Origin of the sequence: Kribbella sp. NBC_01505 (assembly GCF_045040285.1) — a bacterium.
GTDB lineage: Bacteria > Actinomycetota > Actinomycetes > Propionibacteriales > Kribbellaceae > Kribbella.
In genome coordinates this window covers 9744937-9802607 of sequence record NZ_CP109425.1, presented here as the reverse complement: position 1 = coordinate 9802607, position 57671 = coordinate 9744937, and the positions used below count along the sequence as shown (strand labels likewise).

The 57671-nt window shown below is 68.0% G+C and carries 53 protein-coding genes (1 of these 53 running past the window's edge); 36 read left to right on the top strand and 17 right to left on the bottom strand.

Going from position 1 to position 57671, the window contains the following annotated elements:
- The 6 genes in view from OG474_RS45530 to OG474_RS45505 are tightly spaced (at most 18 nt apart) and all read right to left on the bottom strand, a layout consistent with a single transcriptional unit that may run on beyond the window.
- Positions 1-687: the 5' portion of a hypothetical protein gene (locus OG474_RS45530; protein WP_405059945.1), read on the bottom strand. Its footprint begins 351 nt before the window's first position; only the first 687 of its 1038 coding nucleotides appear in the window; its start codon is at positions 685-687; the stop codon falls past the left edge of the window.
- On the bottom strand, positions 687-1796 hold the full coding sequence (locus tag OG474_RS45525) for an NAD-dependent epimerase/dehydratase family protein (RefSeq protein ID WP_405059944.1): 1110 nt from the start codon (positions 1794-1796) through the stop codon (positions 687-689). The genes OG474_RS45530 and OG474_RS45525 overlap by 1 nt, the downstream gene beginning before the upstream one ends.
- Positions 1797-1808: 12 nt before the next feature.
- Positions 1809-3164 carry a glycosyltransferase gene (locus OG474_RS45520; protein WP_405059943.1) on the bottom strand — a complete coding sequence of 452 codons (1356 nt, stop codon included), beginning with the start codon at positions 3162-3164 and terminating at the stop codon, positions 1809-1811.
- On the bottom strand, positions 3161-3847 hold the full coding sequence (locus OG474_RS45515; protein ID WP_405059942.1) for a hypothetical protein: 687 nt from the start codon (positions 3845-3847) through the stop codon (positions 3161-3163). Before OG474_RS45515 ends, OG474_RS45520 begins: the two co-directional genes overlap by 4 nt.
- Positions 3844-5070 (bottom strand): hypothetical protein, encoded by a 1227-nt coding sequence (locus tag OG474_RS45510; protein ID WP_405059941.1) that lies wholly within the window; start codon positions 5068-5070, stop codon positions 3844-3846. Before OG474_RS45510 ends, OG474_RS45515 begins: the two co-directional genes overlap by 4 nt.
- An 18-nt stretch (positions 5071-5088) precedes the next feature.
- Positions 5089-6258: a nucleotidyltransferase family protein gene (locus OG474_RS45505; RefSeq protein WP_405059940.1), complete on the bottom strand. Its 1170-nt coding sequence runs from the start codon at positions 6256-6258 to the stop codon at positions 5089-5091.
- Between the two features lie 292 nt (positions 6259-6550).
- Here OG474_RS45505 and OG474_RS45500 point away from each other — a divergent pair, with 292 nt between their 5' ends.
- Together OG474_RS45500 and OG474_RS45495 are read left to right on the top strand one after the other, a co-directional pair.
- Entirely contained in the window at positions 6551-8416 is a 1866-nt protein-coding gene (locus tag OG474_RS45500) for an ABC transporter ATP-binding protein (protein WP_405059939.1), read from the top strand.
- Entirely contained in the window at positions 8413-10182 is a 1770-nt protein-coding gene (locus tag OG474_RS45495) for an ABC transporter ATP-binding protein (protein WP_405059938.1), read from the top strand. Before OG474_RS45500 ends, OG474_RS45495 begins: the two co-directional genes overlap by 4 nt.
- Positions 10183-10190: 8 nt before the next feature.
- Here the strand turns inward: OG474_RS45495 and OG474_RS45490 are convergent, their stop codons facing one another.
- Positions 10191-11342, bottom strand: a complete 1152-nt coding sequence (locus OG474_RS45490) for an NAD(P)/FAD-dependent oxidoreductase (RefSeq protein ID WP_405059937.1) — start codon at positions 11340-11342, stop codon at positions 10191-10193.
- 266 nt (positions 11343-11608) lie between these two features.
- Between OG474_RS45490 and OG474_RS45485 the strand changes: the two genes are divergently transcribed.
- From OG474_RS45485 to OG474_RS45450, 8 genes are read left to right on the top strand one after another with little or no spacing between them, the layout of a single operon-like run.
- Positions 11609-11917 carry a SidA/IucD/PvdA family monooxygenase gene (locus OG474_RS45485; RefSeq protein ID WP_405059936.1) on the top strand — a complete coding sequence of 103 codons (309 nt, stop codon included), beginning with the start codon at positions 11609-11611 and terminating at the stop codon, positions 11915-11917.
- Complete coding sequence (locus OG474_RS45480) at positions 11844-12971, top strand: SidA/IucD/PvdA family monooxygenase (protein WP_405064683.1); 1128 nt, start codon at positions 11844-11846, stop codon at positions 12969-12971. The genes OG474_RS45485 and OG474_RS45480 overlap by 74 nt, the downstream gene beginning before the upstream one ends.
- 12 nt (positions 12972-12983) lie before the next feature.
- Positions 12984-13433: a DUF3291 domain-containing protein gene (locus OG474_RS45475; protein ID WP_405059935.1), complete on the top strand. Its 450-nt coding sequence runs from the start codon at positions 12984-12986 to the stop codon at positions 13431-13433.
- Complete coding sequence (locus tag OG474_RS45470; protein ID WP_405059934.1) at positions 13426-14094, top strand: FMN-binding negative transcriptional regulator; 669 nt, start codon at positions 13426-13428, stop codon at positions 14092-14094. The genes OG474_RS45475 and OG474_RS45470 overlap by 8 nt, the downstream gene beginning before the upstream one ends.
- Positions 14091-15137, top strand: a complete 1047-nt coding sequence (locus tag OG474_RS45465) for a PLP-dependent cysteine synthase family protein (protein WP_405059933.1) — start codon at positions 14091-14093, stop codon at positions 15135-15137. Before OG474_RS45470 ends, OG474_RS45465 begins: the two co-directional genes overlap by 4 nt.
- Positions 15134-16024, top strand: a complete 891-nt coding sequence (locus OG474_RS45460; protein WP_405059932.1) for a cupin-like domain-containing protein — start codon at positions 15134-15136, stop codon at positions 16022-16024. Before OG474_RS45465 ends, OG474_RS45460 begins: the two co-directional genes overlap by 4 nt.
- Before the next feature lie 8 nt (positions 16025-16032).
- Positions 16033-17286 carry a diaminobutyrate--2-oxoglutarate transaminase gene (gene ectB / locus OG474_RS45455; protein ID WP_405059931.1) on the top strand — a complete coding sequence of 418 codons (1254 nt, stop codon included), beginning with the start codon at positions 16033-16035 and terminating at the stop codon, positions 17284-17286.
- 20 nt (positions 17287-17306) lie between these two features.
- Complete coding sequence (locus OG474_RS45450) at positions 17307-19466, top strand: ATP-grasp domain-containing protein (protein WP_405059930.1); 2160 nt, start codon at positions 17307-17309, stop codon at positions 19464-19466.
- Here the strand turns inward: OG474_RS45450 and OG474_RS45445 are convergent.
- The 5 genes from OG474_RS45445 to OG474_RS45425 are packed head-to-tail and all read right to left on the bottom strand — an operon-like array spanning position 19463 to position 24496.
- The gene (locus OG474_RS45445) at positions 19463-20284 is read right to left on the bottom strand and encodes an arylamine N-acetyltransferase (protein WP_405059929.1); all 822 of its coding nucleotides are present in this window, start codon (positions 20282-20284) and stop codon (positions 19463-19465) included. The two genes, OG474_RS45450 and OG474_RS45445, sit on opposite strands and share 4 nt — an antisense overlap.
- A gap of 19 nt (positions 20285-20303) precedes the next feature.
- Positions 20304-21191 (bottom strand): carbohydrate ABC transporter permease, encoded by an 888-nt coding sequence (locus OG474_RS45440; protein WP_405059928.1) that lies wholly within the window; start codon positions 21189-21191, stop codon positions 20304-20306.
- Complete coding sequence (locus OG474_RS45435; protein WP_405059927.1) at positions 21188-22057, bottom strand: carbohydrate ABC transporter permease; 870 nt, start codon at positions 22055-22057, stop codon at positions 21188-21190. Before OG474_RS45435 ends, OG474_RS45440 begins: the two co-directional genes overlap by 4 nt.
- The gene (locus OG474_RS45430; RefSeq protein ID WP_405059926.1) at positions 22054-23394 is read right to left on the bottom strand and encodes an ABC transporter substrate-binding protein; all 1341 of its coding nucleotides are present in this window, start codon (positions 23392-23394) and stop codon (positions 22054-22056) included. The genes OG474_RS45435 and OG474_RS45430 overlap by 4 nt, the downstream gene beginning before the upstream one ends.
- A gap of 13 nt (positions 23395-23407) precedes the next feature.
- Entirely contained in the window at positions 23408-24496 is a 1089-nt protein-coding gene (locus tag OG474_RS45425; RefSeq protein WP_405059925.1) for an enolase C-terminal domain-like protein, read from the bottom strand.
- A 185-nt stretch (positions 24497-24681) separates the two neighbouring features.
- Here OG474_RS45425 and hrpB point away from each other — a divergent pair, with 185 nt between their 5' ends.
- The 9 genes from hrpB (at position 24682) to OG474_RS45380 (ending at position 36704) form a co-directional block, all read left to right on the top strand.
- On the top strand, positions 24682-27165 hold the full coding sequence (gene hrpB / locus OG474_RS45420) for an ATP-dependent helicase HrpB (RefSeq protein ID WP_405059924.1): 2484 nt from the start codon (positions 24682-24684) through the stop codon (positions 27163-27165).
- Positions 27166-27217: 52 nt separating this feature from the next.
- Positions 27218-27790 (top strand): DUF6891 domain-containing protein, encoded by a 573-nt coding sequence (locus OG474_RS45415; RefSeq protein ID WP_405059923.1) that lies wholly within the window; start codon positions 27218-27220, stop codon positions 27788-27790.
- The gene (gene pdxT, locus OG474_RS45410) at positions 27787-28383 is read left to right on the top strand and encodes a pyridoxal 5'-phosphate synthase glutaminase subunit PdxT (protein ID WP_405059922.1); all 597 of its coding nucleotides are present in this window, start codon (positions 27787-27789) and stop codon (positions 28381-28383) included. Before OG474_RS45415 ends, pdxT begins: the two co-directional genes overlap by 4 nt.
- A 50-nt stretch (positions 28384-28433) precedes the next feature.
- Positions 28434-29195: a YebC/PmpR family DNA-binding transcriptional regulator gene (locus tag OG474_RS45405; RefSeq protein WP_405059921.1), complete on the top strand. Its 762-nt coding sequence runs from the start codon at positions 28434-28436 to the stop codon at positions 29193-29195.
- Between the two features lie 70 nt (positions 29196-29265).
- Complete coding sequence (locus OG474_RS45400; protein WP_405059920.1) at positions 29266-29835, top strand: macro domain-containing protein; 570 nt, start codon at positions 29266-29268, stop codon at positions 29833-29835.
- 119 nt (positions 29836-29954) lie between these two features.
- The gene (locus OG474_RS45395; RefSeq protein WP_405059919.1) at positions 29955-31001 is read left to right on the top strand and encodes a glycoside hydrolase family 19 protein; all 1047 of its coding nucleotides are present in this window, start codon (positions 29955-29957) and stop codon (positions 30999-31001) included.
- Positions 31002-31110: 109 nt separating this feature from the next.
- On the top strand, positions 31111-32919 hold the full coding sequence (locus OG474_RS45390; RefSeq protein ID WP_405059918.1) for an arabinofuranosidase catalytic domain-containing protein: 1809 nt from the start codon (positions 31111-31113) through the stop codon (positions 32917-32919).
- The gene (locus OG474_RS45385; RefSeq protein ID WP_405059917.1) at positions 32919-33914 is read left to right on the top strand and encodes a LacI family DNA-binding transcriptional regulator; all 996 of its coding nucleotides are present in this window, start codon (positions 32919-32921) and stop codon (positions 33912-33914) included. The genes OG474_RS45390 and OG474_RS45385 overlap by 1 nt, the downstream gene beginning before the upstream one ends.
- Before the next feature lie 114 nt (positions 33915-34028).
- Positions 34029-36704 carry a glycosyl hydrolase family 95 catalytic domain-containing protein gene (locus tag OG474_RS45380; RefSeq protein WP_405059916.1) on the top strand — a complete coding sequence of 892 codons (2676 nt, stop codon included), beginning with the start codon at positions 34029-34031 and terminating at the stop codon, positions 36702-36704.
- On the opposite strand, the gene OG474_RS45375 is transcribed toward OG474_RS45380, so the two are convergent.
- Entirely contained in the window at positions 36701-37474 is a 774-nt protein-coding gene (locus OG474_RS45375; RefSeq protein WP_405064682.1) for an RNA ligase family protein, read from the bottom strand. The genes OG474_RS45380 and OG474_RS45375 overlap by 4 nt on opposite strands.
- A gap of 133 nt (positions 37475-37607) precedes the next feature.
- Between OG474_RS45375 and OG474_RS45370 the strand changes: the two genes are divergently transcribed.
- The 13 genes from OG474_RS45370 (at position 37608) to OG474_RS45310 (ending at position 50954) form a co-directional block, all read left to right on the top strand.
- A complete protein-coding gene (locus OG474_RS45370) occupies positions 37608-38069 on the top strand; it encodes a hotdog fold domain-containing protein (protein WP_405059915.1) in 462 nt (153 codons plus the stop codon).
- A gap of 27 nt (positions 38070-38096) precedes the next feature.
- Positions 38097-38900 (top strand): CPBP family intramembrane glutamic endopeptidase, encoded by an 804-nt coding sequence (locus OG474_RS45365; RefSeq protein ID WP_405059914.1) that lies wholly within the window; start codon positions 38097-38099, stop codon positions 38898-38900.
- 25 nt (positions 38901-38925) lie between these two features.
- Positions 38926-40089, top strand: a complete 1164-nt coding sequence (gene eis, locus OG474_RS45360; protein WP_405059913.1) for an enhanced intracellular survival protein Eis — start codon at positions 38926-38928, stop codon at positions 40087-40089.
- A gap of 74 nt (positions 40090-40163) precedes the next feature.
- Complete coding sequence (ruvC, locus tag OG474_RS45355; protein WP_405059912.1) at positions 40164-40760, top strand: crossover junction endodeoxyribonuclease RuvC; 597 nt, start codon at positions 40164-40166, stop codon at positions 40758-40760.
- Between the two features lie 13 nt (positions 40761-40773).
- Positions 40774-41376 (top strand): Holliday junction branch migration protein RuvA, encoded by a 603-nt coding sequence (gene ruvA, locus OG474_RS45350; protein WP_405059911.1) that lies wholly within the window; start codon positions 40774-40776, stop codon positions 41374-41376.
- 3 nt (positions 41377-41379) lie between these two features.
- Positions 41380-42432: a Holliday junction branch migration DNA helicase RuvB gene (gene ruvB, locus OG474_RS45345; RefSeq protein WP_405059910.1), complete on the top strand. Its 1053-nt coding sequence runs from the start codon at positions 41380-41382 to the stop codon at positions 42430-42432.
- Positions 42433-42689: 257 nt separating this feature from the next.
- Positions 42690-43154, top strand: coding sequence for a preprotein translocase subunit YajC (gene yajC / locus OG474_RS45340; protein WP_405059909.1), 465 nt, complete (start codon positions 42690-42692; stop codon positions 43152-43154).
- Between the two features lie 80 nt (positions 43155-43234).
- Positions 43235-44998 carry a protein translocase subunit SecD gene (gene secD / locus OG474_RS45335; protein WP_405059907.1) on the top strand — a complete coding sequence of 588 codons (1764 nt, stop codon included), beginning with the start codon at positions 43235-43237 and terminating at the stop codon, positions 44996-44998.
- On the top strand, positions 44998-46167 hold the full coding sequence (gene secF, locus OG474_RS45330) for a protein translocase subunit SecF (RefSeq protein ID WP_405059906.1): 1170 nt from the start codon (positions 44998-45000) through the stop codon (positions 46165-46167). The genes secD and secF overlap by 1 nt, the downstream gene beginning before the upstream one ends.
- Complete coding sequence (locus OG474_RS45325; protein WP_405059905.1) at positions 46167-46709, top strand: adenine phosphoribosyltransferase; 543 nt, start codon at positions 46167-46169, stop codon at positions 46707-46709. Before secF ends, OG474_RS45325 begins: the two co-directional genes overlap by 1 nt.
- A 132-nt stretch (positions 46710-46841) precedes the next feature.
- Complete coding sequence (locus OG474_RS45320) at positions 46842-49214, top strand: RelA/SpoT family protein (RefSeq protein WP_405059904.1); 2373 nt, start codon at positions 46842-46844, stop codon at positions 49212-49214.
- A gap of 19 nt (positions 49215-49233) precedes the next feature.
- Positions 49234-50028 (top strand): retropepsin-like aspartic protease, encoded by a 795-nt coding sequence (locus tag OG474_RS45315; RefSeq protein WP_405059903.1) that lies wholly within the window; start codon positions 49234-49236, stop codon positions 50026-50028.
- A 20-nt stretch (positions 50029-50048) separates the two neighbouring features.
- On the top strand, positions 50049-50954 hold the full coding sequence (locus tag OG474_RS45310; protein WP_405059902.1) for a hypothetical protein: 906 nt from the start codon (positions 50049-50051) through the stop codon (positions 50952-50954).
- On the opposite strand, the gene OG474_RS45305 is transcribed toward OG474_RS45310, so the two are convergent.
- Positions 50951-51850 (bottom strand): hypothetical protein, encoded by a 900-nt coding sequence (locus OG474_RS45305; RefSeq protein ID WP_405059901.1) that lies wholly within the window; start codon positions 51848-51850, stop codon positions 50951-50953. The two genes, OG474_RS45310 and OG474_RS45305, sit on opposite strands and share 4 nt — an antisense overlap.
- A 181-nt stretch (positions 51851-52031) precedes the next feature.
- On the opposite strand from OG474_RS45305, the gene OG474_RS45300 reads away from it, so the two are divergent.
- A complete protein-coding gene (locus OG474_RS45300) occupies positions 52032-52613 on the top strand; it encodes a papain-like cysteine protease family protein (RefSeq protein WP_405059900.1) in 582 nt (193 codons plus the stop codon).
- A gap of 3 nt (positions 52614-52616) precedes the next feature.
- A complete protein-coding gene (locus tag OG474_RS45295) occupies positions 52617-53420 on the top strand; it encodes a hypothetical protein (protein ID WP_405059899.1) in 804 nt (267 codons plus the stop codon).
- Here OG474_RS45295 and OG474_RS45290 read toward each other — a convergent pair.
- The gene (locus OG474_RS45290) at positions 53417-54205 is read right to left on the bottom strand and encodes a dienelactone hydrolase family protein (protein WP_405059898.1); all 789 of its coding nucleotides are present in this window, start codon (positions 54203-54205) and stop codon (positions 53417-53419) included. The two genes, OG474_RS45295 and OG474_RS45290, sit on opposite strands and share 4 nt — an antisense overlap.
- Positions 54198-55988 carry a hypothetical protein gene (locus OG474_RS45285; RefSeq protein ID WP_405059897.1) on the bottom strand — a complete coding sequence of 597 codons (1791 nt, stop codon included), beginning with the start codon at positions 55986-55988 and terminating at the stop codon, positions 54198-54200. The genes OG474_RS45290 and OG474_RS45285 overlap by 8 nt, the downstream gene beginning before the upstream one ends.
- A 77-nt stretch (positions 55989-56065) precedes the next feature.
- Between OG474_RS45285 and OG474_RS45280 the strand changes: the two genes are divergently transcribed.
- On the top strand, positions 56066-56662 hold the full coding sequence (locus OG474_RS45280; RefSeq protein ID WP_405059896.1) for a GrpB family protein: 597 nt from the start codon (positions 56066-56068) through the stop codon (positions 56660-56662).
- Positions 56631-57146, top strand: coding sequence for a GNAT family N-acetyltransferase (locus OG474_RS45275; protein WP_405059895.1), 516 nt, complete (start codon positions 56631-56633; stop codon positions 57144-57146). Before OG474_RS45280 ends, OG474_RS45275 begins: the two co-directional genes overlap by 32 nt.
- Here the strand turns inward: OG474_RS45275 and OG474_RS45270 are convergent.
- Complete coding sequence (locus tag OG474_RS45270; protein ID WP_405059894.1) at positions 57093-57485, bottom strand: hypothetical protein; 393 nt, start codon at positions 57483-57485, stop codon at positions 57093-57095. The genes OG474_RS45275 and OG474_RS45270 overlap by 54 nt on opposite strands.
- Positions 57486-57671 lie beyond the last annotated feature (186 nt).

Here is a 57671-nt window from a genome sequence, read left to right as displayed (position 1 = left end):
GATGGCGGGAACGTCGGCGAGAACTCCACTCGCCCGGAGTTGCGCGGCGGCGGTGAAGACCTCGGCCGCGTCGGGTCCCAGCCGGCGATCGACCAGCCGGCGCTGGTCCGCGATCCGCGGTGTGTAGGCACCGACAGCGATCAGTCGAGCTGCTACGCACGCGAGAACGATGTTGCACGTGCTCAGTTGGAGCAGCAGTGATTGCCACCGCCCGCTCTCGCCGTGCAGGGTAGACCAAGATGCCCGGTGCAGCCAGCCGGCATAGCGATTCGCCACCAGGAAGTGCGCCGCGGGCAGAGCAGGCGGTACGGCGAGCTGTCCGAGCTCGACCGCCGGGCCCGTCAGCGGAACAGCCTCAGCCAGATCACGTCCGAGCAGCGTGCCGGCCAGCTTCGGCAGGTCGGTCCGGCTGATCTGCTTGATGTCGAGGCGGAAGCTCTCGCTGCCGGTTCGGTACCGCGTCTCGAGGTCGAGCAGGCCGGCGGGCACCGCGGTCAGGGGCGTGTCGGTCAGAGCGATCAGATCGAGGTCGGACACCGGTACGCCGGCATGCCAGACCTCCTCGCGCCTCCCGAAACTCCCCGCCAGCAACCAGGTCTGACCGGGGACATCCGCGACCGCTCGTGCACACTCGGCCAGCAGCGAGGCCCGCGGCCGACGGACGTCGACGGCGGTCGTCCTGGTCATCAGAGCAGCAGCCTGTGCTGGTGGAGCTCCGAGCGCATCCGGTCGATCGACTCCTGCGTCGCGTTGCTCGCGGCCCATTCGGCGAAGTCCGCCAGCCCGTCGGCGAGCTTCACCGTCGGCGCGAAGCCGAGCAGGTCGGTAGCCCGGGTCATGTCCGGATAGCAGTTGCGGATGTCGCCCTTGCGATAGTTCTCGGAGATCTCCGGCTCGATTCCGGGGGCGATCGCATCGGCCAGCATCCTGGCCACCGTGCTGACCTCGACCGGTTGGCCCGAGCCGAGGTTGACCGGGCCTGCGTCCGTGCCGTTCTCGATGGCGAGCAGGACCGCCCGGCAGACATCCGAGACATGAATCAGATCCCGGCGCTGCCGGCCGTCCTCGAAGATCAGCGGCGCGCGGCCTGCCGCGAGCCGGGCGGCGAACAGGGCGACCATGCCGGTGTAGGGATTGGTCAGCAACTGGCCCCGGCCGTAGACGCCGAAGTACCGCAGGCAGGTGGTCGGGATGCCGTAGGCGCGACCGACGACCAGGCAGAGCTCCTCCTGGCTTCGCTTCGAGATGCCGTAGACCGACGCCGGCCGCAGATCGGCCGTCTCCGGAATGGGAATCGGCACCGGCTCACCACCACAGGTGGGGCAGACCTGTTCCCACAGACCCGCGCGGAGCCGGTCGTACGCCCTGACCGGCGGCCGGACCTCGCCGCAGCGGTCGCAGGCGTGCAGACCTTCGCCGTACACCGACATCGAGGACGCGGCGACGATTTGCCGGATCTGCCCGGCGCGCTCCGCGACCGCCTCGAGCAGCACCGCCGTACCGCTGACATTGGCGTCGACGTAGCGCCGCATCTCGAACATCGAGTGACCGACCCCGACCTGTGCGGCCTGGTGTACGACGATGTCGACGTCGTGCAGCGCCTTCTCCACCGCGGGCTTGTCCTGCAGGTCGGCCCAGACGTACTCGGCGCCGCCGGACTGATCAGCCTCGGTCTGGTCGAACGGCCGGGATCGGTTGTCGATGACAACGACCTGATGGCCTAGTGCGAGCAGTGCGGTCACCAGGTGCGAACCGATGAAGCCGGCTCCGCCGGTGACGAGGATTCGGTGCGTCATTCGTGCTCACTCCTACGATCCGGGAACATCGGGCACGAGCTGGGAATCGAGATCTTCGCGAACTGCCTTGGCCTTCTGCCGATCGAGCAGCCCCACCCTGGCCGCGACTGCCAGGGCCGGACCGATCGGTGCGAGCACGAGCTGGAACACTGCCGCCGCGAGGGCTTCGCGGACCGGCCGACGGTGATCGGCCGTGCACAACCGCCAGAGCTGGACCTGTCCGGCGTACAGGGCTGCTGTCCAGCCGACGATCGCGAGCAGGAACAGCAGTGGGGGAGCGGTGACGGCCAGACAGATCAGCGCGGCCAGGACGAGCGTCGGACCGCCGAGCCAGCACGCGGACAGCCAGGTCCGGTAGGCGAGTGCGGAAAGCCTGCGCCGCTCGGCGCCGGGAGCAATCTGGCGCGCGAAAGCACCCAACCGCCTGTACTGCGTCGCTCCGGTGAACCAGGTCCGAGCTTGGTTGAAGTAGACCGGCCAGCTCAACGGCGATTCGTTCTGCTCGATCGAGGCCACCGGAGCTACCGTCACGCCCGCACAGTGGTACCCGATGGTCAGGGCGATGTCCTCGCACCAAGTCTGCTCCGGGAAGCCGCCGTGCTCCAGAAGGGTGCCGCTGGCAACGAAAAGGCCGTGGCCGCTCAGTGGCGCGTACCGCCACGAGGAGGGCCGTCGCTCCTTCGCACGGAGCCGGGACAGCTCGACACCGATGGAGAAGGCGGACTGGTAGACGCCGGCGGCTCGCCGTACCAGGTCGGAGAAGGACCATCCGAGAGCAGCGAAGGTGCGCAGGTGGGTGGTCGGTTGCTGCAGCGCTTGCGGCGGTTCCTGACCAGCGGCTGTCCCGCGCTGTACCGCGACCGCGAGCTGCTGGAGGGCGTCGGGCGCCGGATAGGCGTCGGCCGGAATGACTCCGACGTACGGATCGTCGGTGAGCCAGCCCTGTTCGGCGGCCCAGTGGAGGCCCGCGTTGAGCTGGATCGCCATCGAAGGATTTGCCGCATCACAACGGAGGTGGGCGACGGCTGACCCGGGCAGTGCCTGGACCAGCCGGCTGACCTGATCGTCGGCGACGGCGGCCGTCGTCGGGCGGCCATCGGGTGGTTCGGGCTCTGCGGTCGACGAGACGAACAGGATCCGGAGTTTCTCCGGGGGACAGCGGACTGCAATCAGCCTGTCGGTCAGCTCCGGCAGCCGGAGCTGTTCTTCGTAGGCAGGGATCAGGAGCAGGACGGGGGGTGGCTCGAGGGCGCCGCTGCGTTGGTCGTCCAGCCAGCGCAAGTTCGACCGGACTGACCGCCACCTGGCGATATTGACGAGACAACTCGCCCCGACGGTCGCCGCGGCCAGCACGGGGATGATCGTCATGAGCTTCGCCTGGCGGAGTACTGGATGTTCTGTAGGCGCTCGGGCAGAGCCTCGAGCGCCGCCGCGACCGGCCCGGCCGCTGCTGCGGGGGTGGTGCGCACCGCGAGCAGGATCTGGTCGGCCAGTACGGCGGCCGGGCGGTCGGTCTCCGCGACGACGAGGCAGGACGGCCCGACCAGGTCGGCCCAGGCTTCGTAGAAGTCGAGTTGGCGTTGCAGCATCCGATCCTCCATCCAGTAGTCGTCGAGCGGGATCGGACGCTGCGCATTGCGCGCGCTCAAGAGGCCCGCGGGGCGGCTCAGATAGACGAAGGTGCCGGGCATCCGCAACGTGCCGCTTCGGACCGCGCCGGCCAGCTCCCCGCACAGTTCGCCGAAGGCGGCGGCGCCGAACCGGCCCGAGTAGCCGTAGGCGATCGCGAGCGTGGACAGAGCTGATCGGTCCATCACGCAGTCGGTGTCCTGACGCCACCGCGTCCCCAGTAGCGCCGAGCGGGCCAGTTCGGCCAGCACGCAGTAGCGTTCGTTGGCCCGGGCCGACACGGCATCGACCGGAAAGGGCGGGAAGATCGTGAACAGGTCGCCGGCGTCGGGCAGGACCTGCAGTCCCCGCCGGGCCAGCTCGGCCACCACCGTGCTCTTGCCGGCGTTGGACGGTCCGTCGATGCTGAAGGTCAGCCTCATCGTGACTCCGCGGAGATCGGCCGCAGTTCGTCGGTGGAGAAGAAGAGCGCCAGCTCCCGCGCCGCCGTTCGTGGATCGCCGGCGGCGTGGATCCCGTTGTGCAAGGCGTCGGTCGACACCGACTCCCGCAGTACGTCGACCAGCTTCTCGACCGTCCGGCAGGTCCCGGCGGGACCGGCCACGGCGATCGCCATCGCCGTCCGCCCGAGATGGACGTCCCTGATGCCGGGGAGCAGGTTGGCGATCCCCGGCCGGTCGTAGATGGCGTCGACGGTCGAGGCGTCCAGCCGTACCGTCCGGACGGCCCGGACCTCGGTGACCTGCTCGAGTTCGGTCAGGATCGCACCCACGCGGCGATCGCCGAGGATCGACGGGCGGAGCATCACCAGGCTCAACTCGTCCTCATGGTCCGGCTCGTCGGCCTCCGTGGCGCTGTCGGCGGCGACCAGATCGTCCGCCGCGGCCGCGCAGTCGCACCGGGTCGCGGTCGCCGCGAGAGCCTCGACAGTGGCCAGGAGCAGGCGGCCGACCTCGGGGCTGAGATCGGAGACCGCGACGGCGTGGTCAGCGCGGTTGACCTTGCCGGACGTCAACCCGGCGCCGAGGTTGGCCACCACTGCGATCGAGGCGAGACAGAGACCCGCCTCGCGTGCCAGTACCACCTCGGGCAGTCCGGTCATCCCGACCACGTCGCCGCCGAGGCGCCGGTACATCTCCACCTCTGCCCGCGTTTCGTACCGGGGGCCGTCGACGCCGACATAACATCCGCCGTGCCGGACGTGCGGCGCCGATCCGGCGGCGGCGCGGACCGCGGAGCGCAGCGTGGGACAGTACGGATCGGTGACATCGACGTTCGCGAAGCCACGTCCGGTGCCGAACGAAGTGGTGATCCTGGTGCGGGTGAAATCGAGGAACTGGTCCAGGACCACGAAGGAGCCGACGCCGATCGCCCGGTGCAACGAGCCGACCACAGAGGTGGTCAGGATCTTGGTCGCACCGAGTTGGCGTACCGCCGTGATCAGCGCGCGATAGGGGACGAGGTGCGGCGCGACACCGGAGCGCCCTGCCGAGCGGGTCAGATAGACGAGGCGGTGGTCGCCGATCCGGGTTGTCAGCACCGGCCAGGGACCGAAGCTGGTCGGCGCCTCGGCGGCCTGCCAGTCCGTGGCCAGGTCGTCCGGCCGGATGGTGTGGCTGCCGATCACCGCGATGGTTTCACTCATCGAGGATCCTCGCTCGCTTCAGTAGGTGGCGGCGGACGTGGAGCACCGGGTGAACAGCGCCATCCGGTCCCGGCTGTGCAGGCGCTCCCGCATCGAACCGGTCCAGGTGAGCTCGACACCGCCCAGCCCGCGAGCGCCGGCGAGCTGCTCCTCGGAGACCGTGGGCAGCTTCAGGTCGGCGGCCATCGTCGTACCGAAGATGCGATCGGTGTGGGTGAGAACCCAGCCCAGCAAGGCTGGAAGGTTGTAGCGTTCGATCACTCCGGGCAGGGTGGCCAGGAGATCGGCCGAATACCGGGACCACAGCCGGAGCAGATCGGCGAACTTGTAGAGCATGTCCTTGCCGCGCTCGACGGACTCCTGGAACCACGCCTCGCGGTAGAGGTGCAACGCGGTGAACAGGAACTGGTACGCCGGGTTGAGCGTCGGCAGCTCGACCTCGCCCCCGAGGGCCGGGATATCGACGAGCTCGGCGAGGGCCTCGTCCTGATCGAGTTGCTGTTCGCTGGCAGACCAGGTGACCGAACAGGCGACGTCGACCGCGATGGCGCCGGCGCCGTCGGCGTCCAGCTTGAGGAAGTGCGGCAGATGATCGGGACTGAGCCGGTACATCGCCAGTGTCCGCTTCGGCAGCGGCCGGATCCGGTCCTCACGCCATTCGTAGATCCCGTTGACGAATCCGGCTTCCGTCATCAGCCGGCGCACGTCGGCCCGGTGCCGCGGGTGGATCATCAGGTCGACGTCCATCATCTTGCGACAGCCGTGGCCGCCGTAGATCGTCTGCTCCAGGGCGACACCCTTGGTGACCGCGACTCTGATCCCGGCTGCGCGCAGACCGGAACAGAGCGTGGCGGCGACCCTGGCCAGGGTCGCATTGCGGCGCCGGTTCGCCAGCAGTACGCCGACGAGCTCACCGCGCAACTGATGCAGAACACAGCCGGCGATCTCCTCGTCGGCCATGACGTAGGCGAGCATCGGCAGCATCCGGTGCCGCATGGCTTGTTCGACGAGCTGGCCCTCGTCGATGCCTGCTCGCAGGAGCTGCAGGAACATGTCCCTGCGCTCGCCCCGGAGCCGTCCCGGACAGAGCAGCTCCAGCATCGCCCACTCCGGGCCCAGTTCCAGCGATGGCAGGCGTGCGCCGGTCATGCCGCGGCCGCGGCCTGGTGGGCCGCGCGAGTGGGGCATGGCGAAGCTGATGCAGACATCGGAGTCCTCCTGGAGACGCAGCTCAGCGCGGCGGCTGGAGCATTCGACGGCTCGCTGCGGAGGGGATGTGCGGCCTCAGCAGGAACCCTGCGACGGCGCCGACGTGGAGGCGGTAGCGCCTGACCTGGAGCTTCTGGCAGTAACCCTAGGTTCACCTTCCGTAAACCGTCAACAAATCTGCAGCTTGCTGCAAAAACTTTGCTCGACACGGTATTCGAGTAGCAACATGGCCGATTTCTGGTTCGATGAGAGTCCCGACCCCGGGAGGGATATGACCGCGTCGTCCGCCCCGATGTCCTTGGTCCTCGATCGTCTTCGCCTGCTTCGGCTGCTCGCCTATCGGCCCTGGGCGGCTGGTCTGCTGGTGGCCGGAAACGCTGTGACAGCAGTGATTCCGACCGCGATGGCCGCGGCGAGCGGCTGGTTGGTGGCGTTGCTGACCGAGCAGACCAAAGGTGCCGCGTCGACGGCCGCGGTGGTCCCCGCCCTGGTGCTGATCTCCGCCCTGCTGGCCATGGACGAGATCGTGGTGGCGGCGCTGCGCGCCGGACAGGACTACGTGGCCGGACAGATCGACGGTGCGGTCCGCCGCGAGGTCCGGGCGCTGGCCATGGCGCCGGCGTACAGCGAACACCTGGAGGATCCGGCGTTCGCCGACAACGCGTCGCGAGCCTCGGATATCGGTCAGGACCGAGTGCGATCGCCGGGTACGGCGGCGACCGGCCAGCTCGTGCTGGTGTTCCGGATGGTGTCCGCGCTGATCGCCACCTGGTATGTCTGCAGGTTCTCCGTGCCACTCGGCATCGGACTGCTGGTCGTCTCGCTGACCGGGCGTGCGATCGTGCGGCGCCAATGGATCGGTCTGAGCGCGCTCGGCGACACCCGGGAATGGGCCCGGCGCCGGCTCGAGTACTGGACGGACCTGGCCACCGAACCGGCCGCGGGCAAGGAGATCCGGCTGTTCGGGCTCGGAGCCTGGGTCGTGCGGCGACGGACGCAGGCCGCGCGGGACTGGCTGGAACCCCTGTGGGAAGCGGCCTTGACCGTATTGCGGCGGCAGGGTCCGACAGTTTCGCTGGCCTATCTCGCGGCAGCGGCCGCGCTCGTCGTTCCGGGACTCGCAGCGCTGAACGGGCGGCTCGAGACATCACAGCTGGTCTCGGTCTTCGTGGCGGCCTGGGGCGTGATGCGGATCGCCGCGATGGGTCACGAGGCGTTCGACATCGAGTACGGGTTGGGGGCGGTCCGCGCCTTCGACCGCATCCGCGAGGAGTTCCCGGCACCGGCACCGGCACCGGCGCCGCGGCCGGCCGGTAGTTTGCCGTCGCGGCCTTCCGGAGGGACCGCGCTGCGGATCGAGGAGCTCGGGTTCAGCTATCCCGGCGCGACCAGGCCTGCCTTGTCCGGGATCGATCTCCGTCTCGAGTCCGGGCAGGTGCTCGCCGTGGTCGGCCACAACGGCGCGGGCAAGACCACGTTGATCAAGGTGCTCGCCGGGCTCTACCGGCCGACCGAGGGCCGGCTGGTCGCCGACGACCGCGTGATCGACGAAACGACGGTGCGGGAGTGGCGGCAGCGGGTGGCGGTGCTGTTCCAGGACTTCAACCGCTACCCGATGACCGCCCGGCAGAACATCACGCTCGCCGCACCCGAGTACGCCGGTGACGCGGCCGGCGTCGAGCAGGCAGTGCGACGCGCCGGTGCCCAGTCACTGATCGACGACCTGCCGAACGGACTCGAGACGGTCCTCGGACGGCAGTGGGCGAACGGCAGCGAGTTGTCCGGGGGGCAGTGGCAACGCGTGGCGATCGCCCGGGCGGTGTTCGCCGCCCATCACGGCCGGCGGTTCGTCGTACTGGATGAACCGACCGCGCACCTCGACGTGGAGGCCGAGACCCAGTTCTACCAAGAGGTGATCGGGGCAGTGGCCGGCGTCGCGACCGTGATCCTGATCTCGCACCGGCTCTCGACGACCCGGGCCGCGGACCGGATCGTGCTGCTGGAGAGAGGCCGGATCCGGGAGGACGGCGACCATGAATCGCTGCTGCGGGCCGGCGGGCGGTACGCGGAGCTCTTCACCCTGCAGGCAGCACAGTTCGCGGCGACGGCGGGCGAGAAGTCAGGGGACGGTCGATGAAGGCGCTGATGGCAACGGTTCGGCATGTGCTCGGCCTCGCCTGGGTGGCGGATCGCAAGGTGGTGCTGCTGATCGGCGTCCTGATCGCGGCCCAGGCAGGGAACGTCGCCGTGATCGGCTTGAGCCAACGGTGGATCGTGGATTCCTCGGACGGTGGAACCGTTCGGCGGATTGTGCTGGCCGGTCTGCTCGGCGCGGCGGCCCACGCCGTACAGGCGGCCGGCAACCGGGTTCGGACCAACTACTCCAGTGTGCTGACCGATCGGATCGATCTGCAGCTCAACCAGGAGGTGCTGGGCGCGGCGACGACGCTGGCCACTCTCGAGCACCTCGAACGCAGCGAGTACCTCAACCGCCTGTCGATGCTTCGCCGGCACACCAAGGCCCTGGCCGGCTCGTGCTGGGCAATGGCCGAATCGCTGGCGTTGACGATCTCGGTCGGTCTGTCCGCGTGGCTGCTGGCTGGGATTCATCCCGCCCTGCTTGTGCTGCTGGCGTTGGCGATCCCGCCGCTGTGGTCGGCCCGGGTCGCGCAGGCGAGAGTGGGACGTGCGCGGGAGCGCACCGCGGAGCACCAGCGCAACGAAGAGTCCCTGCACCGGCTCTTCCTGGATCCCAGGACCGGCCAGGAGGTCTTCCTGTCCGGAGGTGGTGACGTGATCGGTGCGGCCGCCGATCGCAGCCGGCAGTACGTCGTCAGCGCGGTTCTGCGGGCCCGGATCGGTGCCCTCGGCATCAGTCTCGCCGGATGGCTGCTCTATGCGGCCGGATACGTGCTGGCGCTGCTTCTGGTGGCGCATCTGGTCGCGACTTCGGCGGCCACCTTGGGTGATCTCGTGTTGCTGATCAGCGTGGGGACGTCGCTCCGGTTCGACATCCGCGGTGTCGTGAACGCGTTCACGCAGGTGATCGACGCCGGGCATGCGACCACGCAGTACCGATGGCTTCGTGACTACGCGGCCCGGCAGCCACGCTCCGGAGAGGTTGCCGCGCCCGACCGGCTGGTCACCGGGATCTCGCTGCGGGGCGTCGGATTCCGCTACCCGGGCTCGGATCGCGAGATCCTGCGGTCGGTCGACCTCGACGTACCGGCTGGGGCGACGCTTGCCGTGGTGGGTGCGAACGGCGCCGGGAAGACCACGCTGACCAAGCTGCTGACCGGCATGTACCGGCCGACGAGTGGAACGGTCGTTGTCGACGGCAACGATCTGAACGCGTTGGATCTGGAGGCGTGGCGCGCCCGCAACACCGGCGCCTTCCAGGACTTCGTCCAGTTCCAGTTGCCCGTGCGCGAGGCGGTCGGCATCGGCCGGCTGGAGTCGGTCGACGACGCGGCCGCCGTACAGAGGGCACTGCGGCTCGCGGGCGCCGACGAGTTCGTCGCGGACCTGCCCCAAGGGGCCGACACCCAACTCGGCAGGGTCCACGGCGGGAGCGAACTCTCGCACGGTCAGTGGCAGCGACTCGCGCTGGCTCGATCAGCGATGCGCGAGGACGCGTTGCTGGTGATCCTCGACGAACCCACCGCCGCACTTGACCCGCAGGCCGAGCACGACCTGTATGGCCGCTATGCCGAAATGGCCGGCGGAGACGATGGGCGGATCACGGTCCTCGTGTCGCACCGCTTTTCGACGGTCCGGATGGCCGACCTCATCGTTGTGCTCTCCGACGGCGGCATCGTTGAGCAGGGCACCCACGAGGAGCTCCTGACCGCGGCGGGCCTGTACGCCAGGATGTACCGAACCCAGGCGGCCTCCTACGCCTGATCCGAAGGCTAGGCGCGGTAGCGGGCTGTGGCTTGGCGGCGGAGGGCTTCGGGGGAGGATCCGGCGAAGCGGGCGGGGGCGAGGGAGGCGATGGTGGACGGTTCGCCGAACATCTGTGCCACCAGGGCCTTCGCGGCGCCGGCTGCGTGGGTGACCCAGATTGCTTCGGCTGACCAGAGGCCGTCGAGCTGACCGAGGGGGCCGAGGAGTGGCGCCTTGTCGGGGGTGATGGAGAGGACGCCGCCGAGGTGTTCGTTTGGGCTCCAGCGGTGTTCGGCGGGTAGCAGGTTCAGGGCGGCGGTGACTGCGTCGTCCAAGTCACCGCCGGGCCATGGCAGCTCGGCTCGGTGCGTCAGGTCGTGCGCGATCAAGGGTGCGTGGTTGGAGGTTCCCAGGCCGTAGCGGGTGCCGTCGTCGCGTGTGTAGACATTGTGTTCGGGCCAGCGGATGAGAGGTGAGGGTTGCCTGGTCGCGGCATGCGCGGCGCTGTAGATGTAGGCATGTACGACGGGGACCAGCGGCAGGTCGACTCCGGCGAGGGCCGAGACTGCAGGGCCCCAGATACCGCAGGCGATTACCACGTCGTCCGCCTGTAGCTGCTCGTCCCCGACTTGTACGCCGACGATGCGTTCGCCTCGGATCTCGATCGCGGTGACCGGGTTGCCGAACACGAAGCGGGCCCCCGCGGCCGCGGCTCGTTCGGCCAGGGCGGCCGTGATGACCTTGGCGTGGGCCGCGCCGTCCCAAGGCAAGTGAAGTGCAGCCTCGATGCCCTGGTGAGGGACCATGCGTGGTGCCAGCGCTGCGGCGTCGGCGGGATCGATCAGTATTGCTGGAATGCCGGCGGCAACGGCGGCTTCTGCGCGGGCGGCCAGTCGCTCGGCGCCGGTAGGGCTTGTCGCGAGCTCCACCGCTCCCAGCGGGTCGAACCCTGACTGCAACTTCTGGTAGATCTCCACGCTCGCCAGGGCCAACTCGACGAGAGTCGGTTCGTCGCTCAGGATCCCGACGAACCCGGGCGCATGGCCGGTCGAGCCCGGAAGCGTGTCCGGGCCGCGCTGGTCGACCACGGTGACCGCGCACCCTGGTCGCCGGCTGAGCTGCTCGGCGATCGCCGTACCGACGATTCCCGCACCGAGTACTACGACCTGCCTTGTCATGACTCTCCCATCCGCTCGTTGCCGTGGAGCCGCGCCACCCTACGTGGGTAGTGTCAAGATTTGTCAATTTGTCGCGGCGCGCCTCGAACAGCCGTTTAATTGCAGCTTCCGGCAAACCTTTCAGGCTGCGTCAAATATCTTGACTTCGATCAGCACAGAACGTAATGTCCCGGTGACGTCCAGGTCGCCGTGCGCTTCGTGATGCCCTGGGTGTGAATATTCATTTCCATATGGGGGAAGGTAGTTCACGTGAGGCGTGCAGCTACATGCGTCATTTCGATGGCATTTTCGCGGGGTTGCCGGTGACCGGTCCGGCGGCGGTTGGAATCGGTGCGCAGGAGATCTTCGACACCGTCGGCGTCGGGTTCGGCCCGGCCAACATCGCCCTGGCGGTGGCGCACGCGGAGTGTTCGAGCCCGCGGTCGCTGGCCTTCGTCGAGGCGAATGACGGGCCGGCCTGGCAGGCCGGGATGATCATCGACGGTTCGGACATCCAGCACAATCCACTCCGGGACTTTCATCACGCCCAAGAATCCCTGCAGCCCGTACGGATTCCTGAGCTATCTGAAGAGTGAAGACCGGTTGTTCCACTTCCTGAACCTCGACGCGCCCTACCCGCCGCGGTCGGACTTCGCCCGCTACGTCAACTGGGTGGCGGATCAGTTCAAGGATCAGACGCACTACTCCGAGGCGGTCTCCGCGATCTCCTTGTGCGACGATCCGGCGGCGCCGTCGGGCCGCCGGTTGGTCCGGGTCGACACCGGATCCCGATCGCTGTGGGCGCGGTCCCTGTCGTTCGCCCCGGGCCGGTCGAAGAACATTCCGGAGATCTTCCAGCCGCTGCTCGGTGACAATGTGTTCCATTTCACCGAATACACCGGCCGCCGGGATCAATGGCAGGCCGGAAATGCGCCGACGTCGGTGGCGGTCATCGGTTCCAGCCAGAGCTCGGTCGAAATTATCCTCGACCTGCGCGGCAGCCTGCCGGGCACCAAGACGCACAGTGTCTTCCGGAAATTCAGCTACGTCCTGAAAGACACCAGCCCGTTCACCGAGGACCTGCTTTTCCCGAAATTCACCGACTACTTCTACAACTCCTCGCCGGAGTCGAAGCAGCAGCTGACCGAGCAGGTCCTGCGGAGCAACTACGGCTCCGTCGACGAGGACGTTCTGAAGGAGCTGTACTTCGTCCTCTACGAGAACAAGGTGCGCGGCGACACGTCGATCATGGTGCACAACAACCGGCAGGTCGTCGCGGCGACCCGTCGCGGTGCCGGTGTCGAGCTCGTGCTGCGGGACCAGCACACCGGCGACGTGGAGACGATCCTGGTCGACGCCGTCATCCTCGCGACCGGCTTCCGGAACTTCGGGCCCGCGGAGAACGAAGAGCTCTGCCATCCGCTGCTGCGCGACATCGCCGACTCGTACGAGAAGAACGAGGACGGAACGCTGCGGGTGACCCGCAGCTACCAGGCGGTTCCGCGGGACGAACTCCGGGACCCGCCACTGGTTCTCAACGGCTTGTGCGAGTCCTCGCACGGCCTCGGCGACGCCGGTTCGTTCAGCTTGCTGTCCTTTCGCGCCTTCGACATCGAGCGTGCCCTCGCCGCACAGCTCAGCTCGACCTGATTCTGGAGTGTCATGTACGTAGCGCAGTTCAATATCTCGATCGAACGCGAGTCGCTCGATCACCCCACGATGAAGGACTTCGTCGAACGGCTCGAGCCGGTCAACGCCGAGGCGGACGTCTGGGACGGATTCGTCTGGCGGCTGCACGACGACACCGGCAACGCGACCGACATCCGGGCGTTCGACGACCAGCGGATCATCTTCAACCTGTCGGTCTGGAAGTCTGTCGAGACGCTGAAGCACTTCGTCTACCAGTCCAGCCATCGGGCGATGCTGAAGCGGCGGCTGGACTGGTTCGAGCGGATCGTCGAGCCGAGCTATGTGCTGTGGTGGGTCGACGAGTCCGAACGGCCGTCGGTCGAAGAGGCGAAGAGCCGGCTGAAGCAGCTGCAGGAGCACGGTCCAGGCCCGTCGGTCTTCACCTTCGACAGCGTGCCGGTGCCGGACAGCAGCGATGCCTGAGTACCTGACCGACCAGTACCGCACCACCGATCAGGACAGAATCCTCCATCTCGTCGAGAACTTCCCGTTCGCGACGCTGATCCCGGCCGACGGTTCGGACGTCGGGTTCATGCCGCTGTTGCTCGATCGAAGCCAAGAGCAAGGCGTCTGGCTGTACGGGCACCTGGACCTGCACAACCCGTTTCTGCCGCAGCTGGACGGGCAGCGGATCACCGCGGTGTTCTCGGGCCCGAACGCCTACATCTCGCCGGTCGAGTACGAGTCGCGGCAGTACCCGACCTGGAACTACGCCGTGGCGCGGTTGACGGGAACCAGCGAACTCGTCAAGGACGAGAGCGACAAGCTCGAGTACATGGTCCGGATGGTCGATCAGTTGGAGAACGCCAACGGGACGGACTACCGGCTGGACGAGCGCAGCCCGCAGGCACTGGCCATGATCAGCCGGATCGTGTTCTTCCGGCTGGAGGTGGCGGCCATGGACGGCGTCTTCAAGTTCTCGCAGGAGAAGTCGGCCGAGGACAGACGACGCGCGCAGGACAGCTTGATCCGCAAGCTGCAGAGCAGGCAGAGCCAAGTGCTGCCGCGGCTGACGGCGGACTTGGAGACGCAGACCAGATCCGGCGGCCACGCCGGCAACGTACGTCGGGGAGCCCAGCAATGACACAGACCACGTCCGCCCTACCGGACAGTGCGGCCAGGCCGAACAGCACTGTCCATGAGAACGTGCTCGGCGCCATCGGCAACACCCCGGTCGTCCGGCTGAACCGGGTGGCCACGGAGGCTTCCGCCGAAGTCTTCGCCAAGCTGGAGTTCACCAATCCGGGCGGTTCGATCAAGGACCGGATCGGCTGGTGGCTGCTCGAGGACGCCGAGCGGCGCGGGCTGCTGAAGCCCGGCGGCCTGGTGGTCGAGGGGACCGGTGGAAACACCGGGATCGGTCTCGCGATGGCCGCCGCGGTGAAGGGCTACCGCTGTGTGTTCACCGTCCCGGACAAGATGTCCGAGGGGAAGATCAAGGTACTGCGCGCCTTCGGCGCCGAGGTGGTCGTGACGCCGACGGTTCCGCCGGAGAACCCGGAGAACTACTGCGCGGTGGCTCGCGAGATCGCGCGCAAGGAGCCGAACTCGTTCTACATCGACCAGTACAACAACCTCGCGAACGGCGACTACCACTACCGCAACACCGGGCCGGAGATCCTGCGGCAGCTGCCGGACATCGACGTACTGGTCGCCGGACTCGGGACGGGCGGGACGCTGTGCGGCACCGGCCGGTTCCTCAAGGAGCAGAACCCGGCGCTCAAGGTGATCGGCATCGACCCGATCGGCTCGATCCTCTACGACATGTACACGCACGGGAAGAGCGGACCGGCGCAGCCGTACCTGATCGAGGGCATCGGCAAGGACTGCGTGCCGGCGAACATCGACTTCGGCCTGATCGACGCCGTGGTGCGGGTGACCGACCACCAGGGCTTCTCGATGACGCGCCGGATGCTCAAGGAGGAAGGCATCTTCGCGGGTGTCTCCTCGGGCAGCGCCGTCGCCGGAGCACTGAACTGGCTGCGCGAGGAAGGCCAGGCCGCGGCCGGTCACAAGGTACTGGTGATGTGCCCGGACAGCGGTAGCCGCTACATCTCCAAGGTGTACGACGACGAGTGGATGACGGCGAACGGGCTTCTCGACGAGTTGAACGGAGTTTCGTGGTGACTGCGACCTGGAGCACGGTCGAGCGCGTCGACGCGATCGGCCGCGAGGACTTCTACGGCGAGTTCGTTGCCAAGGGCAAGCCGGTGGTGATCCAGAACCTGACCAAGGACTGGCGGGCACTGGACTGGACCCCGGAGTACTTCCGCCGCGGCGGGTACACGACGAAGCTGGGCGTCAAGATGGGCAACGTGGCCGACGGCCGCCGGGAGTACGTCGCGCTGTCGGACTACCTCGAGTCGCTGGCCAAGCACGAGACACAGGTTGCCGAAGGTACCGTGACGGAGCGGCCGGGCTACCTGCACGACGTGCCCCTGTTCGGCCACTTCCCGGCCCTCAAGGCCGACGTCGATCCCTTCCCGCTGCAGCTGCTGCCGGAGTGGTACCGGCCGAACTGGCCCGACTACACCCAGCACTTCATGGGACCGGCCGGCAGCATCACGCCGCTGCACTTCGACACCCTGCTGACCAACAACCTGTTCTTCCACCTGGCTGGGCGCAAGCAGTTCATCCTGATCCCCGCCGCGCAACGCGAACTCTGCTACACCCACGGCTGGCGATGGGCGGGGTTCGACCCCACCGCTCCCGACTACGATGCCTTCCCGCGGGCCGCGGAGACCACACCGGTCACGGTCGTGCTCGAACCGGGCGAGATCCTCTACATGCCGCCGGGCACCCTGCACCACGTCACCAACCTGAGCCTGACGATGTCGTTCAACATCGACTGGCACACGGCCGAGAGCGCGCGGCTGGGGATGGCGAGTGTCTTCAGCGGCGCACCGCTGCAGAACGGCTACTACAACCTGGTCTCCTATCTCGGACTCGGTCTCGGCGTGCCCGCGAAGTACGCCTTCCCGTTCTACAAGTCCTATCTGACCTACGTGAGCTGAAAAATCTGATGACTGTGATCTCCGATGCTGCGTACCTCGAGTCCGAGGTGCGGGTCTACAGCAGAAGCTGGCCCGACATGTTCACCCGCGCCTCCGGCGACCGGATCCACACCGCGGACGGCTCGGTCTACCTCGACTTCTTCATGGGTGCGGGTGCGTTGAACTACGGTCACGCGAACCCGCTGCTGAAGGCGCCGCTGATCGACTACCTCAACGCCGACGGCATCGTGCACAGCCTGGACATGATGACCGAGGCGAAGAGCGACTTCCTGCGCTCGTTCCAGGACCTGGTGCTTGGTCCCCGCGACCTGGATTACAAGGTCCAGTTCACCGGACCGACCGGCACCAACGCCGTCGAGGCCGCCTTGAAGCTCGCGCGGAAGGTGACCGGTCGCGAGACCGTGGTCGCCTTCACCCGCTCCTTCCACGGGGTGAGCCTGGGCGCGTTGGCCGTGACGGCCAACGCTGACAAGCGCGCGGGCGCCGGCGTACCGCTCGATCACGTGCTCCGGATCCCGTACGACGGGTTCGGGCAGCACGGGGTCTGCGGACTCGACCTGCTGGACGACCTGATCGGCGACCCGGGCAGCGGGATCAGCTTGCCGGCGGCCGTCATCGTGGAGACGGTTCAGGGCGAAGGCGGTGTCAACATCGCCGGCGTCGCGTGGTTGCAGCGGCTGGCGGCGCTGTGCAGGAGGTGGGACATCCTGCTCGTCGTCGACGACATTCAGGCCGGCTGCGGCCGGACCGGTGGCTTCTTCAGTTTCGAGGCAGCGGGCATCACGCCCGACATCGTCTGCCTGTCGAAGTCGATCAGCGGCTACGGCCTGCCGATGGCGCTGACCTTGTTCCGCCGTGAACTCGATGTCTGGAGCCCCGGTGAGCACAACGGCACCTTCCGGGGCAGCAACCCGGCCTTCGTGACCGCGACGGCCGCGCTCCGGACGTACTGGTCCGACGACCTCCTGAGCAAGGAGATCGCCGCGAAGAGCGAGCTCGTCTCGGAGTACCTGACCGCGATCTGCGCCCGGCATCCGGGGGTCGTGCACCGTGGCCGTGGGCTCTTCTGGGGACTGGAGTTCGACGAGCCCGGGCTGGCACGGCGCGTCAGCGCCGCGGCGTATCAGGACGGACTCCTGGTGGAGACCTCCGGTCCCGATGACGAGGTCGTGAAACTGCTGCCCTCGTTGCTGATCTCAGCGGCCGATCTGCGGGCAGGCCTCGGGATCCTGGGCAGCGCGATCGACCGGATGGCGGCCTGATGCCCGCCGGGGAGAAGAAGATGTCGAACGCCGCGCGCGGCGTCTACTCGGTGATCGGCTTCGCCTTCATGACGGCGGTCGTCAACGTCTATGCGGGCAACGTCTTCCAGGACCTCAACCCGGGCGTGGTCGGCGCGATCTCCTTCACCCTGGCCGGTACGGCGTTCGCCGGGCTGGAGGTGGCCCGGCGGGGCACCGCGGTGCTGGATCCGATCCGCCGGCAGCCTCTCGATGTCGCGGCCCTCAACGTCACCACGGCGATCGCGTGGCTGACTGTGCTGTTCTCGCTGAAGTACATCGAGCCGGCGATCGTCAACGTCATCAGCCTCGCCATCGGTCCGGTGTTCCTGGCGCTGGCCGGATCGCGACTGCGCAAGGGAACCGCGGTGGTCTCCGGTGAGATCGTCGCCGCCGTCGGCATCTTCGCGCTGATCCTGGTCCTGACCTGGGGATCGATCACCGGCCGGAGCGCGGTCGGCGCGATCGGCCATCGGGAGGCGGCGCTGGGCATCGTGCTCGCGCTCGTGTCCGGGCTCGCCTCGGCCGGCAACATCGTCTTCTCGAAGCGGCTGAGCGAGCGCGGTACCTCACCGGGCTCGGTCATGTCGGTGCGCTTCTTCCTGATGATCGCGGTGAGCTGGACGGTCGTGGCGACCTCCGATCAGCCGCATCTCGCCGCCTCCGTCGTACCAGGGATCGTGCTCGCGATCATCTCGGTGATCATCCCGCTCTACCTGCTCCAGCTGGGCGTGAAGCACGCGGAGCCGATCACTGTCTCGCTGCTGGTCTGCGTCGGTCCGGCGTTCGCGATCGCGCTGCAACTGCTCGACGGCCGGCTGAGCGTAGCGCCGTTGTCGATCGTGTGCGTGCTCGGAATCGTGGCCCTGGTGGCCTGGGGCGTCCGGGCCCGCAACGTGGCCGCGCGACCATCGGGTCCGGGTCCCGTCGTCGTGGTCGACGCCTACTCGACCGGTCGGTACCTGCCCGCCGCGCTGAACAAGCTTGGCGCGGATTGCATCCACGTCCAGTCCGAGACCCCGGATGTGAACCTCACGCTGGACACGGCCGCGCTGACGGAGAACCTCCGGCACCACGGTGACGTGACGGCCACCGCCGCGGCGTTGCGCCAGTACGGCGTCAGTCAGGTGATCGCGGCCGCCGAGTCCGGGGTGGAACTGGCCGATCAGCTCTCGGCCGCGTTGGGCACACCGGGCAACGGGATGAAGCGGCCGAAGAGCCGCCGGGACAAGTACGAGATGGTGCAGGCTCTGCGCGCGGCCGGGCTGCCGCACGCGGCCACGATTGTCTCCGGCGACGCCGACGAGGTGGTGGCCTGGGCCACGACCGAGGCGAACTGGCCGATCGTGCTCAAACCGGTGGCCAGCGCCGGAACCGACAACGTCGTGGTCTGCGGCTCACCCGAGCAGGTGCGGGCCGCGTGCGCGAAGATCATCGGCAGCGCCGACCGCTACGGTGTGGCCAATCACGTCGTACTCGCCCAGGAGTTCCTGGCCGGTGCCGAGTACTTCGTCAACACGGTCAGCCGCGACGGTCAGCACCGCACCGCGGAGATCTGGCGCTACTCCAAGCGTCACCTGCCGGGTGGAAACATCATCTTCGACTACCACGAGCCGCAGTCGCCGGATGATCCTGACGCACAGCGCGTCGCGCAGTACACGCACCAGGTGCTGGACGCGCTGGAGATTCGCAACGGGGCCGGTCACAGCGAGGTGATGCTCACCAGCCGAGGGCCGGTGCTGGTCGAGTGTGCCGCGCGGCTGGGTGGCGGGCAGGTTCCCGAGATCAACCTGCGCTGTCTGGGGATCAGCCAGGTGGACCTGCTGGCACTGGCAGCGGTCGAGCCGGACGAGTTCCACCGGCTGCCGGAAACGGCGTACCGGCTGCTCGAGCGGCCACGCCATGTGTCGCTGATCAATCCCGATGACGGGGGAGTCGTGCCCTCGTACGACGCGATGGCGGTCATCCGCGAACTGCCGTCGTATGCGCACACCGTGATGGCGCACCCCGAAGGACATCCGCTGTCGCGAACGATCGACGTCGTGACGTCTCCGGGCTTCGTGTACTTGATCTCGGACGACCCGGACCAGATCGCCGCCGACTACGCGAGGCTGCGGCATCTGGAGCAGGACGGTCTCTACAGCCGCGTGCCGGTGCGCTAGGAGGCCAGCCAGGACTCGTGCTGCTGCACGGCGCGCTCCCAGAGCGCATCGAGGTCGAGCTCGGCCAGCGGCAGCGCGAACTCCTTGGTCAGTACGGCGGCGAGGTCGTCAGCGTCGTCGAGTACGCGCTGCTGTTTGCCGCCACTGACCGCCGGGCCGGTCCGAGTGAGGGTGCGGGACCGCAGAATCGCTGCCTCGTCGACGTCCGTACGGGCGACCAGCAGGGTCTGCACGAACATCGATTCCGGCGCGGTGGCTCGCCAGGCACACTCTTCGGTGAAGTCCTCGATCGTCAGCGGAGTGGATCGCAGATCGCACGTGGTGAAGGCAGCGCCGGGGCGGTGGTGCAGGCGCCAGAGATCGTCGCCGACATGTTCCAGCGAATACGTCAGCCGGCTCTCGACGTGCTCACCGGGCCGCAGGCGGATCGGTGCGAGAAATCCGTCCATCAGACCCACGTCGCTGAGCCACGTCGCGCCGTCGATAGTCACCAGCAGCGGCATGTGGTTGCGCCAAGCTGACTCGCCGCGCAGCTCCCGGTCAACGGCCGCCTCGATGATCGAGACCTCGAAACAGACGGCCCTGAGCATCACCGCGAACGCCTGGTTCAGTTCGTAACAGAACCCACCCCGGCGACGTGTGATGATCTTGTCGACCAGCGCCTCCGGTTCCAGGCTGATCGGCCGGCCCAGCTGGATGTCGAGGTTCTCGTAGGGCACTGCGGTCGCCCACGCGTGATGCAGTTTCCGCAGACCGGCCAGGTCTGGACCGATCGGTCCGCTGATCCCCAGCCGCTCCAGCGCCGCATCGATATCCATCCAGCTCACTATAGGTGGCTCACCCCTTGGTCGCGCCGGCGAGCATTCCGGAGACGAGGGCTCGTTGGGAGAAGAGGAAGACGACCAGGACGGGCAGTACGGCGATGATGATCGAGAGGGCTAGTTCGGGGCTGGTGATGTTCAGGCCGGCGCCGGCGACGGGGTTGAAGGACGGCGTGGTGGAGAGCAGTTGGTTGAGGCCTACCTGGATGGGGAACTGCTGGCTGCTGGGGAGGACCAGGTAGGGGAGGAAGAAGTTGTTCCAGTTGCCGACGAAGCTGAAGAAGGCGACCAGGGCGACCACCGGTCTGGCCAGGGGGAGGGCGATGGTGGTGAAGGTGCGCCATTCGCCGGCGCCGTCGATGCGGGCGGCTTCGAGCATCTCGGTGGGCAGGCTGGTGGCGAAGTAGATGTAGACGAGATAGACGCCGAACGGGAAGAACGAGAACGGCAGCACGACCGACCAGACAGTGCCGATCAGCCCTAGTTTGTTGAGCTCGAGGAACAGCGGGAGCACCAAGGTTGCCGACGGCATGATCATCACGAGCAGGGTGACGGAGAGCAGCAGCCGGCGGCCGCGGAACTTGGTCAGGGCGAGGGCGTAGCCTGCGGGCACGCTGGTCGCCAGGGTGAGGACGAGGGATCCGGCCGAGTAGATCGCCGAGTTCTTGAGCCAGACGAAGATGACGCCGTCCTCGAACGAGGTCAGGTTCCGCCAGGCGGTGGAAAGGTTGCCGAAGGCACCGAAGGAGAACGGGCCTGTGCTGACCAGCTCGGCGGCCGTCTTCGTGGGTGCCAGCAGCAACCAAACTACTGGCAGAGCGAAGAAGACAACCAGTAGTCCGAGAAGCAAGGCGACCACTGCGACCCCGAGCGCGCGGGTCGGCCGGGTGCTGTTGGTGCTCATGCGTCCACCTTGAACAAGCCGGAACGACGTACCAGCACTCCGGCGCAGACGAGACCCAGCACCAGCAGGATCAGCGAAACGGCAGCCGCGCCGTTGAAGTCGCCGTACCGGAAGGCGAGTACGTAGGCCAGTTGGTTGGGGGACCAGGCCGGGTCGAGCCGGCCGAGGCTGGCGGTCTGCAGCATCTGCGGTTCGACGAACAGCTGGGTGCCGCCGGCGAAGGCCAGGATCGCCATGTAGGCGATCCAGCGGCCGATCATCGGGATCTGGACGAAGAGCGCCGACTTCCACGCGCCGGCGCCGTCGATCCGGGCCGCTTCGAGGATCTCGTCGGGGATGTTGTTCAGGGCGCCGTACATGACGACGATCCAGCCGCCCGCGCCGGTCCAGAACGCGATCAGCACGAAGACCAGCGGCAGGTTCGCCGGGGCGATCACCTGGGAGAACGTGTCGAATCCCAGAGCCTGGAGAAGGCCGGAGGCCGGGCTGATCGACGGGTCGAGCATGAACAACCAGACCAGTACGCTCGCAACTCCGGCCAGCGCGCCAGGAACGTAGTACAGGAAGCGCAGTATGGCCGAGAGGCCGGGCCGCATCCGGCCACGGAGCACCACTGCGATGCCGACGGTCAGGACCAGCAGCAAGGCCAGCCAGAGCACGAGGTACACCGCGACGTGGGCGAACGCCGGGCCGAAGCGGTAGTCCCCGATGACCTTGATGAACTGGTTGAGGCCGGTGAACTGGCCTCGATCGTTGGTGAAGGCAAGGTAGAAGGCGTAGCCGGTCGGTACGATTCCGAACGCCAGCAGGAGAACGACGTACCCGGAAACGAAGAAGTAGCCGGCCCGACCACTCTTGAGGCTCATTTGCTCGCGATCGTGTAGCCGGCGGCCTTCGCCTCGTTCTCGATCGCGGTCTGCCACGCGGGGAGTGTCGCGGTCAGGGTCTTACCGGCGGTCACCGCAGGCAGTACGACGCTCGACCAGGCGGTCGAATCGCTGAAGCGGGTGTTGGACCAGCCGGACCAGATCGCGCCGGCGGCAGTCTGGAACGCCGGAGTGACGTCGTTGGCGAAGTACTGGCTGTTCTTGGGGTTCGCGAGCCAGGCCTTGGCGGCCGGGGCGTAGGCGGGGTAGGTCGGAGCGCCGGCCTGGTTCTCGTCGGAGGTCGTGAGCCAGCTGACCAGGTCGGTCGAGGTCTTCAGGTTCGCGGTGTGCGAGGAGACCATCCAGACCGCGCCGCCGACGTTGCCGGTGGCAACCGTCGGGTCGCCGTCCCAGGTGAGCGGTGCGGCCGCGCCGATCTGACCGGCGGGCGTCTTGAAGGCGGAGTTGAACAGATACTGCCCGTACCACGACGGGCCGATCGCCATCAGGACCTTCGAACCCTTGCTCTGGGCAAAGTTCTGCCCGAAGAACGCCTCCTTGCTCACCGAACCGTTGGCGATCATCGAGTCCAGCAGGGTCGCCATCCGGGTGCAGTTCGGGTCTTGCAGGTCGGTGCGCAGGGTGGTGGGAGCGGTCAGCATGAAGGCCGGGCACTGGCTGGACCAGAAGTACGAGTCATGGGAGTTCGTGTCGCCGACGGCGCCGAGCAGGTAGCCGGGGTGCTCCTTGGCCACCTTCGCGCCGAGGGCCTGGTATTCCTGCCAGGTCTTGGGTACGGCGTACCCGAAGTCCTTGAGGAGTTTCGCGTTGTACCAAACGACGACCTGGGCGATGTCGTTGCGCAGGCAGTAGGTCTGCCCGCCGAACTCGCACGGTGACAGCGATCCCTTGGCGAAGTTGTCCAGCGTCTGCTGCGGAATCAGCCCCTGGTTCAGCGGTGCGGCGAAGGCCTTCGCATTCGGGCCGGTCGGCGCCGAGGCCCAGGTGACGTCGGTCGGCGCGGCGAAGACGACGTCCGGCCAGCCCGAGCCGGTCCGGTCGAACAGCTGTACCTTGGTCTGCAGATACGTGGACCCGTCCGCGCTGCCGTCGTACGTGACGATGTTGAGCTTCTTGTCCGGGTGCGACTTCTGGTACGCCTGGACCGAGGGCAGGCGGGTGGAGTCGGTCCAGACGGTCACTGTGGCGGCGTCGTCCTGCGGCGCGGGCGTGAACGTGGCAGGACCCGTCGGTGCGGCGGTGGTGTCCGCGCTCGCACAGCCGGCCAGGGCGGCGACTGCTGCCAGCGTCGCGGTGAGGATCAAACGTTGCTTCATGGCGGGTCCTTCTTCAGGGGATGAGGTGCTGCAGCGGTGCGGGGTATTCGAGGTGCGCGGGCAGGGCGATCCCGGGGGCGAGCGGGGCGTGCACCTGGCCGTTGGCGTCGACGCAGGACTCACGCCGTACGTCGGTCGAGGTGATGAGCGACTCGTAGTAGGTCGTGTTCGAGATCGCCATGCACAGGTGCTGGTTGGGGATGTCGGAGCCATGGATCTCGGCCCGGAGGCGGTAGGAATCGGCGAGGTGCGCGATCCGCATCGCGCCGGTGATCCCACCGCGCAAGGTCGTGCTCGCCCGGACGCCGAAGGTCGCCGCGCCCGCGCTGATGAAGTCCGCGGTGTTCAGGTGGGCGCCGTCGGACGTCTCACCGACCAGCAGCGGTACGCCGACCGACTGGGCCAGTTGCTGGTACGCCGAGATGCTGAACTCGCGCATGGGCTCCTCGTACCAGAGGTAGTCCAGCTCGGTGAGCGCCCGGCCGAGCCGGATCGCGTCGGGGAGATCGAAGCCGGCCGAGCCGTCGTACATCAGCGGCACGTCGTCGCCGACGTGATCCCGCAACGCGGCGCAGAGCTGAGCGTCGCGGCGGACGTCACCCCAGGCGTGCAGCTTGATCGCCGCGTAGCCGGCCTCGAGACACTGGGTGGCGACATCGAGGAACTCCGCGGTGGTGGCGAAGGTCGAGGTCGAGGCATAGGCGGGGATCGATCGTCGGTAGCCGCCGAGTAGCTGCCAGACCGGTTGCTCGGCGACCCGGCCCGCCAGGTCCCACAGCGCGACGTCGATCAGACCGAGCACGGGAAGCGGGAGTTCCTCGATCCGGTCGAGCTCCCAGACGCGATGCCACAGCCACTCGCGCTGGTACGGATCCTGGCCGACGAGTTCGTCCCGGAACACCCGGTCGACAAGCTCCTCCAGCTGGGCAGCCGCTCCGGGCCGGGCGAACAGCGCGACACCCTCCGCCCCCTCGTCCGTGCCGATCCGCAGTACGGCGCCGGTGGCGGCAGGGGCACTCCCGCCGAGCCCGTCCCGCCAGCTGAACGGGGGACTCGCGGCGGGGATGCGGACCTGATGGGTCTCGACGTGGGTGATCTTCATAGGAGCTTTCTGCGGAGGCGGGCGGGCAATGGATCAGATCAATTCGCCCGTCAAGGTAACAGCTCACCGCAGATCTGCAAATAGATCAGATCCATTGACCTTCAGATCTCTAATTAATCAGGTTCATCTTCTTCTTGTTCGACCAGGTGCCCGCCCTCCTGAAGGCGCTCGGCTAGCGTCGGGGGGTGTTGTTGCCTGACTTGTCGGTGCCGGGGGCGGATCTGCCTGTACGGGCGGTGCTGCCTGCGACCGTTGCGGCGGTGCGTTCGGGCGGTACGGCGGTGCTGGTAGCACCGCCGGGGTCGGGGAAGACCTCGTTGCTGCCGCTGGCGCTGGGGGATGCGCTCGGGGGGACGATCATCGTCGCGGAGCCGCGGCGGATGGCGACCCGGGCGGCGGCGGCGCGGCTGGCGATGTTGGTCGGCGAGCCGTTGGGGCAGCGGATCGGTTACGCGATGCGTGGCGAACGGAGCGGCGGCAAGGGGCTTCGGGTCGAGGTGGTGACGACGGGCCTGCTGGTACGGCGCTTGCAGCAGGACCCCGAGTTGCCGGGGGTGGCCGCGATCGTGATCGACGAGTGTCACGAGCGGCACCTCGATGCCGATCTGCTGCTCGCGTTCTGCGTCGACGTCCGGGCGAATCTGCGCGAGGACCTGGCGATCGTCGCGACCTCGGCCACGGCGGACACCGTTCGGTTGAGTCGCGCGCTGGGGGCGCCGGTGATCACCGCGTCGGCCGCGCTGTTCGACGTGGCGATCGAGTGGGCGCCGCCCCCGGTTCCCGTTCCGCTGCTGCCCGGTGGGCGGGTTGATCCGCGGCTGCTGGATCACGCTGCGAGCGTCGTACGGCGTGCGCTGGTTGAGAACGACGGCGACATCCTCGTGTTCGTTCCGGGGGAGGCCGAGATCAACGGGGTGACTCGGCGGTTGGCCGATCTGAATGTCCTGCCGTTGTTCGGTCGGCAGTCGAGGGGTGACCAGGACCGGGCGTTGGCGGCGTCCGCCGAGCGTCGGATCGTGGTCACGACATCGGTCGCGGAGAGTTCGCTGACCGTGTCTGGAGTCAGGGTGGTGGTCGACTCGGGTCTTGCTCGGGAGCCGCGGATCGATCAGTCCCGCGGCCTCGGTGCGTTGGTCACGTGCCGGGTGTCGAAATCGTCGGCCGCGCAGCGCGCGGGTCGCGCCGGGCGGGAGGCGCCCGGCCGGGTGTATCGGTGCTGGTCTGCCACTGACCACGCGCATCTCGACGAGCACCCGGCGCCGGAGATCGCGATCGCCGATCTGGCCGGCTTCGCGCTCGACCTCGCGGCGTGGGGTGCACCGGCCGGTGACGGGCTGACGTTGCTCGAGGCGCCGCCGGAGGTGGCGATGACCGCGGCCACCGAGTTGCTGCATCGCCTCGACGCTCTGGACGGCGAAGGGCGGATCACCGAGCGGGGACGGCGGATGGCGGCGATCGGGGCGCATCCTCGGTTGGCGCGGGCGTTGCTGGACGGGACGCCGCGGGTCGGCGCCGACCGCGCTCGCGAGATCGTCGCGATGCTTTCCGACGACTCCGGCCGCGACTTCGGCGATGACCTACCGGCTCGCTGGCGTGCCCTTCGCCGCGGCGAGGACCGCGGAGCCACGGCTCGCTGGCGAGAGGAAACCAAACGCCTCGGCCGAGGCGCTGGCCCGGCTGTAGGTGCAGTGCCGGATGATCTCGCGGCCGGGGTTGTCGTGGGGCTGGCTTATCCGGATCGGATCGCGCGGGTGCGGTCGGCCGACTCGACGACGTACCAGATGTCTGGTGGCACTGGTGCGGCGCTGGATCCGCAGTCGCCGTTGCGGACCACGACCTGGCTGGCGATCGCGGTCGCCGACCGGGCGCCCGGTCACGCCGACGCCAGGATCCGTTCGGCGGCGCCGATCGATGAACCGACCGCGCGAGACATCGCCGGTGACCTCGTCTCGACCACCGACCAGATCCGCTGGGACGACGGCCGGATCGTGACGCGGCGCGTCGAGGCGCTCGGGGCGATCGTGCTCAACGACATGCCACTGGCCAAGCCCGACCGGCTGCTCGTCCAAGCGGCCGTCCGCGACGGGATCCGTCGCAGCGGTCTGTCTGTACTGCGTTGGTCGGAGGCCGCACTGGCATTGCGGGAGCGGCTCGCGTTCTGTCACGCCCACCTCGGAGCCCCGTGGCCTGCGGTCGACGACGAAGCGCTCCTGGCCACTCTTGATGAGTGGCTGGGGACGGAGCTTGCCTCGGTGCGCGGCGCGCGCGACCTGGCGCACATTGACGTTGCGACGGCGCTCCGGCGACTACTGCCCTGGCCGGCGGCAGCACGGTTCGGTGAGCTCGCACCGGAACGGCTCCAGGTGCCCTCGGGCTCTGAGGTGCGACTCGCGTACGACGGTGTCGAGCCGCCGGTGCTCGCGGTGAAGCTGCAGGAGGTCTTCGGCTGGACCGCCACGCCAGCCGTGGCGGACGGTCGGGTCCCGGTCGTCCTGCATCTACTGTCGCCCGCCCGCCGTCCGGTCGCGATCACGAGCGACCTCGCCTCCTTCTGGAAGCAGGGCTACCCCCAGGTCCGAGCCGACCTGCGAGCCCGCTACCCCCGCCACCCCTGGCCGGAAGACCCCCTCACCGCCGTCCCGACCAAGCGGGTCAAACCTCGCCAGTGAACAGAGCTAGGCTGAGGAGCATGTGTGCACTCCGTCTTGGTGAGCGTGGCTGGTGAGCGGTTCCGAGGGGCTTTTGGCTGTTGATGAGCGGACTGCTCGGGAGCTGCGTGGACTGGCGCGGGTGCTGGTGCGGTCGGGGTATGCGGACCATGCGGCCATCACTGCGGCGCTGACCGAGGCGGTGGCGGAGGATGCGCCGGCTATGGACGCGGCCGCGCTGGTGCCGTTGCTGATTGGTGACGCGGTCATTGACGTGACCGAGGACGCCAAGGGCTGGCCCGAGGTGACCGATCCGGACCGGCTGGACGCCGTACTGGCTGAGCTGGAGGCGTTGGGGGTAGTGGTCGTTCGCTACACCGCTGACCACCATGAGGCCCGGCAGGTGCTGGAGGCTTCTGCTGGAGCGCTGGGGCTGGTGTTCTTCACCGACACCGACGTCTGGCACGCGGTGGACTTCGGCATGCTGGAGCTGAAGGTCTGGCACCCGGATACCGCCAATGTGGCACCGGGGGAGCCGTTGCTGGAGGACGTACTCACACTGCTCAACGAACGCGAACTGCCGGCCGTCTTTGACGAGGGCCGGATCGAGGTCACGCTGGACTGGCAACGGCGGGTGTCGCTATGAGTCCCGTGATCGGAGTCTTCGCGCTGCAGGGCAATGTGCGGGAGCACCTGGCGATGCTGACGCAGGTCGGGGTGGAGTCACGGCCTGTACGGCGTCCCTCCGAGCTGGAGCAGGTGGACGCGCTGGTGCTGCCGGGTGGCGAGTCGACCACCATGGACAAGCTGGCGCGCGCCTTCGAGCTGTTCGAGCCGCTGCAGAAGCGGATCGCGGACGGGATGCCGGTGTTCGGGACGTGCGCCGGGATGATCCTGCTCGCGAACGAGATCACCGGTGGGATCGCCGACCAGGAGACGCTCGGCGGGCTGGATGTGACGGTACGGCGGAACGCGTTCGGGCGGCAGGTGGACTCGTTCGAGGCGGATCTGGAGTTCGCCGCGTTCGGGACGCCGTACCACGCCGTGTTCATCCGGGCACCGTGGGTGGAACGGGTCGGACCGGACGTGGAGGTACTGTCGACGGTGAGCTCGGGCCCCGCCTTGGGTAGGATCGTGGCGGTTCGCCACGATCGGTTGCTGGCCACGTCCTTCCATCCGGAGATGACCGGGGATGCCAGGCTGCACGGCTACTTCGCCGAGCTGGTCGCGAGCGGATAGGTTCTTGTTCGGCGATCAGGCTGTTCGGCGGTAGAAGGGTTGGGTTCGCGATGTCAGGCCACTCCAAATGGGCCACCACGAAACACAAGAAAGCGGTCATCGACTCGAGGCGCGCCAAGCTCTTCGCGAAGCTGATCAAGAACATCGAGGTGGCCGCCCGCACGGGCGGCGGTGACCTCGCGGGCAACCCGACCCTGTACGACGCGGTCCAGAAGGCCAAGAAGTCGTCGGTCCCCAACGACAACATCGACCGCGCCGTCAAGCGTGGTTCCGGGGCCGAGGCCGGTGGCGCGGACTGGCAGTCGATCACCTACGAGGGCTACGGCCCGAACGGTGTCGCGATGCTGATCGAGTGCCTGACCGACAACCGCAACCGCGCGGCGGCCGACGTCCGCACAGCGATGACCCGCAACGGCGGCTCGCTCGCGGACCCGAACAGTGTCGCCTACCTGTTCCACCGCAAGGGCGTCATCGTGGTGAACAAGGAGCAGGACGGCAAGACCTACTCCGAGGACGACGTGATGGAGGCGGTCCTCGAGGCCGGCGCCGACGAGGTCAACGACCTCGGCGAGTCCTACGAGGTGATCAGCGAGGCCAGCGACCTGGTCAAGGTCCGCACCGCCCTCCAGGGCGCCGGCATCGACTACGAGTCCGCCGACGCCTCCTTCGTCCCCTCGATGACCGTAGAGCTCGACGCCGACGGCGCCAACAAGATCTTCCGCCTGATCGACGCCCTCGAAGACAGCGACGACGTCCAGAACGTCTACGCCAACTTCGACGTCTCCGACGAGGTAATGGCCGAAGTCGGCTAACAGCTTCTCCCCAACAGCCGCCGTGGATTCCAGGTCCGCGGCGGCTGTTGTTTTGGATAGCATCGGGGTGATGCCTCGTCTGCTGCTCGTCGACCTCGATGCCGAACTCGTGTCCGCCTGGGAAGAGGCGTTCGCCGCGGAGATCTACGCGGGGCAGGTGGAGGTGCGGCAGGGGTCGTTGCTGGACGTGCTGCCCGAGGTCGACGCCGTGGTGACGGCGGGGAACAGCTACGGGCAGATGGACGGCGGGGTGGACCGCGTCATCGCCGAGCACTGGCCGGCGATCCAGCGGGCGGTGTGGGCGGCCGTGGCCGACGAGCATCACGGGTATCTGCCGGTCGGGGCGGCGAGCGTGGTGCCGACCGGGGATGACCGATGCCGCTGGCTGGTCTACGCGCCAACGATGCGCGTGCCGATGCCGCTGTCCGGTGGGCTGGACATCGCCGTACATGACGCTTTCTGGGCGGCTCTGGTGGCGATCGGGCGTTGTCCGGCGAAGCGGATCGCGGCTCCGGGGTTCGGTACCGGGTACGGCCGGGTGCCGGCGGAACGCGCGGCGCAGTTGATGGCCGCGGCGTACGAGATGTGGGTGCTTCCGGCGTCGGCGGGAATCTCGCGGCGCGAGGATCTCCTGCGCTGACCCGCCCACAGTCTTTTCGGTGAGACCTTTCGTTAGTCGGGGATGGGTGCTAGATCTGGGGGTGCCGAACCCTTCGGGTTTCTGCGCTCCGAGTAACCGCCCCTACGAAGGAGACGCTGGTGAAGAGACTGTTCGTTTTCGTGATGGCGCTGGTCGCGCTGCTGGTTCCTGGAATTGCCGTGGCCTCGGCCGCGCCGGCGGCGGCGCTGGCCTGTACGTATACCGACTGGGTGCAAGGGCAGTCGTACGTGACGGGCAATGTCGTGAAGTTCGAAGGTGCTTATTACATCGCCGAGCATGACAATCCCGGCTATTCGCCGACGGTGAGTACCTGGTACTGGGATCCGTACAACTGTGGCGACACGAACCCGCCGGCGAGTTGCAACTACCCCGACTGGGTTCAGGGGCAGTCGTACGTGACCGGCAACATCGTGAAGTTCGAAGGCGCTTATTACATCGCCGAGCACGACAATCCGGGGTATTCGCCGACGGTGAGCACCTGGTACTGGGATCCCTACACCTGCAACGGCACTCCGCCACCGGCCGGCGGATTCCCGGTCAGTGAGGCGGTGTTCAACCAGATGTTCCCGAGCCGGAACAGCTTCTACACGTACGCCGGTCTGGTGAACGCGACCGGCGCGTATCCCGGATTCGCCACCACCGGGGACGACACGACCAAGAAGCGTGAGGCCGCCGCGTTCCTGGCGAATGTGAACCACGAGACCGGTGGACTGGTTTACATCAAGGAGATCAACGAGGCGAACTACCCGAACTACTGCCACCCGGAGCTGCCGTACGGCTGCCCGGCGGGTCAGAACGCCTACTACGGTCGCGGTCCGATCCAGTTGAGCCACAACTTCAACTACAAGGCCGCGGGTGACGCTCTCGGGCTGCCGCTGCTGACCAACCCGTGGCTGGTCGAGCAGGATCCGGCCGTCTCCTGGAAGACCGGACTCTGGTACTGGAACACCCAGAGCGGCCCGGGCACCATGACGCCGCACAACGCGATGATCAACAACCGCGGCTTCGGTGAGACGATCCGCAGCATCAACGGTTCGCTCGAGTGCAACGGTGGCAACCCGGCGCAGGTGGAGGCCCGGGTCAGCGCCTACCGGCGGTTCACCGGTCTGCTCGGCGTCTCGCCGGGCGACAACCTGTACTGCTGACGGGCTGACTGGCTGACGGCTGGGCGCCCGGTGGGTGCCCAGCCGTTCCCAACCTCTTCCGGTCGATGTTTAATCGATTAAACATCGACCGCTGAAGAGAGGTTGTGTGATGTCTTTCCGCCCCAAGCTTCTGCAAGCGTCCGTCGCCGGACTGCTCCTGGCGACGGCTCTCACGCCACAGTCCGCCGTTGCCGGCCAGACCGAGGCCCCCTGCGACATCTACGCGCGCGGCGGCACCCCCTGCGTCGGTGCGTTCAGTACGACGCGCGCCCTGTTCGCCTCGTACAACGGGCCGCTCTACAAGGTGCAGCGGACCTCCGACAACGCCACTCGGGACATCGGGCTCGACAGCACCGGCGGGTACGCCAACGCCGCCGTACAGGACGAGTTCTGCGCGGGCACTGCCTGCAAGGTGCTGGTCCTCTACGACCACACCAGTCGGCACAACGACCTGACCATCGCAGGGCCCGGTGCGGGCGGTCCGCAGAACCGTCCGGCCGATGCGGCCGCGCTGCCGATCACAGTGGCCGGTCACAAGGCGTACGGGCTCTACATGCCACCACTGACCGGCTACCGGCGCGCGAGCACGGTCACCACCGGTACGGCGCGCGCCGGGCAGCCGGAGTCCGTCTACGAGGTGGCCAGCGGCACCAATGCGAGCGACGAGTGCTGTTCGGACTTCGGAAACGTGGAGACCGAGGTCAAGGACACCGGTCAGGGCCACATGGACACGCTCAACATCTCCTACCTGAACGCGACCAACTCGGCCGATCCAGGGCCTTGGGTGGAGGCCGACCTCGAGGACGGTGTCTTCCAGGGCGGTACCGGCCTGTGGGCGCCGAACCGCGGTAACCCGAGCAAGTTCGTCACCGCTGTGCTGAGGAACAACGGCCAGAACACGTTCTCGCTCAAGGGCGGCAACTCGCAGACCGGTGCGCTGAACACCTGGTACGAGGGTGCGCTGCCACCCGGCAATTACACGCCGATGCAGCAGGAGGGCTCGATCGTCCTGGGCGTCGGCGGTGACAACAGCAACCGTGCGACCGGCACCTTCTTCGAAGGCGCGATGACGTCGGGCTACGCCTCCAACGCGACCGACAACGCTGTCCAGGCCAACATCCTCGCCCAGCACTACGACGGCACCAGCACCGGCGGTGGGCCGGGTGAGCTCATCACTGGTCCTGGCGGCAAGTGCATCGATGTCTATGGCAACGACATCGGCGGGAACGGCGCCCCGGTTGACCTCTGGGAGTGCCGTCCGATGGCAGCCGACATGCACTGGATCTCTTCGGACTGGTACGGCGGCACCCTGCGCACCATCGGTCGCTGCTTGGCCGCCGATGGTACGGCGATCAAGGTGGCTGACTGTTCAGCCGCAGGGAACCAGCAGTGGTACCCGCAAGCCGACGGCACCGTGAAGAACCCAGCATCCGGCAAGTGCCTGACGGCCGCTGGCACCTCTGACGGCTCAGCACTCCAGCTTGCAGACTGTACGGCGGGGCCCGCGCAACAGTTCGTCGTACCAGTCCTGATTCACCACCGCGGTAGCTGCGTTGACGTCTCAGGACGCGATGAGGGCGGCAACAACGCGGTAGTCCAGCTGTGGAGCTGTCAGACCCTCAAGGGCGCCGGACCGCTGGCCAAGGACCAGCACTGGCGCTACGACGTGGCCGACCACACCATCCGCACGCTAGGTCGCTGTCTGACGGCGAATGGCACTGCGGACGGGACGCGTCTGCTGCTGAACGACTGCACCGGCAGTGGCGGGCAGCAGTGGACCCCGCAAGCCGACGGTACGATGCGCAACTCGCAGTCCGGGAAGTGCATGAGTGCAGTGGGTGCCGGGACCGCCAATGGCACTCCACTGCAGATCCTCAGCTGCGGCCAGGTGTCGACAGACAGGTTCCAGCTGAATTGATGGCCAAGCGGGTCACCATCGCCGAGGTGGCACACCGGGTCGGCGTCACGCCGGCCACGGTGTCGATGGCGCTGTCCGGCAACACCAGGATCAGCGCTGCCACCCGGGCGAAGGTCGAACAGGCAGCGGCCGAGCTGGGCTACGTACCCAGCTCGGCCGGCCGCGCACTGCGTCGTCAACAGGCCGGTGCGGTCGCGCTGATCGTGCCCAACACTTCCGACCACACCTTCGGGCACTTGTACTTCATGCACGTCCTGACCGGCCTGGCCAAGGTCGCTGCCCGCCATGGCTCCCAGGTCATCGTCTCGACGAGTGACGGCGCCACCGGTACGGCGTACGAGCGGGTGCTGCAGTCGCGGTCCGCGGACGGGGTGATCGTGACCAGTGCGGCGGTCGACGATCCGAACATGACCGCGCTGATCGCCTCCGGCCTGCCCGCCGTACTGATCGGGAATAGCCGTGACACCGCTGCGATCAGCGTCGGCATCGACGACGTGACTGCGAGCGAGACGATCACCAGGCATCTGATCGACGTACACGGGTGTCGTCATCTCCTGCATGTCACCGGCACTCTCGATCACCAGGCTGGGATAGACCGTCTGGAAGGCTTTCGGCGGGCGGTGCGAGCTGCCGGCGTCGAATCGGCAGTGGTGGAAGGGGATCTGAGCGAACCGTCCGGTGCGGCCGCGGTGCAGCACTTGCCGACGCCGGTGGACGGCATCGTGTCCGCCAACGACGACATGGCGGTCGGTGCGCTCCGGGTGCTGCTCGCGCGCGGTGTCGCCGTACCGGACCAGGTTCGCATCGTGGGGTTCGACGACTTCGGACTGTCCCGCCTGACCACTCCGATGATCAGCACCGTCACCGTGCCGGCCGAGGAGATGGCGCGGGTGGCGACCGAAACCTTGTTCGCGGTGATCAACGGCACGCACCGTTCCCCGGCACACACCGAGCTCCCGGTCCGCTACACCTATCGACGTTCCTGCGGCTGCTAAATCAGGAGCATCGAAGGGTAGACATCGGACCTTTCTTTCGGCATCCTCGCTCGGGAGCCCGTGAGTCTGCGCAGAATCGCGCAGATTCGCCCGATCTCTTCGAGAGGCCCGCCCATGCCTGAGTTGAGTCGTCGTGCTGTTCTCGCCGCCGGTGGTCTGGGGACCGCGGCCTGGGTCAGTGGGGTGACGGTCGCGTCGGCGCGGCCGAGCTTGCCTACTGTCCGGCCCGGGCGGCTCGAGTACGGCGAGCCGGCCCGCGCGTGGGAGTCGGGCGCGCTCCCGATCGGAAACGGCCGGCTGGGCGCCATGGTGTTCGGTGGCGTCGGCCGGGACCGCATCCAGCTCAGTGAGCAGAGTCTGTGGGGCGGAGTGAACGACTACGACAACGGTCTGGCAGGTGTCGACGACAACGCGTTCGACACCTCGATGACCGGCTTCGGCTCGTTCCGGAACTTCGGTGACCTGTACGTCGAGCTCGGCGGCGGAGCGACCGAGCTGACCGCACCAGGTGGTCCGTACGAGACGTCTGCTGCCGAGACCGTGCAGCAGACGATCGACGGCCGCAAGGAGACCAAGTGGTGTGTGATCTCGCCACCGGCCACGGTGGTGTGGCAGTTGGCGCTCCGAAAGGCCGCCAGCGTCAGCGGCTATGCACTGACCAGTGCGAACGACGTACCGGCTCGGGATCCGCAGTCGTGGGTGCTTGAGGGGTCGAACGACGGGCAGGCGTGGACAGTGCTCGACCGACAGCAGTTGTCCGGCCCGTTCACTGCGCGGCTCGAGACTCGGCACTTCGACATCGCGACCCCGGCGTCGTACCGGCACTATCGCTTCACCTTCACACCGGTCGCCGGGGTGAGCCATTTCCAGGTTGCCGAGATCGCCTTGGACGGTGTGGATCCGCGGGACGCTCCGCACTTCACGGAGTACCGGCGTTCGCTCGATCTGGTGAGTGGGGTGCACAGCGCCGAGTACGTCGACGAGCAGGGTGTGCGCATCCGCAGTACGGCGTTTGCTGGTGAGGTGCTCGTACTGCGCTACGCCGGACAGCTATCGGGGCGTGTGTCGCTGCTGGCCGGCCAAGGCGCGAAGACGACGGCGGACCGGACGACGCTGCGGTTCAACGGTGCCATGGGCAACGGATTGCGCTACGCAGCCGAGGTCCGGGTCGTGGCGCGTGGTGGATCGGTGACGACGGATGGCACGTCGATCGAGGTGCAGGGCTGTCGCGAGCTGCTGCTCTATGTGGACGGGCGGACCGACTATGCGATGTCAGCGGCGGACGGTTGGCGCGGTAGCGCCCCAGCGCCCGCGGTGCGGCAGTCCGTCGCCACTGCGGTCCGGCGAGGTGCAGATGCGTTGTTGAGCAAGCACCAGAAGGACTTCAGTGCTCGCATGCGTCGCGTCTCTGTCGACTGGGGCACCACCGCTCCTGACATTGCCGCACTGCCCACAGACCAACGACTAGCGCGGTACGCCGATGGCGGTGCGGACCCGTCACTCGAGCAAACCCTGTTCACCTACAGCCGCTACCTCCTGACGTCCTCATCGCGACCGGACGGGCTGCCGGCCAACCTGCAGGGACTGTGGAACGACCAGGACCAGCCAGCGTGGGCTTCGGATTACCACACGAACATCAATGTCCAGATGAACTACTGGGGTGCAGAGACCACGGACCTGCCGGATTCGCACGAGGCACTCACGCACTTCATCGAGCAGGTCGCAGTGCCGAGCCGAGTGGCAACGAGGCACGCGTTCGGTGCCCAGACCCGCGGCTGGACCGCTCGGACCAGTCAGAGCATCTTCGGCGGCAACTCCTGGCAGTGGAACACCGTCGCGAGTGCCTGGTACGCGCAGCATCTCTGGGAGCACTACGCCTTCACGCAGGACCGCGCGTACCTGCGTAAGCACGCGTACCCGTTGATCAAGGAGATCTGCGAGTTCTGGGAGGACCGTCTCGTCGAGGACGCCGACGGTCGACTGGTGTCACCCGACGGCTGGTCGCCGGAACACGGTCCGCGCGAGAACGGCGTGATGTACGACCAGCAGATCATCTGGGACCTGTTCCAGAACTACGTCGACGCTGCGACCGCTCTGAACGTCGATGCGCCGTACCGCCGAACAATCGCGGACCTGCAAGCTCGACTGGCCCCCAACAAGGTCGGTCGCTGGGGACAACTGCAGGAGTGGCAGACCGACCGGGACGATCCGGCCGACATCCACCGGCACACCTCACATCTGTTCGCCGTCTACCCCGGCCGCCAGATCAATCCAGCCGGTACGCCGGAACTCGCGGCAGCGGCGCTGGTGTCGTTGAAGGCACGCTGCGGTGAGAAGGAAGGCGAGCCGTTCACCGCGGCCACCGTGTCGGGCGACAGTCGTCGTTCGTGGACCTGGCCCTGGCGCTGCGCACTGTTCGCCCGGCTGGGGGACGGTGAGCGCGCGGCGATCATGTTGCGCGGCCTACTGACCTTCAACACGCTCCAGAACCTGTTCGCGACGCACCCGCCGTTCCAGATCGACGGAAACCTCGGAGTGTCTGGTGCGATCGCGGAAATGCTGCTGCAGAGCCACGGTGGTGAGATCGCACTGCTGCCCGCGGTGCCGGCAACTTGGCCCGACGGTTCGTTCCGCGGTCTGCGTGCACGCGGTGGCTACCGGGTGGACTGCACCTGGGCGGCCGGCCGCGTCCGATCGTTCCGGATCACAGCCGACCGCACGACCTCGCGCCGTACCGTCCAGGTCCGTGTGAACGGAACACTCCGGACGGTCCGGCCCGAGACGCCCTAGCGGGCTTTGCGCTTCAGAGTGCGGGCGTAGTCCTGGAAGCGCGCCTTGGCGATGGTGGAGCGGTCAGGCGTGCGCAGGACGATGCCTTCGGGCGTGCCGACAGCAGCGTCGTCGAGACCGCTCAGCGTCTGCGGCAGGTGCTGGCTGAGGAAGGCCTGGGTCTCTTCGAGGCCGTCCGGCAGTTCGGTCGCGTCGAGGGTGAACAGGCGGGGCGTGAGGGTCAGTCCGTCCGCGGTCGCCAGCTTCTGGAGCTCTTCCTCGTTGAGGAACGGCTGCTGACCGGATTCGCGCCACTCCGACAGCGCAGGTCGCGGCTGGGTCAGCAGGTCCTCGTAGCCGGTCAGGTGGATCGCATCGAAGAGGCGGTGGCCGACTCGACGGTCGCCGGTGTAGTTCTTGCTCGCACCGGTGACCTTGCCGCCGTACACCTCCAGGAAGCGCACCTCGATGCGGTCGGCGGCCGGGACCGGAAGGGCGTCCGCGACCGCACGGAGCTCGGCGACGATGCCGAGCGCCGGATTGCCGATCAGGTCGCCCTTCGCATAGAGGAACTCCTCGCGGCTGCCGAGTAGGTAGGAGCCGTCGGGCAGCGTGACGATGCGCGCGTTGGTGCCGTCGACCTTCTCGGTGCCGATCACCGGACCGGCGAACGGGACCCGCTCGTCGAGCAGTCCTCCGTTGCGTGGATCCAGCGAGTGGTAGGTGGGGATCGAGGGGTACTTCGTCACGGAGTTCAGATTGTCCAGGTCGCAGTTGCGCAGTTCGAGCATCTCGGTCACCACCTTCTGGTACGTCGCCGGGCGGTTCCCGGCGGAGAGTCCGGTGTGACCTTAGGGCGGCTCGCTCCGCGGCAGCAACGCGATATTGAGGCGACCTGCGCTACTTGCGGGTAACCTGGGCCGCATGGCGACTCAGGTGCTGGAGATGTGGGGCCGGCTGAAGGCGGTTCCGGGTGGGGACCGGCTGTTCTCGCGGGCCTTCAGCTGGAGGGCGCCGTACTTCCGGTCGATCCGGCCGCGGTTCGTGCAGGTCGGGCCGAACTACGCGTCTCTGGTGCTGCCGAAGCGGCGGGCGGTTCAGAACCACATCGGCACGGTGCATGCGATCGCGGTGTGCAACGGACTGGAGGCAGCGATGGGCGCACTGGCCGAGTCGACCGTCCCCGCCGGGAAGCGCTGGCTGCCGAAGGGCATGGAGGTCGCCTACCTCGCCAAGTCCACCACCGACCTCACCTGCTCCGCCGAAACCGACCCGGACGACTGGACCACCGGACCCGACGTCCCGGTGCGAGTGAAAGCGACCCGGGACGACGGCACGGTCGTGGTCGAAGGCACCATCCACCTGTGGGTCACCGACCGTAAGTAGGCCCTTCCGGCTGGCAGAATGCCGCAGATGCGTCGATGGGTGCTGGCGGGCGGGCTCGCTGTTCTGGTCGGAGCCGCGCTAGTGCTGGTGGCAACCGGCAACACGGATGTGCGGTACACGGCGGACAACGACAGCACGGTCCCGATGTGGGCCCGCTGGATCCCCGTTGCGGTCGGAATAGTTCTGGTGCGGGTCACACCATGGCGGCACGAGCGAACAGCCGACGGTACGGCGGATCGCCGGCAGGCGTGGATTCTGCTTGCACTGGCGGTGGCGTTCGCCGTACTGCTGAAGCTGTTCGGTCTCGGGCTGTTCGAGGTGCTGAAGGTTCTGCTGCTCCTGCTCGCACCGCTGGCCGTCTTCCGTTGGCTGGGAGGCAAGCCCACCAGGGCCTGGCCTACGGCGGTCCGGTGGGCTCCCGCGCTGCCGGTCGCAGCCTTCCTGGTGCTGTCGTACGTCGGACCACTCGCCGCTCCGGTCCCGGCGCGGCCGAACTTGGGCACCGTCGATCTGGTGCTGGTGATCATCAGCGTGTTCCTGATCAACAGCGTGCTCGAGGAGGTCTTCTACCGACGCTGGCTGCAGACCCGGTGGGAGCAGTTGCTCGGACCGTGGCCGGCGATCCTGATCTCGTCGATCGCGTGGGCGGTCTGGCATGTGGCGCTGCAGGGCCGGGGCGAGCTGGGCATCGACCTTGCGTCGGTGCTGGTGAACCAGGGTGCGCAAGGGCTCTTCCTGGGCTATCTCTGGAGCCGGTACCGGCGGATGTGGCCGCTGATCACGGTTCACGGAGCCATCAACGCACTGCCCGTATTTCTCTCGCTGGGCTGACGGGCGGCGTCGTAAGGTCTGGCGTGTGACGGATGCGCTGCGGGTGGTGGACGTTGTCGAGGAACAACTGGAAGCGGTCTGGGGCGTGCGACAGCGGTCGTTCGGGCCCGGTGGGGACAAGGACGAGTGGCGTAAGACCGCACTGGAGTTCCTGCGGGACGGCCGGTATCTAGGCGTTGTCGACGGCGACCAGTTGGTCGCGGCGGCTCGCATCTGGCCGCTGGAGCAGTGGTGGGGCGGACGGAAGCTGCCGATGGGCGGTGTCGCCGGAGTCATCGTCGCTCCGGAGTACCGCGGCCGTGGTGTCGGCAGTCTGCTGATGCGCGGCGTACTGGAGCGGTGTGCTGAGAAGGGCTATCCGTTGTCGGCGCTGTATCCGGCGACGACTGTGCTCTACCGGCACCTCGGCTACGAGTTCGGCGGGGCCAAGTACCGGTTCGCCTTCCCAGCGGCTGATCTACGAGTGCTCGGCGGTAAGGGCGTCGCAGTGCGGAAGGCCGGCAAGGAAGACGCACAGCTCTTCCTGGACCTGGCATCCAAGCTGCACGAGACCCAGCGCACCAACGGTCCGCTGGTCTGGCCGCTCAGTGAGATCGAGGACTGGCTGGGCGACGAGGAGAACTTCGCGTACGTCGCCGAGGACGGCTTCGTCGTCTACAACTGGACCGATGGCGGACTGGCAGTCGGCGAGCTGATCGCCGGCTCCGAGCAGACCGCACGAGCACTGTGGGCGACAGTCGGTTCCGGTGCGTCAACCGCCCGGACCGTGTACGCCGTGGTGCCACCGACCGATCCGATCCACCTGCTCGCCGAGCACGAGGCCGAGTCGGACCCGTCGGTCATCCGCTGGATGCTCCGGCTGGTCGATGCACCGGCCGCGATCGCGCAGCGCGGGTTCCCGGCGAGCGTCGTACTGGATGTCGCAGTGCGGCTGGAAGACGCCGACCTGCCCGCCAATGCGGGGGACTGGCGGCTGTCGATCGCGGATGGGGCAGGCACGCTGACCGCTGCCGAACCGGCCGAGGACGCCTTGCACCTGGGAGCTCGCGGACTCGCCGCCCTCTACGCCGGTACGTCGATGGCCGCGCTTCGTGCGGGTGGATTGGCGACCGGGGGAGCAGCGGCGGCGGATCCTGCGCTGGACACCGCCTTCGGGGGCCCGGCGTCGTACATGGTCGACGACTTCTGAGCGGGCGGCGCGTCGATTTCCCGGCGGTCCGGACCGGCCGTTAGGGTTGTCGAACAAACGTTCGGAGGTAGTCCATGCGGGTGCTCGGCGTCGACCCTGGGTTGACCCGGTGCGGTCTCGGCGTCGTCGAGGGCACACCGGGCAGACCGCCCACGATGGTCGCCGTCGGCGTGATCCGGACCCCGCCCGATCTCGACGTCTCGCAACGCCTGGTGCGGATCGAGGCCGAGCTGGTCGAGTGGATCACCGAGTACCGGCCGGACGCGGTCGCGGTGGAGCGGGTCTTCGCGCAGCACAACGTGCGGACGGTGATGGGCACGGCCCAGGCCTCCGGGGTGGCGATGGTGGTGGCCGCGCGCAGCGGGCTGCCGGTCGCGCTGCACACCCCGAGCGAGGTCAAGGCCGCGGTCACCGGCTCCGGCCGGGCCGGCAAGGAGCAGGTCACCACGATGGTCACCCGGATCCTGCAGCTGCCCGAGCGGCCGACGCCAGCCGACGCCGCGGACGCGTTGGCGCTGGCGATCTGTCACATCTGGCGTGGTGGTGTGACGAGCAAACTGCAGCAGGCGGCCGCCTCGCGGTCGAATCTGGAGGCAGCCGCGCAGGCGCAGTCCCGCCTGCAGGTGGCCCGGCTGCGAGCCGCCGTTGCGGCGCAAGAGAGCAAGCGATGAGTGGAGGTGCGCGGTGATCGCGTTCGTGCGTGGCCCGGTGGCGGCCATCGGAGTGGACAGTGCCGTGATCGAGGTCGGCGGAGTGGGCCTGCAGGTGTACTGCGATCCCGGCACCCTGGCCGGGTTGCGTCCCGGTGAGGAGGCCCGGGTCGCGACGTCGATGATCGTGCGGGAGGACTCGCTCACGCTCTACGGCTTCGCCGACGACGACTCCAAGGAGCTGTTCGAGCTGTTGCTGACGGCCTCCGGTGTCGGCCCGAAGCTGGCGCAGGCCGCGCTCGCGGTGCTCAGCCCGGACCAGTTGCGGCAGGCCGTCGCGACCGAGGACCTCGTCGTACTGGTGAAGGTCCCGGGCATCGGGAAGAAGGGCGCCCAGCGGATCGTGCTCGAGCTCAAGGACAAGATCGGTGCGCCGTCGAAGACGGTGACCGGGCGACCGCTGCAGACCCAGGAGGCCTGGCGAGATCAGGTTCACGCCGGTCTGGTCGGTCTCGGCTGGTCGCCGCGCGACGCCGAGGACGCGGTCATCGCTGTCTCGCCGCTGGCCGCGGACAACCCGAATCCGTCGGTTCCCGACCTTCTCCGCGCCGCGCTCCGCGCGCTCTCCAAGGCATAGGCGATGGACGACAACGTCCGCCCGCTGGTCTCCGCGGATGTGGTGGATCTCGAGGAGCGCAAGATCGAGTCGGCGCTGCGCCCGCGCACGCTGGCCGAGTTCGGCGGCCAGCGCCGGGTCAGTGAGCAGCTCGAGCTGGTCCTGCACGCGGCCCGCGGCCGGAACCGGACGCCTGACCACGTCCTGCTGTCCGGCCCGCCCGGTCTGGGCAAGACGACGCTGGCCATGATCATCGCGGCCGAGATGTCGGCGCCGCTGCGGGTGACGAGCGGCCCGGCGATCCAGCACGCCGGTGACCTGGCCGCGATCCTGTCCGGGCTGAACGAGGGCGAGGTGCTGTTCCTCGACGAGATCCACCGGATGTCGCGGCCCGCCGAGGAGCTCCTCTACATGGCGATGGAGGACTTCCGGGTCGACGTGATCGTCGGCAAGGGGCCCGGCGCGACCGCGATCCCGCTGGAGATCCCGCCATTCACACTGGTCGGGGCGACCACGCGCGCCGGCCTGCTGCCGGGGCCGCTGCGGGACCGGTTCGGATTCACCGGGCACCTGGAGTTCTACGACGCCTCCGAGCTGGAGAAGATCGTCAACCGGTCGGCCGACCTGCTCGAGGTCGACATCACCCCGGAGGCCGCGGCCGAGATCGCGTCCCGGTCCCGCGGCACACCCCGGATCGCGAACCGGCTGCTCCGCCGGGTGCGCGACTTCGCCGAGGTCCGGGCCGACGGCATCATCACGCTCGCCCTGTCGAAGGCGGCCCTCGAGCTGTACGAGGTCGACAAGATGGGCCTGGACCGGCTCGACCGCTCAGTACTGGACGCGTTGTGCCGTCGCTTCGGCGGCGGTCCGGTCGGTCTGTCGACGCTCGCGGTCGCGGTGGGGGAGGAGCGTGAGACGGTCGAAGAGGTCGCCGAGCCGTTCCTGGTCCGCTCCGGCTACTTGGCCCGTACGCCGCGGGGCCGGGTCGCGACTCCGGCCGCCTGGCGGCACATCGGGCTGAAGATTCCCAAGGGCGCCGCGTTCGCCGACACACTGTTCGACGACGAGGACGACTGAACCGTCCTCGAAGTTCCCTGCGGGGCAATGGTTCCACCGACTTCGAAACCACGGCAGACTGCGGCGATCGGGGATACGCTCCTCGTGGTCTCCGGGTTCGGTGACGCAAACGTGACCCCGTGTCATGAGGCAGTTGTTGACGCTCAGGGTTAGACTCCCCGTTGGCCTGACCTGAGGTCATTCCGCTGCGAACTGCGCGCTTGAGCAGAGCGTGCCGGAAGCCCGTACTCCCGATTCACGAAGGATTCTGAGACCCGATGCAACTCCTTGCCGCACCGATGGCCGGCTCCGGGGGTGGCGGCATCACGCTGCTGATCCCGCTGATCCTGATTGTCGGAATGATCTGGTTCATGAGCCGCACGCAGCGTAAGCAGCGCGAGAAGCAGGCGCAGACCGTCGCCGCCCTCTCGCCGGGGACCAAGGTGATCACCACCAGCGGCATGGTCGGCATCGTCGAGGAGACCGACGACGAGTACGTGACGCTGGAGATCTCCGACGGCGTGCTGATCCAGGTCGTCAAGGCGGCCGTCGGCCGGATCATCCCGGACGAGGACGTGACCGCCGACGAGGTGGTGCCCGCGACCGACGAGGCCGCGGCCGCGACCGACGCCGTCGAGGAGCCTGCCAAGGACCCGGTCGACGTGCCGGACGCGGGCCGTGACAAGGCGGACGGCAAGGTGCAGGACGCGCCGAAGCTGCCGCCGACGCACACCGAGAACTGACCTCCCACTGACGGCCTGCGGCGCGCTCCGCGTCCACGAGACAGTGGAGCGCGCCCGGAAGCACAAAGGTTGAATCTGACGTGGCAACGACGACGACATCCCGCCCCGGTCGGCTCCTGATTGCCCTGGGAGTCATCGTGGTCCTGCTGTTCGGGATCATGGCGCTCACCAAGACCTGGAAGCCCAAGCTCGGTCTGGACCTGCGCGGTGGCACCACCATCACGCTGACCGCCAAGAATCTGGCGGGCAGCGGTGACGTGACCCCGGAGCAGCTCAACGAGGCCAAGAACATCATCTCCCAGCGCGTGAACGGTGCGGGTGTCGCCGAGGCCGACATCACCACCTCGGGCGGCACCCACATCACGGTGGCCGTGCCCGGCGCGACGCGGGACGCTCTGGTGGCCCAGATCGGCCAGACGGCCTTGCTGTACTTCCGGATCGTGTACGACGCGCAGGCGGCGAACCCGATGCCGCAGCCGTCGACGACGCCGACCCCGAGCGGGAAGCCGAGTGGCACGCCGTCCACGACGCCGAAGCCGAGTACGTCGATCAAGCCCTCGGCCACGCCGACCGCGAAGCCGAACGGCCGGGCCTGGAGCAGCGCGCTCGGCCAGGCCACGCCGACGCCGACGCCGACCCCGAAGCCCTCCGCCACGCCGACCGCGAAGCCGAGCGGCACGCCGACCGGTGCGCCGGCTGCTCCGGGTGAGTTCAAGGGCGACCCGCTCACCTACACCCCGGATGCGGCTGCCCAGGCGGCGTTCGCGGCGTACAAGTGTGGTGACAAGCAGGACCAGAACCCGCTGAAGCCGCAGTTCTCCTGCGACAAGGGCAATGTCTACAAGTACCTGCTCGGTCCGGCGATCCTGAAGGGCACCGACCTGTCGGACGCCTCCGCCGGGATCCCGCAGGGCGGCCTCCAGTGGCAGGTCAACCTGAACTTCACCGGTGAGGGCGGCGACAAGTTCCTCAAGGCGACGCAGAACATCTCCGCGCGCGGCGAGGGCGCGAACCTGTTCGCGATCGTGCTGGACGGTACGACGATCTCGACGCCGACCGTGTCGCAGCCGATCCCGGGTGGTTCGGCGCAGATCACCGGTACCTTCACCGAGACCGAGGCCCGGGACCTGGCCAACGTCCTCAAGTACGGCGCACTTCCGGTCTCGTTCGACACCTCGTCGGTCGAGACGGTCTCGCCGCAGCTCGGTGGCGACCAGCTCTCGGCCGGGATCTATGCCGGTCTGGCCGGTCTCGCGCTCGTCGTGCTCTTCTCCTTCCTGTACTACCGCGGTCTGGGGATCGTCGTGGTCGCGTCGCTGGCGATCGCCGCGGTGCTGACCGGCGCGCTGGTCATCCTGCTCGGAAAGGCGATCGGGTTCACCCTGACGCTGTCCGGGATCGCGGGTCTGATCGTGGCCATCGGTATCACGGCGGACTCGTTCGTCATCTACTTCGAACGACTACGCGACGAAGTCCGCGACGGCCGCAGTCTGCGGTCCTCGGTGGAGACGGGCTGGTCCCGTGCCAAGCACACGATCATCGCGGCCGACTCGATCTCGTTGCTGGCCGCGCTGGTGCTCTACATCCTGGCCGTCGGCAGCGTCCGCGGCTTCGCGTTCACGCTCGGCCTGACCACCCTGATCGACCTGCTGGTGGTGTTCGTCTTCACCAAGCCGCTGGTCACCCTGCTGGCCCGGACGAACTTCTTCGGCCACGGCCACAAGCTGTCCGGTCTGGATCCTGAACACCTCGGCGTCGAACGACTGCCGGGTCACAGCGCGGGCCCGGCCCCGCGCCCGCGCAAGACGCCGTCGACGCGCAAGCCGATCGGAGGGGAGGTCTGATGTCGAAGCTCGGACAGCTCGGAAACAAGCTGCACCGCGGTGAGGTCTCCTACGACTTCATGGGTAAGCGCAAGATCTGGTTCGCCGTCTCGATCGCCCTGGTGGTGCTCTCACTGGGTGGCCTGTTCACCCGCGGCCTGTCGCTCGGCATCGAGTTCCGCGGTGGCACGGAGTACGAGGCGAAGACCCAGATCACCGCCGAGACCGTGCAGAAGTTCAGCGACGCGGTGAAGGCGACCAACATCGAGGGCCTGGGCGACCCGGTCGTCACGACCATCAACAACGAGCGCGTGCGGGTGCAGACCAAGCCGCTCAGCCAGGCCGACGTGCCACTGGTCCGCAAGGCGATCGCGGACACGGCCGGGATCGGCGTCGACCAGGTCACCTCGACCCAGATCGGTGCGTCCTGGGGCAACCAGATCGCGAACAAGGCGATCTGGGCGCTGGGTGTCTTCATCCTGCTGGTGTTCTTCGTCATCTGGGCATACTTCCGAGAACCCAAGGCCTCGGCGGCCGCGATCATCGCGCTGGTGCACGACGTGCTGATCACGGTCGGCGTGTACGCGCTGATCGGGTTCGACGTCACACCGGCCACCGTGATCGGCGTACTGACGATCCTCGGTTACTCGCTGTACGACACCGTCGTGGTGTTCGACAAGGTCCGCGAGAACACCCGCGGCATCACCGGGTCGAACCGCCTGACGTACTCCGACGCGACCAACCTGGCCGTCAACCAGACCATCGTGCGGTCGATCAACACCACGCTGATCGCGCTGCTGCCGGTCGGGTCGATCCTCGTGGTCGGCACCTGGGTGCTCGGCAGCGGTCCGCTGAAGGACCTTTCGCTGGCACTGTTCGTCGGTATCGCCGTCGGTGCCTACTCGTCGATCTTCATCGCCCCGGCGCTGCTGGCGGCGTTCAAGGAGCGCGAGCCGGGTATGCAGGCGCTGAACCGCCGCGTCACCGCGAAGAAGGCCCAGAGCGCTGTGGCGGCCAAGACCAAGACCGTCGAGGACGAGCTGGTGCCGGCGGCACCGGGCGTCTCGTCGGTGCAGGACACCCCGCGGGCGACCGGCTCGGTGCCGGCTCCGGCGGCCCGGCCGATGACGGCCGGTGGCGCCGGACGGCCGCAGCCGACCCGCAAGCCCCGGTCGAAACGCGGTAAGTGATGTCGCGGACGTTGGAGCAGGTTCTGGCCGACGGCATCCGCGACATCCAGGACTACCCGCAGGCGGGGGTGGTGTTCAAGGACATCACCCCGCTGCTGGCCGACCACGACGGCTTCGGCCAGGTCGTGCAGGCACTGGCCGCCGCGGGGCAGGACGACGACGGTAACCCGGTGGTCGACAAGGTGGTCGGGATCGAGGCGCGCGGGTTCATCCTCGCCGCCCCGGTCGCGCTCGCCCTCGGCGCCGGGTTCGTCCCGGTCCGGAAGAAGGGCAAGCTGCCGGCCGCGACGTACGAGGAGTCGTACGCGCTGGAGTACGGCGAGGCGACCATCGAGGTGCACCAGGACGCGTTCGCCCCGGGCGACCGGGTGCTGGTGATCGACGACGTACTGGCCACTGGCGGGACGGTCGAGGCCTGCCTGCGGCTGATCCGGCGCTGCGAGGCCGAGATCGTCGGTACGGCGGTGCTGCTGGAGCTGTCGTTCCTGCCGTGGCGCGAGCGGCTGGCCGCGGAACGCATTACTTCGCTGCTTTCTGTCTGAATTCGGACAAACTCTGCGTGACCGGTCAATGACCCGGCGTGTTGTCCACAGGGTGTTTCTCTGTCGTTGGCCGGTGGCCCCTAGACTGGGGGTCTGTCGGCGGAGGGACACAACGTGGGCGAAGACCCGGCGATGACGTCAGCGGTACCGAACGTAGTACCGCAGGATCCTCCGCGCGCCCCGGCACCGGTGCGCCCGGCTCCCGTGTCACCGCCGCCGGCCGCCCAGCCGCCGCGGATCGCTCCGGCCCGGGTGCGGGCCCGGCTGGCCCGCCTCGGCGGCACCAGGCACCCGAACCGGGCACCCATGCTCGAGCCGCTGTTCCGGGTGGTGCGCGCGACGCACCCCAAGGCCGACCTCGCGATGATCGAGCGCGCCTACCGGACCGCGGAGAAGTACCACACCGGTCAGCTGCGCAAGAGCGGTGACGCCTACATCACCCACCCGCTCGCAGTGGCCACGATCCTGGCCGAGCTGGGGATGACGGCCCCCACGCTGTGCGCCGCGCTCCTGCACGACACGGTCGAGGACACGCCGTACACGGTGGCGGAGCTGACCAGCGACTTCGGTCAAGAGATCGCCATGCTGGTCGACGGTGTCACCAAGCTGGACAAGGTCAAGTACGGCGAGTCCGCGCAGGCCGAGACGATCCGCAAGATGGTCGTCGCGATGGCCAAGGACATCCGGGTGCTGGTGATCAAGCTCGCCGACCGGCTGCACAACATGCGCACCCTGGGCTTCCTGCGCCAGGAGAAGCAGGAGCGGATCGCCCGCGAGACGCTGGAGATCTACGCCCCGCTGGCGCACCGGCTCGGTATGAACACGATCAAGTGGGAGCTCGAGGACCTGTCGTTCTCGACCCTGCACCCGAAGGTGTACGACGAGATCGTCCGGCTGGTGGCCGAGCGAGCTCCGTCCCGCGACGAGTACCTCGCGTCGGTGATCGACCAGGTGCACGAGGACCTGCGCGCCGCCAAGGTGAAGGCGACCGTCACCGGCCGGCCGAAGCACTACTACTCGATCTACCAGAAGATGATCGTCCGCGGCCGCGAGTTCGGCGACATCTACGACCTGGTCGGCATCCGGGTCCTGGTCGAGTCGGTCCGCGACTGTTACGCCGCCCTCGGCATCCTGCACTCGCGGTGGAATCCGGTCCCGGGCCGGTTCAAGGACTACATCGCGATGCCGAAGTTCAACATGTACCAGTCGCTGCACACCACCGTGATCGGCCCGCAGGGCAAGCCGGTGGAGCTGCAGATCCGGTCCTTCTCGATGCACCGCCGCGCGGAGTACGGCATCGCCGCGCACTGGAAGTACAAGGAAGACCCGAACGCCCCGGCGCCGGAGGTGGCCGGCCCGCCGACCACCGAGATCGGCGCACCGAACGACATGCCCTGGGTCCGGCAGCTGGTCGACTGGCAGCGCGAGACCTCCGACCCGTCGGAGTTCCTGGACTCGCTGCGGTTCGAGATCAACAACTCCGAGGTCTACGTCTTCACCCCGCGCGGTGACGTGATGTCGCTGCCGACGGGTTCCTCACCGGTCGACTTCGCGTACGCGATCCACACCGAGGTCGGGCACCGCTGTATCGGCGCCCGGGTGAACGGCCGGCTCGTGCCGCTGGAGAGCACCCTCGAGAACGGCGACGTCGTCGAGGTCTTCACCTCGAAGGCGCAAGGCGCCGGCCCCTCGCGGGACTGGCTCGCCTTCGTCAAGAGCCCGCGGGCGCGGAACAAGATCAAGCACTGGTTCTCCAAGGAGCGCCGCGACGAGTCGATCGAGCACGGCAAGGACGCGATCGCCAAGCAGCTCCGCAAGGAGGGCCTGCCGCTGCAGCGCCTGCTGTCCCACGAGACGCTGACGGCGGTCGCCAACTCCCTGCGCTATCCGGACGTCACCGGTCTGTACGCCGCGGTCGGCGAGAGCCACGTGAGCGCCCAGGCCGTCGTACGGCGTCTGATCGAGACATATGGCGGTGAAGAGGGCGCGGCCGAGGACTTGGCCGAGGGCCTGCGGCTGCCGCAGTCTCGCGAGCGGCGGAAGCGGTCAGCGCGTGGCGACGCCGGTGTCCTGGTCAAGGGTGCGACGGACGTGCTCTCCAAGCTGGCCCGCTGCTGTACTCCGGTGCCGGGTGACGAGATCATCGGCTGGATCACCCGCGGTGCCGGCGTCTCGGTGCACCGGTCCGACTGCGCGAACGTCGAGAACCTGTCGACCCAACCGGAGCGGATCGTCGAGGTCGAGTGGGCCCCGACGGCTCAGTCGCTGTTCCTGGTCGCCATCCAGGTAGAGGCGCTCGACCGAGCGCGCCTGCTCTCCGACATCACCCGGGTCCTGTCGGACTACCACGTGAACATCCTGTCCGCAGCGCTCACCACAACGCGCGACCGGATCGCCAAGTCCCGCTTCACCTTCGAGATGGGCGACCCAACCCACCTAGGCCACGTCCTCAAGGCGGTGCGGTCGGTCGAAGGCGTCTTCGACGTCTACCGAGTGACGCAGTAGCTGCTGGGACGGTTGTCAGTTGATCGAGATTCCGTTCGACCGGGTCGGGCATCTGATCCGGATCGCTGCTGGGCTGCCAGGTGGCCAGCCTGCCCGCTTCCTGGTCGACACGGGGATCGGGATCTCGCTTGTCCACCCCACGGTGGTCGATCGGGCCGGATTGCAGCTGACCGGCGAAGAGTTCACGGGCCGTCGCATGTCCGGGCAAGAGGTTCGAACGCCCCTGACGGCGCTGCCTGTCCTGCGCATCGGGGATCACACCGTGACCGAGGCGGTGGTCGCGGTCGCGGCGCTCGGTGCGGTTGACGGGGCTGACGGTTTCGACGGCATCCTCGGCCTGGATCTGCTCGGGGAGCTGCCGTTGACCGTCGACCCGTTCACGCAGGTCATCAGGCTGGGCGTACCGGCGGCCGACGAGCGGACCGCCGTACCGGTCCGGGTGCGTCGCGACGGCCGTTCGGTCGAGTTGCGTGCCGAGCTCCGGCTCCCGGACGGTCAGGTCGTCGAGGTCGAGATCGACACCGGGTCCGGGGCGACGATCCTCGACTCCCGGTTCCTGGAGGCGTGTTCGGTCGAACTCGCGGCCGACGGTGTGCGGACGGTGGAGGGCGTGGACGAGACCGGCCACCGGTTTGTCCGTCGCTTTGCGCAGATCGCCGGCGCGCTCTCGCTCGATGCCGCGCCGGACCGGAGCCGGCACGAGCAACCGACGGTCATGTTCCAGGACCTTGGCCTCGATGGCCTGATCGGTACGCAGTTCCTTGATCGTTTCGTGCAGACCTACGACACCGGTAACGCCACGCTGAGTTTGTGAGGCGGGGGAGACTGCTTGGTATGGGTTTCTCGGGTGAAGTCGGGCGGCGTGGGTTGCTGATCGCGGGCGCGGGGTTGCTGGTCGGGTGCAGCTCCTCGGAGAGCCCTTCCAGTACGCCGCCGCCGAGTGCCGGCCCGACTACGCCTACGCCTACTCCTGCTCCGACGCCGTCGAGTTCGTTGCCGTCGACTACGCAGCCTGGGCCGGTGTTGCCTTCGGTGCGGGCGTGGGTGCCGGGGCCGGGGGAGGTGGCGCCGCAGGTGAAGCGGATCGCGGTCGCTGCGGTCATGGAGATGTTGCAGCAGGAGCAGTCCGTGGTCGAGGTGATCGACGCCCAGTACGGCGGCATTCTCGGCAGCACGGCGAGCGTGCTGGTGCCGTGTCGCGTGTACTCGCTCACCGCTGGCCGGGTCGTCACCGGTGGCACGACAGTCGACGTACGGCTGAGTCGTTCCGGGGAGACGTGGCGGGTCACGGCGACGCATCCGGCAGTTCCGGGAGCGGCGGCGAAGACGATCTCGGCGGTGGCTCGGCAGGTGTTGGCGACCAAGCAGATTCTGTTGCCACCGGCATCGATCGCTGATGTGCGGTCAGGGCAGGTGCACGACAGCGTGCTGACCGCGATGCTGCAGCTCGCGAAGACCTATCGGATCGGGGTCAGCGTGATCCGGTCCGGGCATCCGATCAATGTGTTCGGCACCGATCGGCCGAGTGACCACCCGCAGGGCCGGGCCTTCGACACGTGGGAGATCGACGGGCAAGCGGTCGTATCGCCGTCCACCTCGCGCAGCCTGATCTCGACGTACATGAAGGCCGCGGAGCGGATCGGTTCGTACAACGTAGGCGGTCCGGTGGTGCTGTCCGGCGCGGCCTTCTTCTCGGACCAGACGCACCACGATCACGTACACGCGGGCTTCCGGATCTAGTCCCACTCCCAAGACATGCCGAGCAGGCCGGGTTCGGTTGACGGCTCGATCAGGTGGGCGCGGCCGTCGGGGGTGAGCATGAGGTCCTGGCTGAGGGCTTCGGCGCCGTCGGCGTGGCGGTGCCGGTACTCGTTGACGCGGACCGGCAGGGCGGATCGGTCGAACTGGACCTCGAGCACGTAATGCGTGCCGCCCCACTCGTCGAAGCGGTAGTAGTTCTGCGAGGGCAGACCGGTCAGGTCCTCGATCTCGTAGTGGACGACGGCCGTGTCGCCGGTCGCGAGATTCCGGTCCAGTAGGAGTTCGGCCAGCAGCGCACCGGCGCTGGCATCACGGGCGACCCGGCCGGTGCGGCAGCCGGCGAGGCCGTGCACGTTCAGCCGGGCGACGTCGCAGCCCGGCTCGCCCTGGTGCGCGATGATGATGCGGTCGACCGGCTGGACCGCGACCACGCACTGGGTCACGCGGCGACGCTGCAGAGCGCCGTCCGGGCCGTGGTGCACCTCCTCGAAGACGGAGAGGTTGCGGAGGCGGCCGTGGGCGTCGCGGCGGAGGCGGTCGAGCAGGTGGCCGAGAGCCTCGGCGTACTCGACGACGGCGTACGGGCGATGTGTCGCGGCCAGCTCCGAACGGGCCGGCGGAATGCGAACCGTCAGCCAGCCGATCGGGACATGCAGGAGCTCCTCGAGCGCGGTGATCACGGCGAGGGAATCGTCGCGCGGGACGCGGCGGCCGCTCTGCCAGGTGCTGAGGGTGGCGACGCCGACCTGCAGGCCGCGGTCGGCCAGATGAGTGCGGATCCGGTTCAGCGCCAGACCGCGATGCGCGATCGCCTGCCGAAGTGCCGCCGCGAACGACGTGTCCGGCGTGACGTCGGGTACCGACGATCCGGTCATGCGCGTCAGTGTAAACGTTCACAGCAGCCGGCGATATTGCCCAGTCATGCGCTGTTCACGCTCCGTTGGGATTCACACCGGTTTCCGGGCCGGGAGTTACTTCTTGCCGGGGGTGCGGCACGTCCTGACTATTGCTCTGTGTTGACGATAGATGGCACCACACCCCATTCAAGGAGGGTTCATGAGCAGGCTCCGCCCCCGCCGCTCCTGGTCATTGCTGCTGGCAACTGTGCTAGGGATGGCAACTCTCGTCCCGCTGGCACCGGCCGCCAACGCCGCACCCGGTAGCTACTACCTGAACGTGAGTGGCCAGTCCCAGCAGAAGACCAACTGGTGCTGGGCCGCGACCGGTAACAGCATCGCGGCCTTCTACGGCAAGAACTACTCGCAGAACCAGTTCTGCAACCTTGCGTTCGGCAACAGCCAGAACGCGACCTGCCCGAACAACCAGGCCACGCTGGGCAACGACCAGCGCGCCTTCAGCTCGATCGGGATCAGCTCCGGCAGCTACATCTCGGGCACGCTGAGCTTCAACACCCTCGTCACCGAGATCGCGGCCGGCCGTCCGGTGATGACGCGGATCGGCTGGACGTCGGGTGGCGGGCACATGATGGACATCATCGGCTACGACTCGTCGGACTCGACCATCAAGTACTACAACCCGTGGCCGGACGACCCGCGCTACAACTTCTCGACGTACAACTGGTACCGGTCCAACTCGCAGTTCACCTGGACGCACTCGCTCTACCGGATCGGAGCCTGAGAGATGAGCCGCCTCAAGCACTTCCTGTTCCGGTCGGCCGCCGTACTGGCCGCCGGTCTCGGTCTCGCGGTGACCACCGCCGCGCTGAGCAGTACCGCGCTGGCGAACGCCGCCGGCCCGCAGCCGGTGCCCGCCGGTGAGTTGTCGAAGGCAACGACCGCCGCCGGCTCACCGACCGCTCTCAGCCTGCTCGGCAAGGCCACCGCCGGGACCAAGTCGGCCACCGCCAAGTCGGCCGCGAAGGTCGCCGTGGCGCAGGACGCCCGACCGGTCTACGCCCTCAACCCGGCCTTCATCCGCGACGCCTCCGCCCCGGTGGCGACGTTCTGGTACGCCGCGACCACGGCAACCCGCGGCACCGACCGCCTCACCGTCTACACGGCCCCCGACGCCAGCGGCACGTGGCAAGCCGTCAACGTCGCGACCGGCGACACCGAGGCCCGCATGTTCACCGCCGCCCGCGGTGCGCTCGTCTTCACCGAACCGCAGATCGGCGCCTGGTACGCCCTCAGCAGCGACCAGATCCGCCCGCTCAACGCCTCCGCCACCAAGTCCATCGGCAGCGCACCCATCACAGTCGCCGCCTACCAAGAGCTAGTAGCCACCCGCTACTCCGACAAGCTCCCCGGCAGCGCCTACTCAGAAAACGGCACCGCCGGCGGCTACGACACCACCGCATCCACCGCCACCACAGCCACCCCCACCGCATCCACCGCCACCCACAACCTCGCCATCCCAGCCACAGCAGCCGGGCTGGCCCTCCTGCTGGCAACCGCCCTCATCATCCACCGCCGCCGTACCGCCTAGTCCTCCAGCTGATCTGATACCCGCCGGGCCATTGTCATCCCGGCGGGTTCCAGATGCTCGATGATGAAATCGCACCAGATCCGCATCGCCGCGGCCGGACTGGTGCGATGTGTCCCTGGGCAGGCGATCAGCTGTTTGTCTTGGGATCCCAGGAGATCGAACAGCTCGAGCTGCCCGGCGCGAGGGAAGAGTTCGTCGTCCCACTGCACGTGGAACAGAACCGGCACGTCGACCCGAGGAGCATCCCGAGCAACCCGTGCGGCCGCGTCGACCGGGGCTGAGACGACGGGTGACTGCAGCAGCCCGTACTTGCCGAGCACCGCGCAACGCAGTCGCCGATTCGCGGCGGCGACGTACGGCAGCCCGAAACGCGTCCCCATCGAGAGACCGAGGTAGGCGACTCGGCTGCTGTCGATCAGGTGCAGTTCAGTGAGGGCATCCAGGGTCGCGTTCCAATCGTCCACCATGCCGTCGGTCACCGCGTCGGCTCCGATCACAGCTGTCCGGTCCAGGGCCTGGCGATCGCCGTGGAACGGTCCGTCGATGGCGACAGCCGCGATATGCCAATCGCCGGCGAACCACCGGCCCAGCCCCAGTTGCCGTGCGGCCCGCTTGTGCCCACTGCCGCCGTGCCCCAGCAGCACGAGCGGACACGGATAGCGAGCGCCTGCAGGCAGCCACAAGATGCCCGGGACGACACCCGTTTCCCGGATGAGGTTGAACCGGCGCTCCGTGACGCCGCGGTCGGTCACCGGCTCACCGATCCAGTGCAATGTGTCAGTCATCAGGTCTCTCCTTGGGAATGTGGTGCGTACCGGTGCGGTCGACGCGGAACACGAATCCGTGCGGCGTCGTCCACTCGACCGTTGTCGCGTCGATGCGCCGGAGCTCCCAGCCGAGCGCGTGCGTCTTCACCCGATGGCCGTAGCGGGACAACGGTGCAAGGTTGTGGGAGTTGGTCTGGCCTGGTGGGCCGAGCGGGTCGTAGGGCTCACCGTGGTCGAGGTCGGTGCTGTTGGTGGTCTCGCGGGTGCCGAACGGGAACAGCTCGGCCGGGTGGATCAGCTTGACGTGTTCGCGGAGCCGGTCGGAGGCCTCGTAGGCGTCCTCGCTGATCGCGTCGTTGAGGTCGATGACCGGCTTGACGAGGTAGGGGCTGTAGCCGATGAGTTCGGTGCGTTGGCTGGCCAGGAACGGGCCGGCACCTTCGGCGCGCACGACACCGTCCGCACCCCTGACGGCGGCGATGAGGGTGGTGTCGGTGAGGTGGATGTACAGCTCGGTCTTGGCAGGCCGCGTCGCGCGTGGACGTTGACCGGGCGGACGGGCGTAAGCGTCTTGTCTGATCTGCGCGAGGCGCGCGTCGAGGGCTCGCCGCTCGGCGGCAGTCATCGCTTCGCCACCTCCACCGCTGCCGGGCGGCGCGTCGAGTGGATCGGGTAGGTCGCTCGCACTGGGATGAGGCGCGTCTCGGTCGGCTTCGTCGTCCGGCGCGGGCTCCATCGGGTAGTCGCCACTGCTACCCCACGTGTCCTGCGGCCGATCATCGGCGGCCGTGTCTGAACCAGTTGAATGCACGAGCCTCAAGCCGTTGGCCGAAGAGAGATCAGAAGCTGCAGATTCAGCCGCGGACGGGGGTGCTGCCACTCCGGGCGTAGATGCCGGTTCGGATGCTGAGCCTCGGGCTGGATCCGGGCCTGCCATCGGGGCCTCAGCGGGCCACGGAGCCGGCGCCGACGATGAGTCCGAGGCAGAGCTGGAGTCCTGAGGCGCGGTGGGGTTGGTGCGTTGGTGTTCGCGGGCCTGGGCGAGGAGTTCTTCGGCGAAGCGGAAGTCAGGCATGATGCCGACCGCCGCTGCCCGGCGCTCCTGCACGCTGCGCTTGTCACCGAGAACCAGCAGGGCTTCGGCGAGCTCGGCGATCCTTGCCTCGTGCCGATTCACCGCAGCGGCCGGAGCCTTGATCACACACGTCTTCGTCCCGTGGTCATCCGTATCACCCACGAACACGCCGCGCTCACGACCCTTGCCATCGGCATCGGCGCGAGCCTGGACGGGATCGGCCTGCATCTTCGCGGCCTTGATGATCCTGGCCAGCCGCCACGGTGAGATCGTGTCCAGCAGATGCGCGACCCGCTGATCGACGTAGAGCGCCGCCTCGAGCGACAGATTGAGGCAATCCTTGGCGAGCAGACGTGCCTTCCACGGCGTCGCCTGACCTGCCAGAACGCGAGCCCACGTGAACGGGAACCGGCTCCGCAACGCCAGCGCCGAGCCGATGTAGTCCCCGGCGACCCCGTGCGAAACACCACGCACCGCGCCGAACTCGGCGATCGCGAACTCCCAGATCGGCGGGCACCCGTCCCCACCCAGCACCACAGCACGCTCACCGCCGTTGCCCGACCCGCGCCCGGGCCGACGCGGACACACCTCAGGATGGAAACGATCGGCATACTCCAACGCCACCTCGAGCCCCCGCACGGCAGCCCGATTCTCCACCGCGAGATAGTCGGCGGCCGACCCCAGCAGGTCGGTCGTCGACAGCGCGGTGAGATCGGCATCGAACATACATTCGACTATAGTCACAGAACGGTAACGGATCAAATCGGCTTGCAGACAAGAGAAAAACGGGCATGCTGGGGGTCATGCCGTTTGCTGATGAGGTTCGTCCTGTGGTTGTCGACGACTATCGGGCGGGTTGGCCGGGGCTGTTCGCGGAGCTTGCTGGTCGGTTGCGGGGTGCGGTCGGGGAGTCTGCGGTGGCGGTTGATCATGTGGGGTCGACGTCGGTGCCGGGGCTGGCGGCGAAGGACTGTATTGATGCGCAGGTGCGGGTGACCGCGCTGGAGCCGTTGGTGGGGTTGCTGACCGAGGCGGGTTTTCGGTTGCGGCCGGAGCCGTGGAATCGCAGTGAGGTCGCGAACGGTCAGACCTGCCCGAAGCTGGTGTTTGCGCCGCCGGTGGGTGAGCGCGCGACCAATGTGCACATCCGGCTCCAGAACGGGCCGAACGCGCGGTATGCGTTGCTGTTCCGGGACTACCTGCGGTCGCAGGACGACGTACGGGATGCGTGGGGTGCGTTCAAGCAACGGGTCGCTGCGAGCGTGCCTGATCTTGCCGACTACGGGCAGATCAAGGCGCCGGCGACCGCCGTGCTGATGGCGGGCGCTGAGCGTTGGGCGGAGCAGACTGGGTGGGTAGTGTCGGGTCGTGGCTCTGACTTTGGTGGCACCCAGCGTTGATCTGTACGCCGCCTGGCGGGAAGCGCATGCGGAGTGGGGACCGGGGCTCCACGAGGATGGATTCGGGCTCGCGGCAACGGATCAGGTCGGGACTGTCGAGGGGTTCACGGCTTGGGTCGAGCGGGTGCGCACCGGTGCCGGGACGTCTCGCTGGATTGTCGAGGACCGCCGCGTGCTTGGCGGGATCGGGCTACGGCATCAGCTGAACGAGCGGACGGGCCACATCGGGTACGGCGTCCGGCCGTCCGCGCGTGGTCGGGGTGTGGCGAGCTGGGCGCTCGGCGCGATTCTGCAGGAGGCTCGGGCGCTCGGGCTCCAACGTGTGCTCGTGGTCTGCTTGGCCGACAACCCGGCCTCGGCGCGAACGATCGAGCGCAACGGCGGCGTGCTCGAGGAGATCCGCGGCCCGGTTCGTCGCTACTGGATCGAGTTACCAGCGGCGGGGGAGCCGGGGGTGCCGGCAGAGGAAGGCGCCGACGGTTAATTCGAGCGCCGGGTAGGAGCCCCAAAGATCGGTACGGCGGATCGGGATGATGTGCCAGCCCAGGCGTTCCAAGTCGGTACGGCGGTCCGCGTCGCGGATCTGCTGGCGGCCGGTCGAGTGCCACGCATCGCTGTCGTACTCGAGCCCGAGCCGACGCCCATCGACCGGGTGGTGCGGATAGCCGAGGTCGAGACGGTACCGGCTGACAGACACCTGCAGCTCCGGCCGCGGGAAGCCGGCGTCGAAGAGCCGAAGGCGGAGCCAGGACTCGCCAGGCGAGGCAGCACGCCCATCGGCGAGCCGGAGGAGCTGCCCCCAGTGCGGTGGAGTCGATCCCATGCAGCCAGGCAGCAGCATCACCGTGGATGACAGCACCAGCCGGTACGACGAGACTCAGCGCCTCCGCACGCAGATCCAGCGAGTCGGGCACCCGCGTATCGACGTACACGCCAGGAATGAGCTGGCGGATGTCGCCGCGCCCCAGCAACCAATGCAGCTTGCGGCCGACCTGATGTGCACGGAAGG

Coding starts and splice junctions, on each gene's coding strand:
- OG474_RS45300 (WP_405059900.1), top strand. CDS start 52,032: ATGAGCAGGCTCCGCCCCCGCCGCTCCTGGTCATTGCTGCTGGCAACT.
- OG474_RS45440 (WP_405059928.1), bottom strand. CDS start 21,191: ATGAGCACCAACAGCACCCGGCCGACCCGCGCGCTCGGGGTCGCAGTG.
- OG474_RS45430 (WP_405059926.1), bottom strand. CDS start 23,394: ATGAAGCAACGTTTGATCCTCACCGCGACGCTGGCAGCAGTCGCCGCC.
- OG474_RS45445 (WP_405059929.1), bottom strand. CDS start 20,284: ATGGATATCGATGCGGCGCTGGAGCGGCTGGGGATCAGCGGACCGATC.
- OG474_RS45365 (WP_405059914.1), top strand. CDS start 38,097: ATGCGTCGATGGGTGCTGGCGGGCGGGCTCGCTGTTCTGGTCGGAGCC.
- OG474_RS45380 (WP_405059916.1), top strand. CDS start 34,029: ATGCCTGAGTTGAGTCGTCGTGCTGTTCTCGCCGCCGGTGGTCTGGGG.
- OG474_RS45520 (WP_405059943.1), bottom strand. CDS start 3,164: ATGACGATCATCCCCGTGCTGGCCGCGGCGACCGTCGGGGCGAGTTGT.
- OG474_RS45525 (WP_405059944.1), bottom strand. CDS start 1,796: ATGACGCACCGAATCCTCGTCACCGGCGGAGCCGGCTTCATCGGTTCG.
- OG474_RS45505 (WP_405059940.1), bottom strand. CDS start 6,258: ATGCCCCACTCGCGCGGCCCACCAGGCCGCGGCCGCGGCATGACCGGC.
- OG474_RS45495 (WP_405059938.1), top strand. CDS start 8,413: ATGAAGGCGCTGATGGCAACGGTTCGGCATGTGCTCGGCCTCGCCTGG.
- OG474_RS45310 (WP_405059902.1), top strand. CDS start 50,049: ATGGGTTTCTCGGGTGAAGTCGGGCGGCGTGGGTTGCTGATCGCGGGC.
- OG474_RS45475 (WP_405059935.1), top strand. CDS start 12,984: ATGTACGTAGCGCAGTTCAATATCTCGATCGAACGCGAGTCGCTCGAT.
- OG474_RS45305 (WP_405059901.1), bottom strand. CDS start 51,850: ATGACCGGATCGTCGGTACCCGACGTCACGCCGGACACGTCGTTCGCG.
- OG474_RS45405 (WP_405059921.1), top strand. CDS start 28,434: ATGTCAGGCCACTCCAAATGGGCCACCACGAAACACAAGAAAGCGGTC.
- OG474_RS45270 (WP_405059894.1), bottom strand. CDS start 57,485: ATGGGATCGACTCCACCGCACTGGGGGCAGCTCCTCCGGCTCGCCGAT.
- ruvB (WP_405059910.1), top strand. CDS start 41,380: ATGGACGACAACGTCCGCCCGCTGGTCTCCGCGGATGTGGTGGATCTC.
- OG474_RS45285 (WP_405059897.1), bottom strand. CDS start 55,988: ATGTTCGATGCCGATCTCACCGCGCTGTCGACGACCGACCTGCTGGGG.
- OG474_RS45485 (WP_405059936.1), top strand. CDS start 11,609: ATGCGTCATTTCGATGGCATTTTCGCGGGGTTGCCGGTGACCGGTCCG.
- OG474_RS45470 (WP_405059934.1), top strand. CDS start 13,426: ATGCCTGAGTACCTGACCGACCAGTACCGCACCACCGATCAGGACAGA.
- OG474_RS45435 (WP_405059927.1), bottom strand. CDS start 22,057: ATGAGCCTCAAGAGTGGTCGGGCCGGCTACTTCTTCGTTTCCGGGTAC.
- ruvC (WP_405059912.1), top strand. CDS start 40,164: ATGCGGGTGCTCGGCGTCGACCCTGGGTTGACCCGGTGCGGTCTCGGC.
- OG474_RS45325 (WP_405059905.1), top strand. CDS start 46,167: ATGTCGCGGACGTTGGAGCAGGTTCTGGCCGACGGCATCCGCGACATC.
- OG474_RS45375 (WP_405064682.1), bottom strand. CDS start 37,474: ATGCTCGAACTGCGCAACTGCGACCTGGACAATCTGAACTCCGTGACG.
- OG474_RS45500 (WP_405059939.1), top strand. CDS start 6,551: ATGACCGCGTCGTCCGCCCCGATGTCCTTGGTCCTCGATCGTCTTCGC.
- OG474_RS45490 (WP_405059937.1), bottom strand. CDS start 11,342: ATGACAAGGCAGGTCGTAGTACTCGGTGCGGGAATCGTCGGTACGGCG.
- OG474_RS45290 (WP_405059898.1), bottom strand. CDS start 54,205: ATGACTGACACATTGCACTGGATCGGTGAGCCGGTGACCGACCGCGGC.
- OG474_RS45400 (WP_405059920.1), top strand. CDS start 29,266: ATGCCTCGTCTGCTGCTCGTCGACCTCGATGCCGAACTCGTGTCCGCC.
- OG474_RS45390 (WP_405059918.1), top strand. CDS start 31,111: ATGTCTTTCCGCCCCAAGCTTCTGCAAGCGTCCGTCGCCGGACTGCTC.
- pdxT (WP_405059922.1), top strand. CDS start 27,787: ATGAGTCCCGTGATCGGAGTCTTCGCGCTGCAGGGCAATGTGCGGGAG.
- OG474_RS45425 (WP_405059925.1), bottom strand. CDS start 24,496: ATGAAGATCACCCACGTCGAGACCCATCAGGTCCGCATCCCCGCCGCG.
- ectB (WP_405059931.1), top strand. CDS start 16,033: ATGACTGTGATCTCCGATGCTGCGTACCTCGAGTCCGAGGTGCGGGTC.
- secF (WP_405059906.1), top strand. CDS start 44,998: ATGTCGAAGCTCGGACAGCTCGGAAACAAGCTGCACCGCGGTGAGGTC.
- OG474_RS45295 (WP_405059899.1), top strand. CDS start 52,617: ATGAGCCGCCTCAAGCACTTCCTGTTCCGGTCGGCCGCCGTACTGGCC.
- OG474_RS45320 (WP_405059904.1), top strand. CDS start 46,842: ATGACGTCAGCGGTACCGAACGTAGTACCGCAGGATCCTCCGCGCGCC.
- OG474_RS45465 (WP_405059933.1), top strand. CDS start 14,091: ATGACACAGACCACGTCCGCCCTACCGGACAGTGCGGCCAGGCCGAAC.
- OG474_RS45280 (WP_405059896.1), top strand. CDS start 56,066: ATGCCGTTTGCTGATGAGGTTCGTCCTGTGGTTGTCGACGACTATCGG.
- OG474_RS45385 (WP_405059917.1), top strand. CDS start 32,919: ATGGCCAAGCGGGTCACCATCGCCGAGGTGGCACACCGGGTCGGCGTC.
- OG474_RS45515 (WP_405059942.1), bottom strand. CDS start 3,847: ATGAGGCTGACCTTCAGCATCGACGGACCGTCCAACGCCGGCAAGAGC.
- yajC (WP_405059909.1), top strand. CDS start 42,690: ATGCAACTCCTTGCCGCACCGATGGCCGGCTCCGGGGGTGGCGGCATC.
- OG474_RS45510 (WP_405059941.1), bottom strand. CDS start 5,070: ATGAGTGAAACCATCGCGGTGATCGGCAGCCACACCATCCGGCCGGAC.
- OG474_RS45370 (WP_405059915.1), top strand. CDS start 37,608: ATGGCGACTCAGGTGCTGGAGATGTGGGGCCGGCTGAAGGCGGTTCCG.
- OG474_RS45450 (WP_405059930.1), top strand. CDS start 17,307: ATGTCGAACGCCGCGCGCGGCGTCTACTCGGTGATCGGCTTCGCCTTC.